This window comes from Neptuniibacter pectenicola (genome assembly GCF_001597735.1).
Classification (GTDB): Bacteria; Pseudomonadota; Gammaproteobacteria; order Pseudomonadales; family Balneatricaceae; genus Neptuniibacter; species Neptuniibacter pectenicola.
On the sequence record NZ_LUTS01000005.1, the window covers coordinates 115,344 to 173,014 of the forward strand.

General features: G+C 47.4%; 51 protein-coding genes and 2 tRNA genes (2 of these 53 cut by a window edge). 29 read left to right on the forward strand and 24 right to left on the reverse strand.

What is annotated here, in order from left to right; translation table 11 throughout:
* The 8 genes from nhaA to A3773_RS08380 form a co-directional block, all read right to left on the reverse strand.
* Nucleotides 1-143, reverse strand: partial view of a Na+/H+ antiporter NhaA gene (gene nhaA / locus A3773_RS08345; RefSeq protein WP_067984952.1) — the beginning only. It extends 1,264 nt beyond the left edge of the window; the window shows 143 of its 1,407 coding nt (coding positions 1-143); it begins with the start codon at nucleotides 141-143; the stop codon falls past the left edge of the window.
* Between the two features lie 639 nt (nucleotides 144-782).
* The gene (locus tag A3773_RS08350; RefSeq protein WP_067984953.1) at nucleotides 783-1,457 is read right to left on the reverse strand and encodes a glutathione S-transferase family protein; all 675 of its coding nucleotides are present in this window, start codon (nucleotides 1,455-1,457) and stop codon (nucleotides 783-785) included.
* A 455-nt stretch (nucleotides 1,458-1,912) separates the two neighbouring features.
* Nucleotides 1,913-1,988 (reverse strand) — tRNA-Phe (locus tag A3773_RS08355).
* A 61-nt stretch (nucleotides 1,989-2,049) separates the two neighbouring features.
* Nucleotides 2,050-2,125, reverse strand: a tRNA-Phe gene (locus A3773_RS08360).
* 63 nt (nucleotides 2,126-2,188) lie between these two features.
* Complete coding sequence (locus A3773_RS08365; RefSeq protein ID WP_067984955.1) at nucleotides 2,189-2,461, reverse strand: oxidative damage protection protein; 273 nt, start codon at nucleotides 2,459-2,461, stop codon at nucleotides 2,189-2,191.
* Nucleotides 2,458-3,537: an A/G-specific adenine glycosylase gene (mutY, locus tag A3773_RS08370; protein WP_067984957.1), complete on the reverse strand. Its 1,080-nt coding sequence runs from the start codon at nucleotides 3,535-3,537 to the stop codon at nucleotides 2,458-2,460. The genes A3773_RS08365 and mutY overlap by 4 nt, the downstream gene beginning before the upstream one ends.
* 5 nt (nucleotides 3,538-3,542) lie before the next feature.
* Nucleotides 3,543-5,714, reverse strand: coding sequence for an AsmA family protein (locus A3773_RS08375; protein WP_067984959.1), 2,172 nt, complete (start codon nucleotides 5,712-5,714; stop codon nucleotides 3,543-3,545).
* Nucleotides 5,715-5,805: 91 nt separating this feature from the next.
* The gene (locus A3773_RS08380; protein ID WP_067984961.1) at nucleotides 5,806-6,711 is read right to left on the reverse strand and encodes a sensor domain-containing diguanylate cyclase; all 906 of its coding nucleotides are present in this window, start codon (nucleotides 6,709-6,711) and stop codon (nucleotides 5,806-5,808) included.
* 144 nt (nucleotides 6,712-6,855) lie between these two features.
* On the opposite strand from A3773_RS08380, the gene hisB reads away from it, so the two are divergent.
* From hisB to A3773_RS08400, 4 genes are all read left to right on the forward strand, one after another.
* The gene (gene hisB / locus A3773_RS08385; RefSeq protein WP_067984963.1) at nucleotides 6,856-7,449 is read left to right on the forward strand and encodes an imidazoleglycerol-phosphate dehydratase HisB; all 594 of its coding nucleotides are present in this window, start codon (nucleotides 6,856-6,858) and stop codon (nucleotides 7,447-7,449) included.
* Between the two features lie 3 nt (nucleotides 7,450-7,452).
* Complete coding sequence (hisH, locus tag A3773_RS08390; protein WP_067984965.1) at nucleotides 7,453-8,097, forward strand: imidazole glycerol phosphate synthase subunit HisH; 645 nt, start codon at nucleotides 7,453-7,455, stop codon at nucleotides 8,095-8,097.
* Nucleotides 8,097-8,870 (forward strand): imidazole glycerol phosphate synthase subunit HisF, encoded by a 774-nt coding sequence (hisF, locus tag A3773_RS08395; RefSeq protein ID WP_067984967.1) that lies wholly within the window; start codon nucleotides 8,097-8,099, stop codon nucleotides 8,868-8,870. Before hisH ends, hisF begins: the two co-directional genes overlap by 1 nt.
* Before the next feature lie 258 nt (nucleotides 8,871-9,128).
* Nucleotides 9,129-9,611, forward strand: coding sequence for a Rap1a/Tai family immunity protein (locus A3773_RS08400; RefSeq protein WP_067984969.1), 483 nt, complete (start codon nucleotides 9,129-9,131; stop codon nucleotides 9,609-9,611).
* A gap of 59 nt (nucleotides 9,612-9,670) precedes the next feature.
* On the opposite strand, the gene elbB is transcribed toward A3773_RS08400, so the two are convergent.
* Nucleotides 9,671-10,324: an isoprenoid biosynthesis glyoxalase ElbB gene (gene elbB, locus A3773_RS08405; RefSeq protein ID WP_067984971.1), complete on the reverse strand. Its 654-nt coding sequence runs from the start codon at nucleotides 10,322-10,324 to the stop codon at nucleotides 9,671-9,673.
* A gap of 197 nt (nucleotides 10,325-10,521) precedes the next feature.
* Here elbB and hemB point away from each other — a divergent pair, with 197 nt between their 5' ends.
* The gene (gene hemB / locus A3773_RS08410) at nucleotides 10,522-11,532 is read left to right on the forward strand and encodes a porphobilinogen synthase (RefSeq protein ID WP_067984973.1); all 1,011 of its coding nucleotides are present in this window, start codon (nucleotides 10,522-10,524) and stop codon (nucleotides 11,530-11,532) included.
* Between the two features lie 52 nt (nucleotides 11,533-11,584).
* Nucleotides 11,585-13,789, forward strand: a complete 2,205-nt coding sequence (gene ppk1 / locus A3773_RS08415) for a polyphosphate kinase 1 (RefSeq protein ID WP_231902172.1) — start codon at nucleotides 11,585-11,587, stop codon at nucleotides 13,787-13,789.
* Nucleotides 13,790-13,859: 70 nt separating this feature from the next.
* On the opposite strand, the gene A3773_RS08420 is transcribed toward ppk1, so the two are convergent.
* Nucleotides 13,860-14,720, reverse strand: coding sequence for an SDR family oxidoreductase (locus tag A3773_RS08420; protein ID WP_075109515.1), 861 nt, complete (start codon nucleotides 14,718-14,720; stop codon nucleotides 13,860-13,862).
* Between the two features lie 47 nt (nucleotides 14,721-14,767).
* Here A3773_RS08420 and A3773_RS08425 point away from each other — a divergent pair, with 47 nt between their 5' ends.
* The 4 genes from A3773_RS08425 to A3773_RS08440 all read left to right on the forward strand — a co-directional run bounded on the left by A3773_RS08425 (nucleotide 14,768) and on the right by A3773_RS08440 (nucleotide 23,356).
* Nucleotides 14,768-15,673 carry a hydrogen peroxide-inducible genes activator gene (locus A3773_RS08425; protein WP_067984976.1) on the forward strand — a complete coding sequence of 302 codons (906 nt, stop codon included), beginning with the start codon at nucleotides 14,768-14,770 and terminating at the stop codon, nucleotides 15,671-15,673.
* Entirely contained in the window at nucleotides 15,670-17,748 is a 2,079-nt protein-coding gene (gene recG / locus A3773_RS08430; protein WP_067984978.1) for an ATP-dependent DNA helicase RecG, read from the forward strand. The genes A3773_RS08425 and recG overlap by 4 nt, the downstream gene beginning before the upstream one ends.
* 70 nt (nucleotides 17,749-17,818) lie before the next feature.
* Nucleotides 17,819-18,331: a DUF501 domain-containing protein gene (locus tag A3773_RS08435; protein ID WP_067984980.1), complete on the forward strand. Its 513-nt coding sequence runs from the start codon at nucleotides 17,819-17,821 to the stop codon at nucleotides 18,329-18,331.
* Between the two features lie 90 nt (nucleotides 18,332-18,421).
* Nucleotides 18,422-23,356, forward strand: a complete 4,935-nt coding sequence (locus tag A3773_RS08440; protein ID WP_067984982.1) for a LamG-like jellyroll fold domain-containing protein — start codon at nucleotides 18,422-18,424, stop codon at nucleotides 23,354-23,356.
* Between the two features lie 72 nt (nucleotides 23,357-23,428).
* Here the strand turns inward: A3773_RS08440 and A3773_RS08445 are convergent, their stop codons facing one another.
* A complete protein-coding gene (locus A3773_RS08445; RefSeq protein WP_067984984.1) occupies nucleotides 23,429-23,674 on the reverse strand; it encodes a YfhL family 4Fe-4S dicluster ferredoxin in 246 nt (81 codons plus the stop codon).
* A 28-nt stretch (nucleotides 23,675-23,702) separates the two neighbouring features.
* Nucleotides 23,703-24,182 carry a pantetheine-phosphate adenylyltransferase gene (gene coaD, locus A3773_RS08450; protein ID WP_067984986.1) on the reverse strand — a complete coding sequence of 160 codons (480 nt, stop codon included), beginning with the start codon at nucleotides 24,180-24,182 and terminating at the stop codon, nucleotides 23,703-23,705.
* Nucleotides 24,183-24,378: 196 nt separating this feature from the next.
* On the opposite strand from coaD, the gene A3773_RS08455 reads away from it, so the two are divergent.
* Nucleotides 24,379-25,635 (forward strand): M48 family metallopeptidase, encoded by a 1,257-nt coding sequence (locus A3773_RS08455; RefSeq protein WP_231902173.1) that lies wholly within the window; start codon nucleotides 24,379-24,381, stop codon nucleotides 25,633-25,635.
* Between the two features lie 101 nt (nucleotides 25,636-25,736).
* Nucleotides 25,737-26,360 carry a TetR family transcriptional regulator gene (locus tag A3773_RS08460; protein ID WP_067984989.1) on the forward strand — a complete coding sequence of 208 codons (624 nt, stop codon included), beginning with the start codon at nucleotides 25,737-25,739 and terminating at the stop codon, nucleotides 26,358-26,360.
* 29 nt (nucleotides 26,361-26,389) lie between these two features.
* Here the strand turns inward: A3773_RS08460 and rsmD are convergent, their stop codons facing one another.
* Both rsmD and A3773_RS08470 read right to left on the reverse strand, forming a co-directional pair.
* On the reverse strand, nucleotides 26,390-26,998 hold the full coding sequence (gene rsmD / locus A3773_RS08465) for a 16S rRNA (guanine(966)-N(2))-methyltransferase RsmD (protein ID WP_067984991.1): 609 nt from the start codon (nucleotides 26,996-26,998) through the stop codon (nucleotides 26,390-26,392).
* Between the two features lie 9 nt (nucleotides 26,999-27,007).
* Nucleotides 27,008-28,201, reverse strand: coding sequence for a hypothetical protein (locus A3773_RS08470; RefSeq protein ID WP_067984993.1), 1,194 nt, complete (start codon nucleotides 28,199-28,201; stop codon nucleotides 27,008-27,010).
* Between the two features lie 194 nt (nucleotides 28,202-28,395).
* Between A3773_RS08470 and A3773_RS18540 the strand changes: the two genes are divergently transcribed.
* The 10 genes from A3773_RS18540 (at nucleotide 28,396) to A3773_RS17950 (ending at nucleotide 35,698) form a co-directional block, all read left to right on the forward strand.
* A complete protein-coding gene (locus A3773_RS18540) occupies nucleotides 28,396-28,530 on the forward strand; it encodes a hypothetical protein (protein WP_269454493.1) in 135 nt (44 codons plus the stop codon).
* 71 nt (nucleotides 28,531-28,601) lie between these two features.
* On the forward strand, nucleotides 28,602-29,942 hold the full coding sequence (gene ftsY, locus A3773_RS08475; protein WP_075109516.1) for a signal recognition particle-docking protein FtsY: 1,341 nt from the start codon (nucleotides 28,602-28,604) through the stop codon (nucleotides 29,940-29,942).
* Between the two features lie 48 nt (nucleotides 29,943-29,990).
* On the forward strand, nucleotides 29,991-30,647 hold the full coding sequence (ftsE, locus tag A3773_RS08480; protein ID WP_067984995.1) for a cell division ATP-binding protein FtsE: 657 nt from the start codon (nucleotides 29,991-29,993) through the stop codon (nucleotides 30,645-30,647).
* A complete protein-coding gene (gene ftsX, locus A3773_RS08485) occupies nucleotides 30,640-31,677 on the forward strand; it encodes a permease-like cell division protein FtsX (protein WP_067984997.1) in 1,038 nt (345 codons plus the stop codon). Before ftsE ends, ftsX begins: the two co-directional genes overlap by 8 nt.
* A 159-nt stretch (nucleotides 31,678-31,836) precedes the next feature.
* Nucleotides 31,837-32,691 (forward strand): RNA polymerase sigma factor RpoH, encoded by an 855-nt coding sequence (gene rpoH / locus A3773_RS08490; protein ID WP_067984999.1) that lies wholly within the window; start codon nucleotides 31,837-31,839, stop codon nucleotides 32,689-32,691.
* Between the two features lie 127 nt (nucleotides 32,692-32,818).
* Complete coding sequence (locus A3773_RS08495; RefSeq protein WP_067985001.1) at nucleotides 32,819-33,199, forward strand: DUF423 domain-containing protein; 381 nt, start codon at nucleotides 32,819-32,821, stop codon at nucleotides 33,197-33,199.
* Between the two features lie 4 nt (nucleotides 33,200-33,203).
* Nucleotides 33,204-33,404, forward strand: a complete 201-nt coding sequence (thiS, locus tag A3773_RS08500; RefSeq protein ID WP_067985003.1) for a sulfur carrier protein ThiS — start codon at nucleotides 33,204-33,206, stop codon at nucleotides 33,402-33,404.
* 61 nt (nucleotides 33,405-33,465) lie between these two features.
* A complete protein-coding gene (locus A3773_RS08505) occupies nucleotides 33,466-34,257 on the forward strand; it encodes a thiazole synthase (RefSeq protein ID WP_067985005.1) in 792 nt (263 codons plus the stop codon).
* An 86-nt stretch (nucleotides 34,258-34,343) separates the two neighbouring features.
* Nucleotides 34,344-35,075, forward strand: a complete 732-nt coding sequence (gene trmB, locus A3773_RS08510) for a tRNA (guanosine(46)-N7)-methyltransferase TrmB (RefSeq protein ID WP_067985007.1) — start codon at nucleotides 34,344-34,346, stop codon at nucleotides 35,073-35,075.
* Between the two features lie 452 nt (nucleotides 35,076-35,527).
* Nucleotides 35,528-35,698, forward strand: a complete 171-nt coding sequence (locus tag A3773_RS17950; RefSeq protein ID WP_197462746.1) for a hypothetical protein — start codon at nucleotides 35,528-35,530, stop codon at nucleotides 35,696-35,698.
* Nucleotides 35,699-35,874: 176 nt separating this feature from the next.
* Here A3773_RS17950 and putA read toward each other — a convergent pair whose 3' ends face one another.
* Both putA and putP read right to left on the reverse strand, forming a co-directional pair.
* Entirely contained in the window at nucleotides 35,875-39,495 is a 3,621-nt protein-coding gene (putA, locus tag A3773_RS08520) for a bifunctional proline dehydrogenase/L-glutamate gamma-semialdehyde dehydrogenase PutA (protein WP_067985012.1), read from the reverse strand.
* 221 nt (nucleotides 39,496-39,716) lie between these two features.
* Nucleotides 39,717-41,189 carry a sodium/proline symporter PutP gene (putP, locus tag A3773_RS08525; protein WP_067985014.1) on the reverse strand — a complete coding sequence of 491 codons (1,473 nt, stop codon included), beginning with the start codon at nucleotides 41,187-41,189 and terminating at the stop codon, nucleotides 39,717-39,719.
* Between the two features lie 367 nt (nucleotides 41,190-41,556).
* On the opposite strand from putP, the gene A3773_RS08530 reads away from it, so the two are divergent.
* Nucleotides 41,557-42,027, forward strand: a complete 471-nt coding sequence (locus A3773_RS08530; RefSeq protein ID WP_067985016.1) for an Lrp/AsnC ligand binding domain-containing protein — start codon at nucleotides 41,557-41,559, stop codon at nucleotides 42,025-42,027.
* Between the two features lie 95 nt (nucleotides 42,028-42,122).
* Here the strand turns inward: A3773_RS08530 and A3773_RS08535 are convergent, their stop codons facing one another.
* Nucleotides 42,123-42,623 (reverse strand): Spy/CpxP family protein refolding chaperone, encoded by a 501-nt coding sequence (locus A3773_RS08535; RefSeq protein ID WP_067985018.1) that lies wholly within the window; start codon nucleotides 42,621-42,623, stop codon nucleotides 42,123-42,125.
* 187 nt (nucleotides 42,624-42,810) lie between these two features.
* Between A3773_RS08535 and A3773_RS08540 the strand changes: the two genes are divergently transcribed.
* Nucleotides 42,811-43,521, forward strand: coding sequence for a response regulator transcription factor (locus A3773_RS08540; RefSeq protein WP_067985020.1), 711 nt, complete (start codon nucleotides 42,811-42,813; stop codon nucleotides 43,519-43,521).
* Nucleotides 43,518-44,912, forward strand: a complete 1,395-nt coding sequence (locus A3773_RS08545) for a sensor histidine kinase (protein WP_067985021.1) — start codon at nucleotides 43,518-43,520, stop codon at nucleotides 44,910-44,912. The genes A3773_RS08540 and A3773_RS08545 overlap by 4 nt, the downstream gene beginning before the upstream one ends.
* Nucleotides 44,913-44,947: 35 nt before the next feature.
* On the opposite strand, the gene A3773_RS08550 is transcribed toward A3773_RS08545, so the two are convergent.
* The 6 genes from A3773_RS08550 to A3773_RS08575 form a co-directional block, all read right to left on the reverse strand.
* Nucleotides 44,948-45,736 (reverse strand): substrate-binding periplasmic protein, encoded by a 789-nt coding sequence (locus A3773_RS08550; RefSeq protein ID WP_197462747.1) that lies wholly within the window; start codon nucleotides 45,734-45,736, stop codon nucleotides 44,948-44,950.
* A gap of 111 nt (nucleotides 45,737-45,847) precedes the next feature.
* Nucleotides 45,848-47,020, reverse strand: a complete 1,173-nt coding sequence (locus tag A3773_RS08555) for an aminotransferase class III-fold pyridoxal phosphate-dependent enzyme (RefSeq protein ID WP_067985026.1) — start codon at nucleotides 47,018-47,020, stop codon at nucleotides 45,848-45,850.
* A 140-nt stretch (nucleotides 47,021-47,160) separates the two neighbouring features.
* Nucleotides 47,161-49,284: a putative bifunctional diguanylate cyclase/phosphodiesterase gene (locus A3773_RS08560; RefSeq protein ID WP_067985028.1), complete on the reverse strand. Its 2,124-nt coding sequence runs from the start codon at nucleotides 49,282-49,284 to the stop codon at nucleotides 47,161-47,163.
* Nucleotides 49,285-49,414: 130 nt separating this feature from the next.
* The gene (gene glnK / locus A3773_RS08565; protein WP_067985030.1) at nucleotides 49,415-49,753 is read right to left on the reverse strand and encodes a P-II family nitrogen regulator; all 339 of its coding nucleotides are present in this window, start codon (nucleotides 49,751-49,753) and stop codon (nucleotides 49,415-49,417) included.
* A 198-nt stretch (nucleotides 49,754-49,951) separates the two neighbouring features.
* Nucleotides 49,952-51,208 (reverse strand): ammonium transporter, encoded by a 1,257-nt coding sequence (locus A3773_RS08570; RefSeq protein WP_067985032.1) that lies wholly within the window; start codon nucleotides 51,206-51,208, stop codon nucleotides 49,952-49,954.
* A 37-nt stretch (nucleotides 51,209-51,245) separates the two neighbouring features.
* Nucleotides 51,246-51,584 carry a P-II family nitrogen regulator gene (locus A3773_RS08575; RefSeq protein WP_067869800.1) on the reverse strand — a complete coding sequence of 113 codons (339 nt, stop codon included), beginning with the start codon at nucleotides 51,582-51,584 and terminating at the stop codon, nucleotides 51,246-51,248.
* A gap of 301 nt (nucleotides 51,585-51,885) precedes the next feature.
* Between A3773_RS08575 and A3773_RS08580 the strand changes: the two genes are divergently transcribed.
* From A3773_RS08580 to A3773_RS08590, 3 genes are all read left to right on the forward strand, one after another.
* Nucleotides 51,886-52,143, forward strand: coding sequence for an accessory factor UbiK family protein (locus A3773_RS08580; RefSeq protein WP_067985034.1), 258 nt, complete (start codon nucleotides 51,886-51,888; stop codon nucleotides 52,141-52,143).
* A gap of 62 nt (nucleotides 52,144-52,205) precedes the next feature.
* Nucleotides 52,206-53,852, forward strand: coding sequence for a diguanylate cyclase domain-containing protein (locus A3773_RS08585; RefSeq protein WP_067985036.1), 1,647 nt, complete (start codon nucleotides 52,206-52,208; stop codon nucleotides 53,850-53,852).
* A 97-nt stretch (nucleotides 53,853-53,949) separates the two neighbouring features.
* On the forward strand, nucleotides 53,950-55,464 hold the full coding sequence (locus A3773_RS08590) for a YifB family Mg chelatase-like AAA ATPase (protein ID WP_067985038.1): 1,515 nt from the start codon (nucleotides 53,950-53,952) through the stop codon (nucleotides 55,462-55,464).
* A gap of 27 nt (nucleotides 55,465-55,491) precedes the next feature.
* On the opposite strand, the gene A3773_RS08595 is transcribed toward A3773_RS08590, so the two are convergent.
* The gene (locus A3773_RS08595; protein WP_067985040.1) at nucleotides 55,492-57,210 is read right to left on the reverse strand and encodes a GGDEF/EAL domain-containing response regulator; all 1,719 of its coding nucleotides are present in this window, start codon (nucleotides 57,208-57,210) and stop codon (nucleotides 55,492-55,494) included.
* 258 nt (nucleotides 57,211-57,468) lie between these two features.
* Here A3773_RS08595 and rep point away from each other — a divergent pair, with 258 nt between their 5' ends.
* Nucleotides 57,469-57,671: the beginning of a DNA helicase Rep gene (rep, locus tag A3773_RS08600; protein WP_067985042.1), read on the forward strand. Its footprint extends 1,810 nt past the window's final position; only the first 203 of its 2,013 coding nucleotides appear in the window; the start codon lies at nucleotides 57,469-57,471; its stop codon lies beyond the right edge, outside the window.

Consider the following 57,671-nt stretch of genomic DNA (forward strand, 5'->3'; position numbering starts at 1 on the left):
GCAATAACGGCGCAGAGCATCAATAACACACCACTGGTTGTCTGCCGATGGATAAACTCTTCTAATGGGGATAGAACCTTATCAAATGCGCGCTCCCAAGGTGCGACGTACTCTTTTCCCAATAACCGACGCTTTTTCTTCATCTCTCTCTCCCGTGTTTATCCATGTTGATATTAATCCTTTCAGCGTTATCGCTCGCTGATAAGGTTAATACTCAAGTCGTATCGCATTAATCATACTGTAATTACGGCCCATGACCACAGATATACGCATTGAACACTGGTTTAAATTACTGTGTTTTCAGATAAATATGTATGGAAAACATAAAACTAAGTCATATGGCTTAAACGCCTTAAAGGTTTAGCGATCCCTTCGAATCAGTTTAGACTAATTTTGACGGTTCTTCTTCAAAAATAGAGAGTTAGTCAGCTGATAGCGAAGGTAGATCAATACTTTATAGTGAAGCGCATAAATACTTAACAGCATTATTTTTTGCCACATTTTGCCATTAATCTCGACTTGTTTTCTCGCATAATAGATGTTTTTGTCTGTGGCACGTGAAGGGGTGTAGATGAGGCATAAGAGACAATGCTGGCGTGTTAGGTTTTAAGGAGTGTCTAGGGGAGGTTGGTAAGGCGAGATATCGTCTAAGCGCGGTGCTATCGAAGCGCGCTAGCCATCACCGGCACGGGGATGAGAGCGTCTGACGAATTTACATTGAGCATATGAAGGCACTGAAAGAGGATGGAAGCGGTCCTTTCAGTGCCGAGCTAACTGATTATTTAGGCATGGTAATTTTGTGGATAAAGCGCCTTGAGTGCTATCTCATCCATCTCGGATTTAAACGCAATATCTTTATTGATTGCTCTGGCTTGGGCAACCGCGGGGCGCTTGTTAATCTCATGGTACCAGCGGTTAAGGTTAGGGTATTTTTCTAACGCGCTGTCACCGAGTACAGGCACGTATTTATCGATCCAGCCCCATGCGGCTATATCAACGATGGTGTAGCTATCTCCCACGATAAACTCTGAGTTTTCCAGTTGCTTGTCGAGTACCTGATAGTGGCGCTCTGCTTCATGGCGGTAACGGTTGATCGCATAAGGTATCTCTTCGGGCGCCGCTTTTTGAAAATGTACAGCTTGTCCAGAGTAAGGCCCTAGGCCTGAGGCGATAAACATTAGCCAAGATAATAGTTGGCCTTTATCTTTCGGCTTGCCTAAAAACGTGTTTGTTTTTTCGGCTAAATAGAGAAGGATTGCATTGGAATCAAAAACGATAGTGCCGTCATCATTAATAGCAGGTAGCTTACCGTTGGGGTTGATCGCTTTAAACGCTGGCGAATGCTGCTCACCTTTGAGGGTGTCCACCGCTACCAGTTGATATTCTAAACCTGATTCAGCAAGTAATAGTGCGACTTTCATTGGGTTTGGTGTCGGGTGAAAATAAAATATCAACATGAGTCTGTCCTTTATAGTTACCGGTTAAAGGGTGCGTTTTAGGGTTTGACCATGCCCGAGCTAAGTGGCGCTAACTATTGGTCGAGCAGGTCACACTGTCGTTAATCGCACCGTCCTTCCCTTTTTGAACGCTTGTTCATAATATTAGCCTAATCTTACTTGAATGCTTGTTCAAGATAAAAGTGATGAATCGTTTAATTAAAGATGGAATAGGGCCGTCAAGGCGCTACGCGCGAAGCTGTTTTTCTGTTTTAGGGGAAGGGCTTAGATGCTAGATCGATGCATAGTATTCAAGCATCGATAATCTATGGTCATCGTGTAGGGTATAGGCGTGCTAACTCGGGTGTAGAGCTGTATGAACAATAACGTTTAGTCCGTTATGACGTGAAAAGAGCGGGAAGCAGTCAGGGTCAATAAATAATGGCGTGCGATAACGGGGAGGATATTTTAAGAAGTGGTGCCCAGAGACGGAATCGAACCGCCGACACGAGGATTTTCAATCCTCTGCTCTACCGACTGAGCTATCTGGGCAATGTGAGCAAGACAAAAACAAAAAAGGCCTGCTATTTGATACGCAAGCCTTCGATGTAAGTGGTGCCCAGAGACGGAATCGAACCGCCGACACGAGGATTTTCAATCCTCTGCTCTACCGACTGAGCTATCTGGGCTACTCAAGTGGCGCGTATTAAACCGTCTTCACGTAAAACTGTCAACCACTTGTTACAAAAAAACTATTTCGAAGGGGGGACGTAACCTTCGGCCTTCTCATAGTCGTCGCCCGTCATGAATTTTTCCATCTCGGATTGTAGATATTCACGGGTTGAGGGGTCCATCAGGCTCAAATGTTTTTCATTGATAATCATGGTTTGGTGATCGGTCCACTCTTTCCATGCTTTTTTGGATACGTTGTCATAAATATCTTGGCCTTTAGGACCTGGATAAGGAGGACGATCTAGCCCCTCAAGTTCCTCTTTGTATTTTCGACATAAAACAGTACGGCTCATTTGTGACTCCGAAAGCGTTCAATTCTGGGTGAGTTGGCGAGTGATTCCAGTAGTTTTTTAACCGGTGCAGCTAAGCCAACATTGTCTGGTTGCTGTATGTTATACCAGAGCATGGGTTTTCCTTCCATGACACAGTCTGTAGGGGTATTTATCTGCGCTCTAACAGGGGTGATATCTAAATGGAAATGGCTGAAGGTGTGTCGGATCGGTTCTAAGGTTTGAATCGACGATTCATCAACCTCTAACCCTGTTTCTCCGTGGGTATCTCTAAGGTCTGCAACCTGTGGGAAACTCCATAAGCCGCCCCATAAGCCGCTTGAGGGACGCTGGTAGAGTAGAACCTCATCCTCATTGTCCTGTTGTAACATCAACATGTAGGTTTGTTTGACGGGCAGGGTCTTTTTGGGTTTTGGCGTGGGGAGTTGGTCGGTTTTACCTAAGGTAAAGGCTGCGCAATGGGCTTGTAGTGGGCATTGAGGGCAACGGGGTTTGCTTCGTGTGCATAGGGTTGCGCCTAAATCCATCATCGCTTGAGTGTAATCACCCACTCGTTGCTGGGGTGTATTTTGCTCTGCATAGCTCCAAAGGGCTTTTTGGTTTGCGGTGGTGCCAGGCCAGCCCTCTATCGCATAAAAGCGAGCTAAGACGCGTTTGACATTACCATCTAAGATTGGCGCCCACTTTCCGGTGCTAATGGATAGCACGGCACCGGCGGTTGATCGACCTATGCCGGGAAGTGCTTCCAGCCCTTCTACTGTGTCGGGAAACTGCCCATTATAGTCTTGTGTAACCACTTGAGCGGTTTTATGTAGGTTGCGGGCACGGGCGTAATAGCCTAACCCTGTCCATAAATGGAGGACCTCATCTTGATCCGCTTTAGCCAAGGATTCTACGGTGGGAAAGCGTTCTACAAAACGCTGATAGTAGGGGATAACCGTGGTTACTTGGGTCTGTTGTAGCATGATCTCAGAGAGCCATGTGTGGTAAGCATCTTTATGTTGCTGCCATGGCAGATCATGGCGGCCGTGCTGGTCAAACCAGCCCAACACGGCGCTTGAGAAGTTTTCGGAGAGCATTGTGTTTAGAAAAGCCCTTTGAGTTTGCTATCCAGCTTATCTTTAAGCTTCGCTTTGGCCTCATCCTTTTTGGCATCAACCTTCTCTTTTACTTCTGCTTTTTTAGCATCTACTTTTTCTTTAACCTGTTTCTTCATCGCATCGCTAATAAAGCTGAAATCAGGTTTGCAAAGTTTCGCTGGATCGGTGCTAAAGCTACCTTTACAGTCGATAGGAATTTCAACGCCTTCAAGCTTATCTGGGAAGGAACAGGTCTCTTTAAACAAGTTCTTTTCGACCATAAAGCCTAAGCGGTAATCGAGCAGTTGCTTAGGTAAATTCACAGTGCCTTTGCCGCTTAAGCTCATTGCATCCAGTGCCGCCTTTAGGTCTTGGTTGCTGACAACACCGTTTTTGATGTTAGCCGAAGCGCCCATATTGGCAAACGGTGTGGATTTGTCCACTTCCTGAGTGTTCACGCCGAGAGAGCTTATATTGTTAAGACCTTGGCAAACGGTTTGGGCCATATCGATGCCATGTAGCTCACCATCGGTCATTTTGACGTTAGCGGTACCCGTTACACTGTTGACAAAATCGTGTACTGAGTTGCCTCGCAGGGTGAGATTAGATTGGGAGTGTAAAGCGCCCGTAAGTTGATCCACATCGGCCATCGCTTTAAGCATGTTACCCACTTGAATACCCGAAATGGTTTTTTGTGAGGTGATGATCGGTGTTTTGTTGCGCACATCAACGGTGACGTTGTTTTTAACGCTGCCGCTATAAAGGTTTGCATCAATCTTACTCGCTTTGATTAAACCGCCATGGGCACTTACGTTTACAACGATGTCGCTGACATCTAAGTTGGCCACATGCAGAGCGGTTAAGCCGATGTTTGAATCCAGTGCAAGTGCGCGTAGGGTATCAATCGGCAGAATGGCGTCTTTTGAGTAAGGGGCCGCGCTTGCTTGTGTGCTGCCTTTTGCTGGTGTTGAGCTAGCCGCTGCTTTGTTAGTTGTCGCTGGCGGCATGTAGCGATCAGCATCAAGCTTATCCCCCTGTAGGTTAAGGCTAATATTGCTGTTGGCTAGGTTAAACGCCGCGGAGCCTTTAAAGGTAGTGTCGTCTAGCGTTAAGCTAATCGTTTTTGCTGTAATCGTATTGGCTGGGCCAGCAAGTTCTGTATTGAAGCTAATGGCGGTAAGTGCATCAGGATCGGTTGTTTTAACCGCTGCTTGCCCTATCGCGCTAAGTAGCGTGTTGAGGTCAAAGGAGGCGACGGATAGTTTGCCGCTGATAACCGGTGCGACGAAGTTGTTAACCGCTAGGTTACCTGTGGCTTTCAGGTTTGCTAAAGAAAGCGTTAGGTCTGATAGGGTTAGCTGCTGTTTTGCTAAGTTAGCTTCGATATTGGCGCTGGTTGCGATCTCTAAACTCTTACCAGCTAATGGCTTGCCTGAAAGGTTAAATTTGCTGTCTAGATCTTTGATCTTGTACAACTGGTTATCAAGATCTAAGAAAAATTCTGCTGATAGGTTTGCCGTAGCTTTTATTTGTTCTTCGCCTTTAACGCGCTGTGTCGCATTAAAGCTTAGCTCCGCAGGGAAGAAAGCATTAGTTACCACTTGGCCAGAACTCATATTAAAGTCACTTAACAGTGCTTCGGTATCTGTGCTTTTATCGAGGTAGTTGATATTACCGTTGCTGATCTGGATGCTGTCGATATTTAACGCAATGGCCGGTGAGGGTGCGTTTTCTGACGCGGCTTCAGGGGGCGTGTTTTCCTCACTGTCATTAGAGGCTGTGCTCTTAACATCAGCGACCCAGTTGGTCGCCCCATTTTTTTCTTTTACAAGGTTTAGCTGCAATCCATCGACAACAATGCTCTGCATCTCAACATTACCTGAGATGAGCGCGGGAATCCGAACCGAAAGTTGGGCTTTGTTAAGGCTGGCAAGATCGCCTTTACCCGGAAATTTAACATCGATTTTATTGACCTCTAACCCAAGCCAAGGGAAGACAGACCAGCCGATATCGCCGTTTATTTTTAGTTCGATGCCACCTTTTTCTAAGGCGACTTTTTCAATCTCGGGTTTATATTCATTTGGATCGAAAAAAGCACCGAGAATAGCTCCACCGGCTACAATCAGAACAATCACCAGTACACCTAATCCGGCGACGAGTTTTAGCAAACCTTTCATTATTCTCTCCTTGGCAAGGGGTTTGATCTGTGAGGATAAACAGTATTAGTGAAGTTTCAATGTTTTACGCTTAAGAGGGGATGAATAAATGTTAGTAACAGATTTGGTTTTTACCCTTTTTCTTCGCTTTATAGAGGGCTTTATCGGCTTGCTTTAGCATGAGTTCCTGGTCGGGGAAGTTTAAATCCAATTCACCGATACCCATGCTCGCCGTAATGGTTAAGCTATCACTGCTGGTGATTTGGACGTTTAATTGCTCCAGTAGCAATCGATAGCGTTCGGCGATAACAACAGCGCCAGAGGTTGTCGTTTCTGGAAGTATGATTAAAAATTCTTCACCGCCATAACGGCAGATAATATCGCAGGCGCGTGATTTTTTTTCGAGCGTTTGCGCAGCCATTTTTAAAACGACATCGCCTGAACCGTGACCGTAAGTGTCATTAATGCTCTTGAAGTTATCTAGGTCTACTATGACAAGAGACAATGGGCGTTTTTTTCGTATAGCTTCTGTGCACAGGTTTATTAACTGTTTAGTGCCCTCCCTACGATTATATATACCGGTTAAATCATCGTAGGAGGCTAAGTGTTGAAGTTTTTGTTCTAGGTTTTTCTGCTCAGTAATATCAATGATCGCACCAATCAAACCGGCAACCGCGCCTTGTTCATCACGGAATGTGGCTTTGTGCAGTTTGATATAGCGGGCATCTTGATTGGGACCGTGGGCGGGTGTCTCATAAATTTGAATGCCAGGTTCTTGGAGAAGCTTTCGATCTAAGGCCGTAAAAATCTCTGCAACCTCATGTTCAAACAACTGATAGGCTGTTTTTCCAATAATATCCTCTTGGTCGCGCCCCACGTATTCTGCATAAGCTTCGTTGCAACCTAGATATTTATACTCGATATCCTTGTAATAAATAGGAAAAGGCAGGGCGTCGATCACTAAGAGCAGCCCTTGATGATTATCTTTTAATAACTGATGTAGCTTCGTCTTATCCATTGGGATTGTTTGCCTAGCTTGCATATATACCTTCAAGATAGCCCATCTATGTTTATTTTGCTTGAAACGAATCGCGATGCACGGTGCATGGAGCTTAGGATGGTTGTATAATTGCCGCTCTGATAATACTAGCGGGAGACAACCATGGCGGAACGTACAGCCAAGGTAAGCCGAAATACTTTAGAGACGCAAATCACTGTGTCCGTAAACATCGATGGTACAGGCCAATTTAAGGCAGAAACTGGCGTGCCTTTTTTAGAGCATATGATGGAGCAGATCTCCCGTCATGGCCTGATCGATTTAGATATTGATGCAAAAGGTGATAACCATATTGATGATCACCATACTGTAGAAGATATCGGTATTACATTGGGCCAAGCCTTTAAAGAAGCCGTGGGCGACCGTAAAGGTATCATGCGTTACGGCCATGCTTATTGCCCGCTGGATGAGGCGTTGTCACGTGTTGTTATCGACTTTTCTGGCCGCCCGGGCTTAGAGATGAATGTCGAGTTTACACGTGGAAATATTGGCCGTTTTGATACGCAGCTATTTTGGGAGTTTTTCCAAGGCTTTGTAAATCATGCGGGTGTTACGCTGCATGTGGATAACCTTAAAGGTTTTAATGCGCACCATCAGGCCGAAACCATTTTTAAAGCGTTTGGTCGAGCGCTACGTTATGCATTAGAAATTGATGCCCGTGCTGCCAATGTGATGCCATCTACAAAAGGGTGTTTATAAACTATGTCGAGCGTTGCTGTAATCGACTACGGAATGGGTAATTTGCATTCGGTTGCCAAAGCATTGGAGTTTGTTGAGCCGGGTGTTGAGGTTCGAGTAACAGCTGATCCTGCGTTGGTGGCCAGTGCAGATCGCGTTATTTTGCCGGGTGTCGGTGCTATTCGAGATTGCGTTGCTGAGATGTTGCGTCTTGGGGTTGATAAAGAGGTCACAGACGCGATTGAATCGGGTAAACCGTTTTTAGGTATTTGTGTCGGTATGCAGGCGTTGATGCAGCATTCTGAAGAGAATGGTGGTGTCGAATGCTTGTCGCATTTTGACGGTCATGTGAAATATTTTGGCGATGACCTGAAAGAAAACGGCGAACGTTTAAAAGTCCCGCACATGGGTTGGAATGAAGTCACTCAACTCGGTGATCACCCATTATGGGCTGATATCCCTGATGGTAGTCGCTTCTATTTTGTCCACAGCTATTATGTTGAAGCGAAGAATCGTGATCTTGTTGCCGGCCGTTGTCATTACGGCAAAGCGTTTGATGTGGCATTAGCGAGAGATAATGCGTTTGCGGTGCAATTTCATCCAGAAAAGAGCTCAAAAGCGGGCTTGCAACTGTTGAAGAACTTCCTTAACTGGGACGGTAAAATCTAATGGCATTAGCAAAACGCATTATTCCCTGCTTAGACGTAGAAAATGGCCGCGTTGTTAAAGGTGTCCAGTTTGTCGATATCCGTGATGCGGGCGATCCTGTTGAAGTGGCTAAACGCTATGATGAGCAGGGGGCTGACGAGATCACCTTTCTTGATATCACTGCAACCCATGAAGGGCGTGACACGATGGTGCATACGGTAGAACGTATGGCATCACAAGTGTTTATCCCGTTGACCGTGGGTGGTGGTATTCGTACCTGTGATGATATCCGCACAATGCTGAATGCGGGGGCTGACAAGGTCTCAATTAATTCCGCTGCGGTGTTTAATCCTGAGTTCGTTAAGGAAGCCGCTGATCGTTTTGGTTCCCAGTGCATCGTTGTCGCGATTGATGCTAAAAAAGTATCTAAGGCGGGCGAAGAAAACCGTTGGGAGATTTTTACCCACGGGGGGCGTAAGTCTACCGGTATTGATGCCATTGAATGGGCACAAAAAATGGTAGCTTTAGGCGCGGGCGAAATTTTACTGACCTCGATGGATCAAGATGGCGTTAAAAATGGGTACGACCTTGAAGTCACCCGCGCGATCAGTGAAGCGGTGAATGTGCCTATTATTGCTTCCGGTGGTGTAGGCAACTTAGACCATCTGGTTGAAGGCTGTATTGAAGGTAAAGCCGACGCCGTGTTAGCTGCGTCGATATTTCATTTTAATGAATACTCAATTCCGCAAGCAAAAGCGCATATGCGTGAGCACGGTATAGAGGTGCGCCTTTAAACGCTGCAGTTAACAGTGATTACATTTTAAAGCTCCGTAAGGGGCTTTTTTATTGCCTGGATTTTGGTTATTCAATGATCTGGAGGAGGGGCCGTTTTGCCCCGATTTTGCTGAAGGCGGGAGGGCTAGACCGCCATGATTTAGGTAACAACTGAACTAAATCAATTCTTTTTCCATAATATACGATTGTTTTATTGATGATACTTGTGGATAGAGGCTAAAGTGGTATGACATGTTATTTTTATCGAGGTGTCCGACATGAACACTAAAAACAATAAACGTCTCTTTAGTCGCGTTAAAGTTAAATTTTGTTTAGCGATCGCTATCAGTATTACCTCCTTCTCAGCGTCTGCGGCGTTACTACAAATGCATGAAGATGAGCTACTAAACTCTTGCCACCTGTTACATAAAGATCACGCCTCCGCTGAGGCGCTTGCGTGTGCGACCTACATCAGTGGATTTTTAGATGGCGCATTGCTGACCGATAAAGAGAACGCTAACGAGCTCAAGCAAGCAGAAAAAAGCGGCTTTATGGAGCGAGCGTTACGGACGCGTTTAGGTGATCGGGGATCGGACGACAGTTACCTGCATTTTTGTGTGCCAAGCGCAAAAGCGAGAGCCGATGTTATTGAGCAGTTAGCCCCTTATCTTTCCGATCGGGATGATGATGCAACCGCACTAAAAAAATCCATTTATAACGGCCTTAAAGCTGAGTTTCCTTGTCCGAAAACCTCTAAATAGAGGTGATATTGCCCTTCCCTAACTCGTGTGTAGGGAAGGGGCTCTTTATAGCGCGCGTGTTAGGCCATATCTAGGACGCGGGTGACCAATTTCTTAATACCTGACGCCGCTTCGGCAATCGAACCTGCCAGCATATAGGCAGGTGTTGTGACTACCTTTAACTGCTCATCCACCACAATGTCGTCGACCGGACAGTTGATATGGGTTCCGCCCATCGCTTCAGCGGTATCGGCTGTCTCTTTATCGTTCCCAAGGGTAAATTTAACGGAACTGCCAAATAACAGAGGGCTCATGGCCGGGGCGATACAGATTAAACCGACAGGCTTACCCGCTTGGTGGATCGCTTGGGTGAAGGTGACTACCCCACTGTTGACGTGGCAATTTGAACCATTGATCGCGAAATCAGATAAGTTTTTAGCGGCGCCAAAACCGCCGGGGATAATTAACGCATCATAATCATCAGGGTTGGCTGTGGCGAGGTCAATTATATCGCCTCGGGCTACACGGGCGGCTTCAACTAAGACATTACGGGTCTCCCCTTCGGCGACCTCACCGGTTAGGTGATTGATAACATGAAGTTGGTCGATATTGGGCGCCATGCATTGATACTCTGCACCCTGTTCTGTCAGTTGTAGCAGTGTGAGAACAGACTCATAGATCTCAGAACCATCATAAACACCACTGCCGGATAAAATTACGGCGACTTTTTTCATTGGATTAGCCCCTTAACGTTGCATCATATGCGTTTGGTCATACCTTTTTGGGTAAAGATTACGATAAGATCTATTTTATTACTATTATGATAAAAAATGACCGAAAAATAGGCGTAAACTCAGTTTTAAGTCGTGTTGTCATATGTTTGTCATCTTTTTTATGTCCAATTCACCTATCTATTCAGAAGGGAGTTACCGTGTCCTTTAATAACAGCCAACGTTTTTTTCCAGAAACCCGTATGCGTCGTATGCGTGCGAGTGATTTCTCACGCCGCCTTATGCGTGAAAATGTTCTGACCCCTGACGATCTTATCTACCCTGTTTTTGTTATCGAAGGGCAGAACGAAACGGAGAAGGTCGCTTCGATGCCGGGTGTTGAGCGGATGAGTATCGACCTGTTAGTGAAAGAAGCGAAAGCGCTTGAGTCTTTAGGTGTACCGGCCATGGCGTTATTTCCGGTGACGCCTTTAGATGTCAAAACTGAATTTGCCGAAGAAGCGTATAACCCAGATGGCCTTGCCCAGCGTGCGGTTAAAGCCATTAAAGATGCCTGCCCTGATATGGGGATTATGACGGACGTCGCGCTTGATCCTTTTACCACCCATGGACAGGACGGCATTATTGATGAAACAGGCTATGTGCTTAATGACCGCACGGTTGATACCTTAATTCAACAAGCCGTCTCCCATGCTGAAGCGGGTGCAGACGTGATTGCGCCAAGCGATATGATGGATGGTCGTATCGGTGCTATTCGTGATGAGCTTGAGAGCGGTGGCTTTGTTAATACGCTCATCATGGCCTATTCTGCCAAATACGCGAGTGCTTATTATGGCCCCTTCCGTGATGCGGTAGGTTCAGCGGGTAACATAGGTAAAGGCAACAAGTTTAGTTACCAAATGGACCCTGCCAATAGTGATGAAGCGTTGCATGAAGTGGCACTCGATTTAGCTGAGGGTGCCGATATGGTGATGGTTAAACCGGGCATGCCTTATCTTGATATTGTGCGCCGTGTAAAAGAAGAGTTAAAAGCACCAACTTACGCTTATCAGGTAAGTGGTGAATACGCTATGCATATGGCGGCCTTCCAAAACGGTTGGTTGGATGAGCGTAGTGTGATGTTGGAGTCTCTTGTGGCGTTTAAGCGTGCAGGGGCTGATGGTGTGCTGACATATTTTGCTAAACGTGTGGCACAGCTATTAAATGAATAATCACCTTACTATTTTGTAGGGTGAAGCGATCAAGGACATAGGCTGAGTAAGTATGGTTGATACAGTTGAACAAAATGAAGCGGCGGCGGTGCTTGCACAGAATGAAGCCATCGCGGCATTTGAACAAAGCGAAGCGGCGGCAGCCTTGCTGGAGAGCCGTGAAAATGTTGCCATTACTGAGCAGGAAGTTGAACAAACGCCAGTCGATTTAAAAGCGCCTGAGCTTTATATCAACCGCGAACTCAGCCATCTTCAATTTAATATTCGTGTCCTTGAACAAGCGTTGGAAGAGCAACATCCTCTGCTTGAACGGTTGATGTTCTTATTGATCTTCTCTAGCAACTTAGATGAGTTCTTTGAGATTCGTGTAGCTGAGCAGATGACTCAGCTTAAATATGGTCGAGAGGCGGTTGGCCCCGATGCAATGCACCCGAAAACCGTGCTGGATCGTATCAGTGAGATCTGTCACCTGATTGTTGATCGACAGTATAAAATCTTAAACGATATGATCTTTCTGGAGATGGAGAAGGAGAATATCCACTTTATTCGACGTCATCTGTGGACGGAAGAGCAGACCGCGTGGGTTGAAAATTATTTCCAAGAAAAAGTTGTTCCTGTTATTAGCCCTGTTGGGCTTGATCCATCACACCCTTTTCCACGCTTAGTGAATAAAAGTCTTAATTTTATTGTTGAACTCGACGGTAAAGATGCGTTTGGACGTGAAACGGGTATGGCGATTATACCGGCCCCCCGTTCACTGCCGCGCTTAATTCGTCTACCGGATGAATTATGTGATGGTGGTGATAACCTGATCTTTCTCTCATCAATTATCCATGAGTTTGCCGATGAGCTTTTCCCCGGTATGAAGGTGGAAGGCTGTTACCAGTTCCGTATTACGCGTAATGCGGATATGACATTCGACATGGAGGAGGTGGAAGACCTTGCTAATACGTTACGTGGTGAGCTGCACTCACGTAAATACGGTGATGCGGTTCGTCTTGAAGCGGATCAGCGTACACCTGAAGCGTTAATCGAGTTTCTGCAGAAAGAGTACAAACTGGACGAGTCACAAACTTACCGTGTGAATGGCCCTGTTAACCTGACACGTTTAATGGCGGTTCGTGATCTTGTGGAGCGTAATGACCTGCGTTGGAAACCGTTCTCACCAGGGGTGCCGGGCAAGCTTAAAGGCGATAATGTTTTTGATGCCCTACGATCGGGTGATCAGCTGTTAATGCACCCCTTCCAGTCGTTTACACCGGTGGTCGATCTTTTACGCCAAGCGGCAAAAGACCCCGATGTAGTCGCGATCAAGCAAACGCTCTACCGTACCGGTGTTAAATCCGACATTGTGAACGCACTGGTCGAAGCCGCTCGGTCAGGGAAAGAAGTGACCGTAGTGATTGAGCTGAGGGCGCGCTTTGACGAAGAGAGCAACCTGCATTTAGCCGCACGACTGCAAGAGGCGGGCTGCCTTGTTGTGTATGGTGTTGTTGGCTATAAGTGTCACGCGAAAGCGATGTTGATCATTCGCGAAGAGGGGCAAAAGTTGGTGCGTTACTCCCATTTAGGGACAGGTAACTACCACTCAGGCACCGCCCGTTTGTATACAGATTATAGTTACCTCACCGCGGATCAAGAAGTGGGCGAAGATGTCCATAAAGTGTTTCAGCAGCTTACGGGTATGGGCAAAATACAGAAGCTCAAAAAACTGTATAACGCACCCTTTACCCTGCATGCGAAGATGCTAGAGCTGATTCGTAATGAAACCCGCTTAGCCAAGTCCGGTAAAAAAGGGCATATCATGGTGAAAGTGAATGGGTTAACTGAGCCTAAACTGATTAGGGCGTTGTATGAAGCCTCAGCGGCGGGCGTTAAGGTTGATCTGATTATTCGTGGTATGTGTCGCCTGCGTCCCGGAATTGAAGGCTTATCGGATAATATTAATGTGCGTTCGATCATCGGTCGCTTCCTAGAACATACGCGGGTTTATTACTTTGGTAATAACGGTAAACCTGAGGTGTTCTGTGCCAGTGCGGACTGGATGGAGCGTAACATGCTGAACCGCGTGGAGACCGGCTTCCAAGTATTTGGCAAACATGCGGAACGTCTAAAGCGTGAGCTGGATTATTATATGAAAGATAACTGTCAAAGCTGGGAGCTACAGGCAGATGGTAGTTATCTACAGAATAAGCCTGCTGAAGGGGAAGAGGTTTTCTCCGCACAGCAGACCTTACTCGAAGAGTTTGCACGCTAGATAGCGGCGCAAATCAGGCATAAAAAAACCAACCTAAGTGTTGGTTTTTTTTATGCCTAGTAAAAATCGGTTAAGGGTCTGTTTTTAACAACGTGGCATAACCCTCTTTATAGCTAGGGTATTGAAAAACATAACCACTCTCCTTTATGCGCTGGTTGCTACAGCGTTTGCTGCCTGCGCGCCGTGTTGCTGATTCGGAAAGGACCTTAATCCCGAGCTGTTGCGCCATCCAGTGAGTCACATCATACATCGTGGCCGGTGTGTTGTCGGTGGCCAGATAGATCGTTTCAAGTTTCTCTCCACCTAAGGCTTTTGTTATTAAGTGAGCCAGTACACCGGCGCAGTCGTCACGATGAATGCGGTTAGTGAATTGGCGAGGGGTAGCCGGTGCCACATCACCTCGTTTAACCCGTTTGAGTAGATGGTTGCGCCCTGGACCGTAGATGCCGGTAAAGCGTACAACGGTTGTGGGGTAGGGAGCCGCGAGTGCTGTTTTTTCGGCATCACACATGATCTTTCCGCTAAATGAGCGGGGTAAGCAGGGGCTGTTTTCATTCACGAGGCTATCATCATCTTGATGATAGACCCCTGAACTGGAGACGAATAACAGGTGTTTAGGTGGGGTGCTCAGGCTCCGCAGCAGATTGTTTAACCCATCCACGTAGGTTTGTTGATAACCTTCAGGGCTAAAGTTGGGTGAAGCGGCGGCATAGACGACAATATCGCAGTGAATTCCTTGTAACTTGGCTTGTAGATCATCAATTTGAGTGAGATCTACGCTTATTCCTTGGATGCCTTGTGGAAGCTGGTTTATATTACGTCTTAGGCCAATGACTTTATGCCCTTGACTAGCGAGTCGCTGACCTAAGGTTGAACCTACATCGCCACAACCTGCGATTAAAATAGTGTGTTGTTGTGTATTCAGCGGCATAAGGCCTCCCATTAATCTCATGGCATCATAGCAAAGGATAACGCTGAATGACTCTAACAGAACTGCGATACATTGTTACGTTGGCACGCGAACAGCATTTCGGCCACGCTGCAGAGAAATGCTTTGTCAGTCAGCCAACCCTCTCTATTGCGGTCAAAAAATTAGAGGAAGAGTTGGGTGTACCGCTATTTGAGCGGAGTAAAAATTCAGTTCGTGTCACCCCCGTTGGGGAGAAAGTGGTTCAGCAGGCACAGCGTGTGCTTGAGCAGGCCGACACCATTAAAGACCTCGCCCTTGAGGGTAAAGACCAACTTAAAAGTCCATTACGGGTTGGTGCTATCTATACCATCGGGCCGTACCTTTTTCCTCACCTTGTCTCTGAAGTTCAAAAGCTGGCGCCCGATATGCCGCTGTATATTGAAGAGAACTTTACAGAGAATTTACGGTTAAAAATTCGCAACGGTGAGTTGGATGCCATTATTGTTGCCCTGCCGTTTAATGAGCCGGACATATTGACCCGTCCTCTTTACGATGAAAATTTTGAGATGTTGATGCCTAAAGGCCACCCTTGGGCACAACTGAAAGAGATCAACAGTGAGGATCTACCGCAAACACCTTTGCTACTGCTGGGTGAAGGCCACTGTTTTCGGGATCAGGTTTTGGAGTCGTGCCCTACGTTATCTCAGGCGATGCATGATCAACATACCATCACTGAAGGCAGTTCCCTCGAAACCATACGGATGATGGTGGGATCTGGACTGGGCTGCTCGGTACTGCCGCAATCCGCTGTTTATGGGCCGGCCGCATCAGACCTGGTTGTTACTCGACCTTTTAAAACCCCTGTTCCCCAGCGTACGGTGGGTGTTGCTTGGCGTGCGAGTTATCCTCGTCCTCAAGCGATTGATATATTGGTTGAGGCGATCAGTTGCTTTAATCCGGCGAGTAAACGATGACAGAATCCCTAGCCGATATTCCGGTTAGCGAGCTTAAAGGTGTGGGGGCCGCGCTAGAGGCAAAGCTCCACAACTTAGGTATTCGTACGCTACAAGACCTTCTTTTCCATCTGCCGTTACGCTATCAAGACCGTACACGTATCGTCCCTATGGGCTCACTTAGGCCGGGCGATGAATGTGTTGTGGAGGGTGAGGTTAAACTGGCGGATGTAAGTAAAGGTCGCCGCCGCAGTTTACTGTGTAGGCTGCAAGATGGCACCGGCATGATTACGCTGAGATTTTTTCATTTTTCCGCAGCCCAAAAAAACACCTTAAAAGTGGGGGCGCGATTACGCTGTTTTGGTGAGGCCCGCACGGGGGCCAATGGTTTAGAGATCGTTCACCCCGAATATAAGCGGGTAGAGAGTGATGATCTTGTGCCGGTGGAGGCGTACCTGACGCCCGTTTACCCTACCACTGAAGGTCTGCATCAGGGCCGCTTACGTGCGTTAACGGAGCAGGCGCTCCGGTACCTCGATAAAGGCGCTCTGCAAGAGCTGGTGCCGCCCGCATTAAGGCAAGGGTGGAAGTTCCCCGGTTTAGATAATGCGGTGGCTTACCTGCACCGTCCTCCGGTTGATGCTGACCAGCACTTATTGTTGGATGGCTTACATCCTGCACAGCGGCGCTTAGCGTTTGAGGAGCTGCTTGCTCATCACCTTTCACTCCTTAAACTACGTCAGAAAGCCCGTGAGAAAGGTGCGCCTGAACTTTCAGGCAACGGCGAATTGAAAGCGCGTTTCTTGGCCCAACTTCCGTTTCCTCTGACCGGTGCTCAAGCGCGCGTGAGTGAAGAGGTCGCCGCAGACCTTGCTCAAGCCTTTCCTATGCTTAGGTTGGTGCAAGGCGATGTAGGTTCAGGCAAAACGGTTGTCGCCGCGCTAGCGGCGGTTCAGACGGTAGAAAGCGGCATGCAAGCAGCCGTTATGGCACCGACGGAAATATTGGCCGAGCAGCACTTTATTAATTTTAGTCAGTGGCTTGAGCCTTTAGGGGTTAAAGTGGCGTGGTTAGCCGGTAAATTAAAAGGTAAAGCGCGTAAAGAGCAGCTTGCGTTGATACGTAGTGGGGACGCGCGTGTCGTTGTGGGCACCCATGCACTGTTTCAGGAGGAGGTTGTTTTTTCCGATCTTGGATTAGTGGTGATTGATGAGCAGCATCGTTTTGGTGTTCATCAGCGCCTCTCTTTACGGGAGAAAGGCCGTAATGGCGAGCTGGCGCCCCATCAGTTAATTATGACCGCTACGCCGATTCCGCGTACGTTAACGATGAGTGCCTATGCCGACTTAGACTGCTCTATTATTGATGAGCTACCCCCCGGACGTACGCCGGTTAATACGGTGGTCATCGCTGATAGTCGCCGTGACGAGGTGATTCAGCGCGTACGTAATGCGTGTCAGGATAAGCGTCAGGTGTATTGGGTGTGTACCCTGATTGAAGAGTCCGAAGCGTTGCAGTGCCAAGCGGCAGAAGTTACCGCTGAGACGTTGAAAGAAACTTTACCCGAATTAAAGGTTGGGTTAGTCCATGGCCGTATGAAGCCCGCGGAAAAGGCTGACATCATGGCGCAATTTAAATCGGCTGCGCTGGACTTGCTGGTGGCAACTACGGTGATCGAGGTCGGTGTCGATGTGCCTAATGCCAGTGTGATGATTATTGAAAACCCAGAACGGCTAGGTTTAGCCCAGCTTCACCAACTGCGCGGGCGTGTTGGTCGTGGTTCAGTAGAGAGTCATTGTGTGCTGATGTACCATGCGCCCCTGTCGAAACAAGGGCGTGAGCGGTTGAGTGTAATGCGCGAAACTACGGATGGCTTTCGTATAGCAGAAAAAGACCTTGAACTACGTGGCCCCGGTGAAGTATTAGGCACAAGGCAGACGGGTGTTATGCAGTTTAAGATGGCTGATCTACAGCGTGATTCTGACCTGTTAGTGCGGGTCAAAGCCTTAGCGTCGCAGATGCATGAGTGGCCAGACTGTGCTGAGTCCTTAGTACAGCGTTGGCTGGGTCGGGGTGAGGATTATGGCAATGTATAACGGCCACTCCCTTATTGAGATAGATGTGACGACCCATCGTTTTAAAATTTATTCATAGTAGAGATCTGTTTTGATTAAACCGACAGCGCAGCAATTAGATATCATTTCACATCAACTAGGGCGTGAACCCCGTGGTTTAGCCGGCATTGCCGTTCAGAATGAGCAAGGTATTCCGCTGGTGTTACAGATGGAGGCGCTAGTTAATGATAAGCCGTTCCCCACGTTGTTTTGGCTCTCCAGTAAAGATATTTATCAAGCGATAGCTGAGATCGAAACCTCGGGGGCGGTAAAGGAACTAGAGCAAGAATTAGCCTTGGATGAAGCGCTGCTTGCCGAGCATCTGGCTGACCAGCAACGCTATGTTGACCTGCGTTGGTCCACAGTGACAGAGGCTCAAAAAGAGCGGATAGAGGCGTTAGGCTACACCCATCTTTATAGCCAGTACGGTATTGGTGGTATCTCTCAATGGGATAAAATTCGTTGCCTACATATGCAGTACGCTTATCATCTAGCCGCAGGCTCCGCTATAGGGCGTATTTTGGATGAGCGTTTTGATCTTGCTTCAATGAACGCTAAGGCTTGAACGGCCAACAAAAATCTTATCTACGGAAAGTTACGACTTTCTTGTTTATACTCAATGGATCAACGGTCATTACTTACACAGGAGTTTTAAATGCTTAGCCAGTCTGTACGCAGCATGTGCGGGTGTTTTTTAATACTGTGTTGTTCCTTTTTATCCCTTCAGCTGAATGCGGCAACGGTCACCTATGACTTTAGCGGCAGCGGTCACACCGCTTTTCGCGGTGAAAATAACAGTGTCACCTCGATAAGTGGCCTCAGTAGCTTTAGCGATTCCGATATCAATACGCAGAACGGTTCAAGCGCAAGTTATGAGGCGAGTACTCGTCGTAATTATCCTAAAATGTTGTATCGGTTTTCAATCAATGAAAGCGCTGCGAATATCGACGCTATCACCGCGACATGGGTTGGATTCGGTGATCACTCCAGTAATGGTCAGCGGGGCGCTCTACTCTATATCCGTAATTTTAATGGTAGTTTTGAACAACTGGATAGTAGTAGCAGTTCCAGCCTTGATACGTTGACCGGATCGGTCTCTTCTAATATTGCTAATTATATTGATGATGGAGAGATTGAAATATTATCCGTAAATAGCGGGCGTAAACAGAATAATAATCAGAGCGCCACCCACTACACGGATTATGTGAAAATCGAGCTAGAGACCACGTCAGTACTGCCGGACCCGCGGTTAGAATACCGGTTTGATGACTGTTCGCTGGCATCGGGTGTAACCGATAGCGCGAGTTTTTATGATGGTACGGCTAACAGTGCCGACAGCACGGACAGTGTGGCGCAGATTAATCGAAGTTTAGACCTGAGCGCAACGGGCTCGCTAGATTGGATTACAGTGCCCCAAGGGGCCGTAAACGGGTTAAACGATTTTAGTCTCTCTGTTTGGATCAAAACCGCAGTTTCGAAATCCCAGCAAGAGATCTTCCATGCCTTGGGCAGTTCTACAAGCGATGATGAGATTGAAATCTACCTCGTCAACAGTACTGAAGTGCGACTTAATGTAGGTGATAACGGTGCGACGATCAGTGCCGGAACCACACTGACTGATGATGATTGGCATCACCTGTTAGTAACCCGTAGTGGGAACGGGATGTGCCTTTATGTGGATGGTGGGTTAGCGGGTTGTCATACGGCGGGAGGCTCCGGCCAAATATCCATTAATGATGCCTCAGCGGTCGTGATTGGCCAAGAGCAAGACGCTTTTGGTGGCAGCTTTAGTAGTAGCCAAGCATTTGATGGCTATATAGATGAATTTAAAATTTATGCCTCTGAATTAGACGCCGATCATGCAAGCCAGATTTATAGTAATGAAGGGAGCGGTTTAAATGCCGACGGCAGTACCCGCGATCCATCAGCCTGCATCAGTGTATTACCGACCCCATTAGCAGAATATCGTTTAGATGAAGGGAGCTGGAGCGGCGCCAGTGGTGAAATAGTCGATAATGTGGGGAGTAATAACGGCTCGATTGTTGATACCGGCAGCGGAAACGTAACCAGTATTTTTGACGGTAAGATCTGCCGTGCAGGGAGCATTGGCCAAAATACAACAGCAGCTGAACAGTATGCCATTGATACTACAATAGATATTGATGATCAGGTCGGTAATACAGGGACGATCAGTTTTTGGTACCGCTCCTCTACCACATGGGGTTCAGATGGCCGTAAAGTATTGCTCAGTGCAGCGACATCTAGCCCAAATAATAAGTATTTTTTCTTAACAGAAGAGACAAATAGTCGTTTAAGGTTTGGTTTGGAAAATGCCTCGGACGCGGATTACCGTTTCTCCTCTTCAAATACATTTAGCTATGGCTCATCTGATTGGGTACACCTCGTTGTAACTTGGGATATGGGTAATCAACAGATGCAGCTCTTTGTAGATGGCGAGCAGGAGATCAATAGCAGTATTCCTTCCAATCAGGAGATTGGTGAGCTGCTATCGCTTTATGTAGGTGATAACCGTGGTAGTTACACCGCCGGTGAAGGTGCTAACTCTGCCAATGGTGATGTGGATGAAGTGCTTATCTTTGATTCCGTTTTAAGCGATCAAGATATCGCCACCATTTATGTTAACCAGAACCAGGGCAAAAATTATGATGGCTCTGTACGGGTCGGCTGTTCCGCGCTAGTGGATTGGCATTTTGATGAAAGCAGCTGGAATGGAAGCGCCGACGAAGTTGAAGATAGCAGCGGTAATGATAACCATGGGGTGGCTCAAAGTGCAGACACTGTGTCGGCAGGCGCAGTTTGTCGGGCGGGTGATTTTGATGGTGCTGCCGATTATTTAACGGCGACCGATCTGTCACAGTTACAGACGACTGCGAGCCTGAGCTTTTGGATTAAAACCACTCAAGTTGGAAATAATGTCGCGTGGCAAGCCCCAGGTGTGGCAGGTATTGAGGAGAATGGTGGTGCTGATGATATCTTTTGGGGATGGATCGATGGGTCTGGGCATATAGGCCTAACCGTTGGTGATGATTACGCAACGACCAAGTCCAATACAGTGATAAATGATGATGATTGGCACCATGTCGTTTTAACACGAGAGACGGTGTCGGGTGAATATAAAATTTATATTGATGGCGTGTTGGATAAAAGCGGAACGGGCACGGCGGGCGATATTGGTAATGGTTTTTCATCCATAGGTCGTATAGAAAATACTCGAGGAACGCCTGTTTATTTCGAAGGCCAGTTAGACGAAGTTATTATTTTTGAAGATGTTTTAGAGGATAGTGACGTCAGTGGTATTTATGCCAATCAAACTGCAGGTAAAAACTGGGATGGTACGGCCCGAGATGCATGTGCTTCGGCGGTGGCCTACTACGAAATTAGCCATAGCTCACCTGCGCTGACCTGTGAGCCAGCTAATATCACCATTACCGCTAAAGATGATGCGGGACAAAATATCGCACCTGAAAATGGCACGACAATTACGTTGTCGAGTGAACTTGTATCTGGGGCGAATGTCACCAATACATTTAGTCCGGCAACATACACGTTTGATGGCAGTTCTATGGCTGCTACGATTCAGTTAATTCGAACCTCTGTCGGTGTGCTAGATATTGATGTGGATGATGGGTCCGCAACGGACCGTGACGGTGACTTAACTGATCCCGATATTGAATATGCCGACGCGGCGTTCAAGTTTTATGCGGATGGTGTGATTGACGGGATCGATCTACAGATTGCAGGCAAACTGAATACGCTAGCGCCTAATGCCCAGAGGGTCACCATCAAAGCGATCCAAACGGACCCTGACACAGGGCGTTGTACTGCGTTGAAGCCTGGTGCCGGTGTGCAAGTAGGGTTTGGTTACGAGTGTAACTCTCCTGATAGCTGCTCCGCGAATGACCTATTATTTGTTAATGGGAATGCTAACCCCGCACCTGGGGTTGATTTGGGTGGCACCCCAAGCTTCGTAACCTCATCGGTTGATTTCGATGTTAATGGTGAAGGCGAGGTTGTTTTTGATTACCAAGATGCGGGTCAGATTAAGCTTCACGCTATGGCTGAAGAGGAGGTGACTGGCGGCAGTGGTCGAGCGGTGATTGCGGGGAGTAGTAATCTATTTGTTGTTAGGCCCTTTGCGTTTGGCTTCTCTTCAATTACATCGGATGGGGTCAATAATCCACAAGGCGATGAGAGCGCTGGTGCGGGTTTTACATCCGCAGGCAGTGATTTCGATGTCACGCTGAATGCCTATCTATATCAAAGTGCCTATGATTCCGACAGTAATGGTATTCCCGATGACGGTGTTGATGTCAGCGTAAATAATGGCATTACACCTAATTTTTCCGGGGAGGTGGAGCTGACCGTTGATTCCTATACGCCTACCGTTGCAACGAGCGTAACCCTCAGTGGGGATGCCCCCGTCCTGTTTGATAGCTACGGGGTGCGTGGAGGTTCAGATGTGACGGCGACGCTGCAATATGACGAGGTGGGTAGCATTTATCTTAAAGCGTCACTTGCGAACTATCTGGGTGAAATTGCGGGAGATATATCCAGTATTCCGGTCAAAATCGGGCGTTTCTATCCCGATCATTTTGCCATTGTAAACGACAGTATCAGCGCAAGTTGTAACACCGGATTCACCTACATGCAGCAGCCGTTTGCTGAGTTCGCCTACACCGTTGAAGCGAGGCCTAAAGGCGTCACGGATAGCACGAGTGATGAGGCGCGCATTACGCAGAACTACGATGCGAATGAATACAGTGCAACGGCGGTTATCCACGCTGTGGCTGAAAATGATAATGTAGGCATCGACTTAGGGGCTCGGTTAAGTAGCTACTCCAGCAGTGATAATTGGCGCGCAGGGGAATATCTATTTAATAGCGATGCAACGTTGTTTAGCCGTAATCCAGATGCGGCGGGCTTAGAGGATGGGCCGTTTAATAAGGTGCAGTTTGGCCTAAGTCTGGCGAGCGAGCGAGACGATCGGGACTTTGCTGGCGGTGAGCTTACTATGAATGCGGCGAATAGCGATGATTGCGTTAGCACCGGCGGTTGTACCGCTGTGCCAATCGGCGCTGAACAAGTGCTTAGGTATGGTCGCTTGCAGATCCAATCGGCCCATGGTCCTGAGGGCGAAGACCTTGTGGTTCCGTTTACTGCGCAGTATTGGGATGGCACGGCATTTGTAACCCATGTGGATGATAGCTGTACCCAGCATCCCTTAGGGAATATTAGTTTTGACGGCAGTGTCATTGGGCCAACCGATGCTGAGCGAACGGTGTCGGTAGGTGATGGTAGTACGCTAGGCGGGTTAAATATGACAGGAACGAATGCTGCTGCGACCGCGGGTGAGTTTAGTCTGATCTTCAGTGCACCGGGTGTCGCGACGGGCGGTAATGACAATACCGGTTATTTTCCTGTTGATGTGACTAACCTAGCTGCGTGGTTACGTTATGACTGGAACCAAGATGGGAGCGGCGATGATGCTAACTTGCCCGAGGCGAGGGTAACGTTTGGCCGTGCCCGTGGCAGTGATCGCATGATCTTCTGGCAAGAACGCTATCAGTAAATAGTAGGGACGCTTTAGGCAATAAAAAAGCAGGCAAAAGCCTGCTTTTTTAGTGTACTAAGGATCATACAATTAGCCTGTTAGCTTTTTGTATTTTTCCATTAGCTGTCCTTCAGACTCCACATGATCGGGGTCTTTAGGGATACAATCAACTGGGCAGACTTCTACACACTGTGGTGTGTCGTAATGACCTACACACTCAGTACATTTAGACGGCTCAATCTCGTAAATTTCATCACCTGGAGAGATTGCCTCGTTAGGGCATTCCGGCTCACATACATCACAGTTGATGCATTCGTCAGTAATGATCAATGCCATGGTGGCTACCTCACTATTACTCTATAAATTAATGGCCCAGGTGCTCACTCAGGGCCTTTGCCACCGAAGGGTGTACAAACTTACTCACATCCCCACCCAAGCTTGAGATCTCACGGATCAGCGTGGAGGACACAAAAGATAAGTGTTCCGCCGGTGTTAAAAAAATACTCTCTACATCGGGCGTCAAATGTCGGTTCATCGCAGCAAGTTGAAACTCGTACTCAAAATCCGAAACTGCACGTAACCCACGCACAATAATATTGGCGTTCTGTTGCTCAAGTAATTCTGCTAGTAGACAATCAAAACCCACAATAATAATGTTATCAAGGTGTTCAGTTACTTCACGAACCAATGCTACACGAGTTTCTAAGGTTAGCATGGGTTTCTTTTTTGGGCTTTCGGCAACTGAGACAACGACTTTATCGAAAAGTTTGGCAGCACGCTGAATAAGATCCGCATGGCCATTCGTTATTGGGTCAAAAGTTCCTGGATAAACAGCAATATTCATATATGGTTCACAGGAGTTATTGTCTACTTAAAACTTGCTCAATCAAGTTCTAGTGACATAGCAAGTTTGCAATTGCGGCATATTATCCGAATTATTCGGGCTGTACAAATACTATAATGGAATGTCTTGATCTCTGTCGGTTATAAAAAAACAATTTATTATTACAAATAACTATAAAGGTTTTAGGGGTATTAGTGTGATTTTGTCATTGCGAATAGGTCTGGTTGCTCTGATTTTTACGGTATTGTCTGGCTGCCAGGCACTGCAAAAGGTAGATCAGGGGTTATATCAAGTCGCAGAATCTGTCAGTGAAAAGGACCGTGTGACAGGGCAGCGTAGCTTAAGTATGGCTGACCGTCGTGCCCAGATAGAACAAGGGAATGCGTATGTTGATCAACTCATCGCCCAAGAGCAGAAAAATAAACGCCCCGTTAATGCGGCGGTTAGCCGAACACAATACCAGCGCCTCGTTCGTGTTTTTGACCGTATTCATCAAGTATCCCACCTAAAACAGGAACGTTGGCAGCCGCTGTTAATTAAACGTGACTCGTTTAATGCCTTTACAACTGGGGGCACCTATATCGTAGTGCATTCGCAGTTGATGGATGACCTACCAGATGATGCAGAACTTGCTGCGGTATTGGGACATGAGATCGCCCATACTGTCGCCAACCATGTTTATGAACGCCAAACCCACGCCCAGATCAGCGCATTGGCTGGTTCAAATGCAGCAGGCCGTAGTGGTTATCAGGCCGCTTTTACCCACGAGAGCGAACGGGAAGCGGACCGTATCGGTATTTTATACACCGCGCTTGCCGGTTATGACCCGCTAGCCGCCAGCCGTATCTGGCAGCGTAAGTATGCGGAACAGGGTAACGCGCGGGCGTTATTTCACCATGACCATCCGGTGAATGCTGAGCGTTATCAAGAAGCGAAAAGCGTCGGCACTCAGGTATTACCTTATTATAAAAAGAATCAAATAAACCCTAAGGCCGCCGAGTTGTTGGATAACAATGTGCTGTGGCGAAAAAATGAGAATGAAGTGGCGGCGGGTGAAGGCGGCGGTGTCGCGGCGCTACTATCGACAGCCTTAGGTGCTTATGTTCAACATCAGCAGGCGAAAGGGGAAGAGCAGCGTCAGTTGCAACAAGCCAGTTTTGTGAAATCAGTCGAATCGGTACTCAAAGTTGAGTCGACCCGTAAAACGGGAACGCATCAGCTTGAAACCCGCTGGCGTTATGCGGCTAATGGTCCTATCTTAACAGACGTAGTGATGGGATTATATTTGCAGCGTAATGGTAAAAGTGAACGTTATGTCTCCCACGTTGATGGCTATATCAAGCCGGGCCAACGCTTTACGGCCATATTCTCACTGCCTCAAACGCTTAAAGTGGACGATCTCAAAAAATATGGTGCAAAGTTATATTTAGATGATGCCCAAGCTGCGCGCTAATTAATTAGCGTTTTTGCGTGAGTCTTAATTTTTCTGTAACTCATTCTGTGTGCCGACTTTATATAATAAGTCTCTGAATAGCAGAAGGTGATTAAACAGATATGCCCCGAAGGACGAAAAAAGAAGCAGAACAAACACGTCAGCTACTTTTGGAGACGGCGTTAACGCTGTTTGCTGAAAAAGGTATTGCAGGCACAAGCTTAAAGGATATAGCGTCTGCTGCGGGGTTAACCCATGGTGCTCTGTATTGGCATTTTAAGAATCGAACCGATCTTGTTGACGCACTGTATGACGAGTGCCGTTTTCCGTTAGAGGATCTTTTTTTGGATCAGCTGCAATCGGCACGGCAGGATGCGCTGGAATCTTTAGGCGATTTTATTATTCAATGGAGTCAGCGAGCACTGACTGAGACGCGTCCTGCGTCCATATGGAAGGTGTTTCATCAAGGTGTAGCTCATACGCCAGAATTAGAAGCGATCGCCAGTAAGATAAGAGATGAGCACCGTGAGTGGTTACACCTCTTATCAAAGCTTATTAAGAAAGCGCGCAAACAAAAACGTATCGCCCATAAACCCTCGACTAACATTGACCCGGTGCCCGCGGCCGTTTTAGGTGTGATTATGGGTATTATCGCCAGCGTTTATAATACGGGGTCTGGTTTGGTTCATGCGAAACAGCAAACCAAGTTCCTGAGCCAGCACTTTATACAAGGATTAAAGCTTTAGCTTGAAATATGGCCGCAGATACGTAGCGCCTACGCCCGTTTATATAAGCGGTAGGTGACTTGCCCTGCGGTTTTATTCCTATATTCCTGCCAGTGGGGCGGAACATCCGGATTGGCCAATTCAGATTCCGTTTCAATATAGATGTAAGCGTTGTCGCGCAACAGATTTTTACTTTCTAATAGTGCACAGCAGGGGGCTATCAAGTTTTGTCTAAAGGGCGGGTCGAGAAAAACAAGGTCATACTTGCTCTCTTGATCCTGTTGACGGGCCTCTAGCCATGCCAACACATCTGTTTGGATAATCTCGCCGTTCTGGGCTTTTAAGTTTTGCAGGTTCGCGTTCAATTGGCGGGCCGCCGCCGCATCACGCTCGATAAACGTCATGCGTTCAGCCCCCCTTGAAAGCGCCTCAAAACCTAAAGCGCCACTGCCACTAAACATATCTAAGCATTGAGCGCCGGGAACAATGGTTTGAATCCAGTTAAACAAGGTTTCCCGTACTCTGTCGGGTGTTGGCCTGAGCCCATCAGTGGCTAAAAATTCAAGCTTTCGTCCGCGCCATTCGCCAGCAATGATACGTAACTGTGAGCGGGGCGTTGATTTATCTTGTTTGCGGCGGGGTGGATTTTTATGGCCCATATGATTTCCTTAAAGCACCGGCGATTGAATAATGCTGATTGGCTGCGAGGCATCCAGTGCTTGTTGTGTCTGCTTAATAATGTCATCCGGGTCTTGATCTAATAGCTGATCAATATAGGTTTCCATTGTATCCGTTGGCAGTTGGTAAAATGCGATTAAGCTCAACGCGGCGACTTGGTTCATATTATCACGCATACGCTCTTGCCAGATGCCAGCTAGCCGATTTTGGCTTTGCTCAACGAGCTCTTCGTTAACCTGTTGCTGCAACTGGGGCAGAATCGGCCCAGGATTCTGATCGCCTTCTAAGATCAACGCTTGAAAACCGATGTGCTTAAGTGAGGCCCAAAGAATGCGAAAGTTTAAATTGTGCTGGTCTTGGTATTTATTTAACAGGTCTTGAATGACTTGAGCGCTGATGCGGTGCGTAATAAAACTATCCGACGCCCGTGGCGGCAGAGTTTGCCCAAGCAATAAGCGAAAGGTTTTATCCGGACTGTTTTCACGGAGTAACGCGGCGGGTTGGCTATCAGGATAGCTTAGGCCGGTGGGTCGTAGCGTCTGTGGTAGTTGTTGCTCAATTAACTCAACATAATCCTCTGCATCTTCACCGCTAATGGCGAACAGCGGTGCAGTAAATAGCTCGGCATAGGATGGGCCAAGTAGGTTGAGTACCGAGGTGTCGTCCGCCGGTTGTAGCTGTTGATAGAAACGATTAACCAGTGTCTGTTCTGCTGATTGCTCGGCTAAATAATCGCGTGCCTGAATCTTTTTCAACGGCTCTCGCCAGCGAGAGGCGTCAACCGGCTTGCTTAGTGCTTGCCAAATACGGTTGAGTGCGGGGGCAGGTTGTTCATTGGCCCAAGAGAGGGTGACTTCAATACGGTCTTGTCGTGGCGTGACGTTGTAACTGTAGGTCGGGCTGGCTAACGCACGTAAACGTTGTTGCAATATGAGGCTTTTTAATTGCTGAAGTTGCTGCTGAGTGGTGTTTAGCGCCGGCTGAGTCGCGAGAAGAAACACCAGCTGCATCGGCTGATCGTCCAGCTCCATCCAATAGAGGGTCTGGCTGTCGTTACTGTCGACGTCGTGGTATTCAACAGCCCCAGGTCCCATAGAGGAAAGAATAAGAATGGCGATTAAGCTGAACCAGACTAAGCCTACGAGGTATTTACGATTAAAAATGGGGCGGTATTCGTTTGTCATCTTGAATTTTCTCAGACACTAAATGTTCATATAACGGCGCTTTGGCTTGAACCCATTTCGCGTAAGCGTAAAGATAGGTCCGCTTGGGTATCTGATCTGGGTTATGCAGCCGATTTACTGTGATAAGATACCAGACTTTGTCGATGAACTGCTGATTTTTCAGTTGTTATAAGGTAATTGAGAGTGGATAACGGATGTTAAGTTTACAAGAGATGTTTGTTGATAAGGGTTGGGATACCAGTTACATCGCTTATACCGGTGCGCTTATTACAATTGTTGTGTTGGCAGGTATCTATCGTTATCTCCGTGATGATAATTCATCCGATTAATTTAGCGTAGGTAATAATCGAATTTTAAACCGTGGTGAAGGCTATAGCGTGCCAGGGTATGAGGAAGTTAAATGTTTAAAAAACTGAAATCCATGTTCGGAGGTTCTTCGGCGGAAGAAACCGCTGTTGAAACGCATGAAACCGACAACAGCTCAGTTGAGAAAGTTGAAGAGAACCAACCCGCGAACGCAGAGCTTAAAGCAGAGTCATTGGTTGAAACAGTTGCTGAAACCGTTACTGAAACAGCTGCTGAGTCGGTTGAGACCGAGCCCTCCGTTACCCTAGACCGTCAGCCCGTCGTTGAAGAGCCCGCCAGTGTTAGTGAGGTGGTTGAGCCCGCGACGGTTGAGGTGGCTGCTGAGGCCGTTACGGAGGTGGTTGCCGATGACCCTGCCCCTCTCGTTGAAGCACCGGCTCCCAGTGACACCGTTGTTGATGCCATTATAGAAGAGACGCCAGCACCCGCCGTTCAAAACAATGATCCAGCGGAAGAGAAAAAAGGCTTTTTTGCCCGCATTAAACAGGGCTTGAGTAAAACCAAAGCCAATCTGTCAGAGCAGTTAGGTAACATCTTTTTAGGTGCTAAAGAGATCGATGATGATCTGCTCGAAGAGATAGAAACCCTATTGTTAACGGCGGATGTTGGGGTTGAAGCCACCTCCGATATTATTGGTCGCTTAACCGAAAAGGTAGCGCGTAAACAGTTGGGCGACCCTCAAGCTCTACAAGCGGCATTGAAAGATGAGCTGTCCACGCTGTTGCATCAATCGGAACAGCCGTTGCAGATCGATTGCAGTAAAAAGCCATATGTTATTTTAATGGTTGGCGTTAACGGTGTAGGTAAAACGACCACGATCGGTAAGCTCGCTAAAAAGTTCCAGAGTGAAGGTAAATCGGTGATGTTAGCGGCGGGTGATACGTTCCGTGCGGCCGCGGTTGAACAGTTACAGGTCTGGGGCGAACGTAATAAAGTCCCTGTTGTTGCTCAGCATACGGGGGCGGATTCAGCCTCGGTTATCTACGATGCGGTGCAATCTGCACAGGCGAAGAATATTGATATTCTTATTGCCGACACTGCCGGTCGTTTGCAAAACAAAGACAATCTGATGCAAGAGCTTGAAAAAGTCGTGCGCGTCACGCAAAAATTGTCGCCTGAAGCGCCCCATGAGGTTATGTTGGTACTTGATGCGGGCACGGGACAGAATGCGTTAAGCCAAGCAAAAATCTTTAAAGAGAGCGTCGGTGTAACAGGTATCTCTCTGACGAAGCTAGATGGTACAGCCAAAGGCGGCGTTATCTTTGCAATCGCTAAACAGATGGATCTGCCGATTCGCTTTATCGGCGTGGGTGAACAAATTGATGATTTGCGCCCCTTTAACTCGCAAGAATTTGTAGACGCACTGTTTGATTAACAGCGTTGCCCTAACTTTTGTATACGTGATTGGATATGACCGTAAGCGATGATTAAGTTTGATAACGTCAGTAAGCGTTACCCGGAGGGCCATGATGCCCTGCGCGATGTGAGCTTTAGCCTAAATCGAGGGGAGATGGCGTTTCTTACCGGCCACTCAGGTGCAGGTAAAAGTACGTTACTTAAATTGATCATGTTAATGGAGCGGGCCAGTCGCGGGCAGGTGTCTATTGCGGGTCAAGACCTCGCTCAATTCAGTCGTGACGACATCCCTTATCATCGGCGTCGTATCGGCGTAGTTTTTCAAAACCATCAGCTGCTATTTGATCGCAGTGTCTTTGAAAATGTCGCCTTGCCTCTACATATCTCCGGTTATGATGAAGAAGATATTGGAAAACGTGTACGTGCAGCGTTAGATAAAGTGGGCCTCTTGCATAAAGAGAAGCTCAACCCCATTACCTTATCCACAGGTGAACAGCAGCGTATAGGTATTGCACGGGCGATTGTGCATAAACCCCAAGTCCTTCTGGCGGATGAGCCAACCGGTAACTTGGACCCTGCGTTGTCAGAAGAGATTATGCGCTTGTTTATGGAGTTTAACCTTCATGGTACAACCGTATTAATTGCGACCCATGATTTAGCACTGGTATCACGTATGCCTTATCGGACGTTGACCCTTGACCAAGGAAGATTGATTAATGGCTAACCGTGAACCGGTCAAACGAGGGGCTGAACGCCAGCGACCAGCGGATAAACCTGTGGCCGATACCTCGGCTGCGCATGCCCATAAAGGGGCGGCCAAACATCGCGTTGATTTTGTTGCCGAATTTAAAAGTTGGATTAGGCATCATAAAAGTACCGCTCGACAGTCACTGCAGCGCTTATGGTTAACGCCTTTACCTAGTTTTATGACATTAGCAGTGCTGGCAATTGCGTTAGCCCTGCCGGGATTAATGTTTGTGGGCCTTAAAAACATCAACCACCTTAGTGGTGAGTGGAAAGGGGACCCGCGCATCTCGTTGTACTTACAAAAAACACTGCCCGCGGAAGAGGCCGAGCGCTTTAGTCAAAAAATGCTCTTGCGTACAGATCTGGCAGCCGTTGAGTTAGTGACTAAAGAGCAGGGGCTGCATGAGTTTCAGCGGATCTCCGGTTTTTCCGATGTACTTGAATTTCTGGACAAGAACCCCCTACCTGCCGTGGTGGTTGTTCAACCGCTGGATAATCAGAAAGCTTCGCTCAGTGCGCTTCAACAAGCATTAAATGAACTGCCTGAAGTAGAAGACGCGGTGTTAGATATGGTGTGGGTCGAACGTTTATCTTCATTTGTTCGGCTGGCCAACCGTGTTGTCTTGGTACTGGGTGCCTTATTAGCCCTCTCCGTTTTGCTGGTGGTTGGTAACACCATCAGGTTATCGATTGAAAGCCGTAAAGATGAAATCCAAGTGGCCAAATTAGTAGGTGCCACGGATTCATGGGTCAAACGTCCTTTTATCTATACCGGCTTTTGGTTTGGTCTAATTGGTGCGGTGATCGCTTGGCTGTTTGTTGAGATCAGTCTGCTGCTAATTAGCACACCGGTCGGGCAATTGGTTTCACTCTATCAAACAGACTTCGAACTACAGCGGCTTGGCTTTATTGATAGCCTCTCGTTGATCGGTGTTGGGGTGTTATTGGGTCTATTTGGTGCACGCTTAGCCGTAGGACGTCACCTGAGAGAGATAGAACCGCAATGAATCCACTCATCTTGTCGTAACATTTGCGTTTTATCCTTATCCTCGCTATATTTTCCGGTCCGTTATACTTAATAACGGAATTAGATTGAACTTTTGTATTATAAATTGAGTCATAACTGCGAACTTTTGATAAGAAGCAAGAATGATGCGAGGTCATTAATGGGCACTAGCTTACAAGTTATTGATACACTTTCTCCGGGACGTAATCTGGATGCATATATGCAGTCTGTGACTGCTATTCCAGTATTAAGCGCCGAAGAGGAGCGTTCTTTGGGTGAGCGTTTGCATTTTGATGGTGACGTAGAAGCGGCCCGCCGTTTAGTTATGTCACACCTGCGCTTTGTTGTTCATGTTGCTAAAACCTATTCTGGCTATGGTTTGCCACTAGGTGATCTGATTCAGGAAGGCAACGTCGGTTTGATGAAAGCGGTTAAACGCTTTGACCCAACGATGGGTGTACGCTTGGTATCCTTTGCTGTGCATTGGGTTAAAGCCGAGATGCACGAGTTTATTCTGCGTAATTGGCGCATTGTTAAAGTGGCCACCACTAAAGCTCAGCGCAAATTGTTTTTTAATCTTCGCTCCAAGAAAAAGGGCTTAGGTTGGATGACAACCGACGAAGTAAACTCTATTGCAGAAGATTTAGGTGTTGATGCTAAAGTGGTTCGTCAGATGGAAGGCCGTATGGCATCCGTTGATACTGCCTTTGATGCACCAGAAGGTGCAGACGATGAGCAGGCCGCATGGGCGCCAGCACACTTTTTAGAAGATAAAAGCGCTGATCCATCACAGCAGGTTGAAGACAGCAATTGGGAACAGGACTCACAGCGACGCTTGATGAGTGCCATGTCCGATTTAGACGAGCGTAGTAAAGATATTTTAGCCCGTCGTTGGTTGTCCGATGATAAAGCCACTCTGCATGAACTGGCCGCAGAATATGAGGTTTCAGCTGAGCGTATTCGCCAGTTAGAAAAGAATGCGATGAAGAAGATTCGCATCTCCATGGAAGCTTAGTGAGTCGCATTTTATAAAAAGCCGCGTATAGCGGCTTTTTTGTGTCTGTAATAGCGTGGTTTGAGTCGGTTTTCTAGCTACATGGGCAAACTATTTCGGTATAATCTTTCAAATATCTGGGTTCCTAATGTCGAAAAAACTTATATTAATGATCTCGGCAATGAGCGGCTTTTTGGCGGTCGCCTGCGGAGCGTTTGGTGCTCATGGGTTAAAAGATCTGCTTGAACCCCATTTATACGCAACCTATCAAACCGGTGTGGAATATCAGTTCTACCACACCTTTGCGTTATTATTTATTGCGTTAGCCCCCTCGGATTTATCCAGTAAATACTTAGGGTGGGCGGGCATTGCATTTACATTAGGGATTCTACTTTTTTCCGGCAGTCTTTATCTGTTGGCGTTGACGGGTATTAAGGTACTTGGGGCGATAACCCCATTGGGAGGCATCGCTTTCTTATGTGGGTGGGTACTCGTTGGCTATACAGCAATTATTTCGAACAGGAGATAAATCAATGCAGATTCAGGTAAATGGTGAGATGCTGCAAGTGCAGGATGATATCACCCTTACTGGCCTGATTTCACAGCTTGAGCTTGGTGATAAACGCATTGCTATTGAGCTTAATTTAGAAATCATTCCTCGCAGTGAACATGCAGAAACAGTATTGAAAGAAGCGGATCGTGTTGAGATTGTACATGCGATTGGTGGGGGTTGAGGTCGATCATTTTAGATCTAACACCGACTCATAATGACTACAATTTTTTTGGATATACATCATGTCTCATCAGAATGACCCATTGATTATCGCAGGACAAAGCTACAATTCACGTTTGTTAATTGGTACTGGCAAATATAAAAACTTGGAAGAAACCCGTATTGCCATCGAGGCAAGTGGTGCCGAGATTGTGACGGTTGCCGTTAGACGTACCAATATCGGGCAAAACCCAGATGAACCTAATTTATTGGATATCATCACACCCGATAAATACACGATTTTGCCAAACACCGCCGGCTGCTTTAACGCCGAAGATGCGGTGCGTACCTGTAAGTTAGCCCGTGAGCTGATGAATGGTCACGACTTAGTCAAACTTGAAGTCTTAGGCGATCAAAAAACACTTTACCCCAATGTGGTTGATACCATTAAAGCTGCGGATAAGCTTGTCCAAGATGGCTTTAAGGTGATGGTTTATACCAGTGACGACCCTATCGTTGCTCAAGAGCTAGAAAGCCTGGGCTGCGTTGCGATCATGCCATTGGGTTCCATGATCGGCTCTGGATTAGGTATTTTGAATCCCCATAATATCAACGTCATTATGGAAGATGCGAAAGTACCGGTCCTTGTTGATGCCGGTGTAGGCACCGCGTCTGAAGCCGCTGTTGCCATGGAGATGGGCTGTGATGCAGTGCTGATGAACTCCGCCATTGCCGGTGCACGTAACCCGGTTCTAATGGCCTCCGCTATGCGTAAAGCCATTGAAGCGGGTCGTGAAGCGTTTCTTGCCGGTCGTATGCCGCGTAAACGCTATGCCAGTGCGTCCTCTCCCATGGACGGAACCATTATTGGCTAAGCGGCTGTCCCTACAGTAGTGATGCTAAATTACGGAATATTTTCAGCCTGATCGAAAGATCGGGCTTTGCTTTTTAGGTCAGGTTGATGTCAGAAGAAAATAAGATCGAACAGCCGCAGGTAGAAAACCCCGCTGAAGAAAAACATATGCGTACGGTCAAAAGCTTTGTACTACGCGCGGGCCGTATGACTGAAGGACAGCAAAAGGCGATGGATGATGTTTGGCCGAGTATGGGGCTAGAGCTAAACAATGGCCTGCTAGACTTTAATCAAGTGTTTGGCCGCGAAGCACCTGTCGTGCTTGAGATCGGCTTTGGTATGGGTGACTCGCTGGTTGAAATGGCAAAAGATCAGCCTGAAAAAAACTACATCGGCGTTGAAGTTCACCGTCCGGGTGTTGGCCGCTTACTCAGTAATGCGGAAAAAGAAGGCCTCACCAATATCCGTGTTTTCTGTGACGATGCCATTGAAGTCCTCGCCCAGTGCATTCCAAATAATAGCTTAGATTGCATACAACTCTTTTTTGCCGACCCTTGGCATAAAAAGCGTCACCATAAGCGCCGTATCGTACAGCCAGAATTTGCACAAACCCTACGCCAGAAGTTAAAAGTAGGCGGTGTTTTCCATATGGCAACCGATTGGGAAAACTATGCGGAGCATATGATGGAGGTGATGAGCGCCGCTGAAGGCTATGCTAATGCCGCTGGCGAGGGCCAGTACTCGCCTCAACCCGAGTGGCGTCCAGTGACTAAATTCCAGAAGCGCGGTGAGCGTTTAGGTCATGGGGTTTGGGACCTAATGTTTGAGAAAACAAGCTAAGGTATTCTCGCTTCATTGCAGGTAAAAATAGAAAAGGCTGATGCATTGCGTCAGCCTTTTTTTTAGTGCCGAATAGGTCTGGGCTGTCTCTTTGCGTTGTCTTTAACGCCCTAGGCCATGTACTTGTTTTGCGACCCAGACTGCGTTACAAAGATAAGCAGATCAGGCAGGTGGATGTCTGGCATAGGGAGGTATATGGAGCCCATTATATATAAATGAGGACAGGTACTCTGTAAGCGGCTTCGGCCAAAGGCTGGCCTCCTACAGGCGTTTGTTTCTCATGCCGTCTTATCTGTAGGAGCTCACCCTTTATACCCGGAACGGGTGCCAGAGCGAAAGGTTGGTGGAGCCTAAGCCCGCTTGATCGCAAAAACATTAACGGAGTCAGCGCTTGCTTTTTCCACTTATTAAAGAAAATATCGCGCATAAAAATAGTTAACGGGAACAGAGCAATGTCTAAAAAAGTCGTTACCTTTGAGTACGAGAAAGAAACTAAAAACAGTGTGCGTTATAAGGAAGTGCCTGACGAAGGTACTGCCCCGATTGTGGGCTCTTTGTATGTTCAGAAATGGTTTGCGGGTGAGAGTAAAACCCTTGAGGTTACGATTGAGAAAAAAGATTAACCGTTCCGAGTCACATTGATTCGGTGAACAGCGATTAGATAAAAAAATCCCCAGCGGTGTGGCGCACCGTTGGGGATAAGCTCTTTGTGATAAACCCATGACTAATCACAAAGTATGTGGAAGGGCTAATCCATGATGAGATAGGCTGTTTCCAAGGTAAGGTTTACTTCCTACGCCTATTCACTGGCTGCTATTAAGCTCGCATTACCTCCGGCTGCTGTTGTGTCGATACACAGGTGGCGTTCAATCACGAATCTTTCCGGCTGATCCATCTCTGTGATAAGGGGTAGCAGTGCGCCTTCGCGTTTTGACAGCGCGATACGCAGATCCCGTTGCTGATCTGTGCTGGCGTTATAGCAAACGGCAGCAAAGCCTTGTACCGACGAGATTGCGTTAAGGGCTAAGCTGCCTTCTGTGCCCAGAAGGGGCAAGTTCTGCTGGGCGGCTTGGGTCAATAGGTCTGCAATGTCAGAGGCAATAACAATCACTTTGTTGCCTTGGCTCAGGGCTGTTGCCGCTTGCTGACGGGCACTTGTTCTGTCTGGACCTAAGCAGAGCACAACGCCCCGTTCCTTCTCTGACAGTAGGTTAAGTTCGCCTGTGGGGCCTGGTAGCTCTACGGCATGCCCGCTATCTAGGTTGAGTGTTTTAAACTCTTCGGCAAAGACGTTTAATAATGCGGCTCTACTCGCGTGCTTAGGCAGGTTTTGGGCCTCGTTAAGCTCGGTGATGAGCGTTTGTAGCGTTGCGGGCTGAACCATATGGCTCTGTTGATCCACTGCCGAGTAGTACTGGTTTGGTTGGGTAAAACGTTTCACGTAGTGGGGGCCGCCCGCTTTGGGGCCGGTGCCTGATAAACCCTCTCCGCCGAAGGGCTGTGAGCCGACGATGGCGCCAATCTGGTTTCGGTTGACATAGATGTTACCGACCGCAATTTGGCTGGTGATCTGCTCAACACGGTTATCAACGCGTGTATGTAGGCCAAATGTAAGGCCATAGCCTTTTGCGTTAATGTTGGCGATCACTTGATCGATCTCATCTGCGGCAAAGGTGGCGATATGGAGTACGGGCCCAAAGATCTCCTCTTCAAGCTCCTCAATGCCCTTGACAGCGATGACGGTGGGGGCGACAAAGTGACCGCCATCAGGAGTGGGCAGCTGTTTGAGTAGCTGGCCTTTCGCCGCAAACGCTGCGCAATGGTTATCTATCTTGTTTTTAGCGTTCTCATCGATGACAGGGCCGATGTCGGCGCTTAATTGCCATGGATCACCTAAACGTAACTCGTCCATTGCACCAAAAAGCATAGTTTTTAAGTGCTCGGCAATATCTTCTTGTACATAGAGTATGCGTAGCGCCGAGCAGCGCTGGCCGGCACTTTGGAAGGCGGACATCACTACGTCGCGAACTACTTGTTCCGGCAGTGCGGTTGAGTCAACCAGCATCGCGTTCATACCGCCTGTTTCGGCCACAAGAGGGGCGCTAGGAGCGAGTGTTTCAGCCATGATGCGGTTAATGCGTTGTGCGGTTTGGGTTGAGCCGGTAAAGCAAACGGCGGCAATGCGTGGGTCTGATGTTAACGGCACGCCCACATCGACACCGGAGCCGGTAAGCAGCTGAATGACATCAACGGGGATGCCCGCTTCATGCATGAGTTCGACTGCGCGGGTGGCCATTAACGGCGTTTGGTCCGCAGGTTTTGCTATTACGCTGTTTCCTGACGCGATGGCGGCAAGTACTTGGCCGGTGAATATCGCTAATGGGAAGTTCCAGGGTGAGATACACGTGACCACACCTAAGGCGTGTTTGTTGGCTAGTTTTTCCGCTTCATTGGCGTAGTAGCGTGCAAAATCGACGGCTTCACGAATCTCACCGACAGCGTCGAGCAATGTTTTTCCCGCTTCTCGGCAGGCGAGTGAGAATAGCTCGGGGGCGTTCGCTTCAAACAGCTCAGCCACTTTACGTAAACAGACAGCGCGTTCCGCTGGTAGGGTTGTCGACCACTGCTGAAAACCTCGTGCGGCGGCGCTAATCGCGGTTTCTATATCTTGTGGGTTAGCTGAGGTTACATGCCCGACGCAATCATTGAGGTTTGCGGGGTTGTATATGGCAACGGCTTTATCACTTGTAAGGTCGCCAGCAATAAGTGGCTTGGCCACCCAGCTTTTTGTTTTAAAGTGCGCCCGGGCGTTATCTAAGGCTGCTAGTGTTGTGGGGTCGGTAATATCCCAACCTTTAGCGTTGAGCCGTTGTGCGCCAAATAGTTCTGCGGGTTTGGCTATGTTGGCATTAGATAGACGGTTGGGTGTGCTTAACACCTGTTCAAACGGGTCTTTAGCGATCATTTCGGGTGTGATGCGGGTATCAACAATTTGGTTCACAAATGAGCTGTTTGCACCGTTTTCCAGTAGTCGTCGTACGAGGTAGGCTAGCAGGTCTTGGTGTGCGCCTACCGGCGCATAGATGCGGCAGCGGGTGTGATTAGATTTGAGGACGGTATCGTGCAGTGACTCGCCCATCCCATGTAATCGTTGAAACTCAAAGTTATCCACATTGTATTTCTGCGCCATGTATAAAATAGAGGCCGCAGAATGGGCATTATGGGTGGCAAACTGTGGATAAATACGATCCGTCATGTTGAGCAGTTTTTCTGCGCAGCACATGTAGGAGAGGTCGGAATTAACCTTGCGTGTAAATACGGGGAAACCGTCTAAGCCGAGCACTTGTGCGCGTTTGATCTCGGCATCCCAATAGGCGCCTTTTACTAGACGGACCATGATCCGGCGATCGAGTTTAGTGGCCAGTGCATAGAGCCAGTCCAGTACATGGCTGGCACGCTGGCCGAAGGCTTGTACAACAATACCAAAACCCTGCCAATCGCTCAGGCGTTCATCGGAGAGAACTGCTTCAATCACATCTAAGGATAGGTCAAGGCGGTCTGCTTCTTCGGCATCAATGTTAAAGCCCATGTTGGCGTCTTTTGCTTGTAGGGCGAGCGTCAACGTACGCTCGACCAGCTCAGTCATAACTCGATCACGTTGTGCAACTTCGTAGCGCGCATGGAGGGCTGATAATTTGACCGAGATGCCGGGGTTTAAACGAATATCGGTATGGCTGCAGCGTAGGGCGAGTGCTTCGATCGCTTGAGCATAGGCGTGGTGGTATCTAAGCGCATCGGCGTCTGTCCGCGCCGCTTCGCCTAGCATGTCGTAAGAGTAAGCGTAACCAAACTTCTCAAGCTTCTCTGCTCGTTGGGTGGCTTCTTCAATGGTGCGGCCTAAAACAAATTGGCGTCCAAGTTCTTTCATTGCTTGGGCAACGGCGGTGCGTATTAGTGGCTCGCCTAAGCGTTTAATCATGCTTTTAAGTGTCGAGCTTAGGTTTTTATCCTCGTCATTTTGGAGGAGTTTGCCGGTAATGAGTAAAGCCCACGTTGAGCTATTTACTAATGACGATGCGGATTGCCCTAAGTGGCCTTTCCAGTTGCCTGATGCCACTTTATCTTCGATTAACGCGTCAATGGTTAGGCTATCAGGTACGCGCAGTAAAGCTTCTGCTAAGCACATTAAGGCGACGCCTTCTTTGGTTGTTAGGCCGTACTCAGCTAAGAACTTTTCCATCATGGATGGGCTGCTTTCATTACGTACTTTTTTGACGAGTTCAGCAGCGTTTTGCGATATGGTGTGGCGGTCTTGTTCGTTTAACGAGGCATTATTAATTAGATGGTTAATAGTCATAGCCTCGTCAGCTAGATAATGCTCACGAATCTCTAAACGGGCTTGTTCGATCGATAAACTCATATATCACCTCATATATTATAAGGTATATTTTAGCTTTCTACGGTAAGTCTAATTCTCTTTATATTTGTCATATAAAGCCAAATTATTTAAAAATTAACGAATATTATTTTATTTGGTCTATATATCTTTATTTTTTTAGTCAAACTGGCTTTTGTAATAAAAAGCCCCGATTGCGCAATACAACCGAGGCTTAACATAATCATAGTCTGTCTTTTAAGGGGTTAGCTTTTTATTTCTGCTACCACGTCATCGAAGCGCTTCTGAATGGTGGCGGAGGGTGGCGGAGTTATCAGTGATGTGAAGATAATTGCGATAAACGCAAGCGCGACACCGGGAATGATCTCATACACATCAAACCAACCGCCCGATAGCTGCTTCCAAACTACAACAACGACACCACCGGTAATAATACCTGCAAGTGCGCCCGCTTTAGTCATGCGTTTCCAATAGAGTGAAAGCATGAGTGCTGGCCCAAATGCTGCGCCAAAGCCTGCCCAAGCATAGGAGACAAGTGACAACACTTTAGAGTCTGGATCCATGGCTAAGCTGGTTGCGATGACGGCAATGACGATCACGGCATAACGACCCACAAGAATCAGCTCCTCTTGGGTCGCATCTTTTTTGAACAGGGCTTTGTAAAAGTCTTCTGCTAGCGCTGAGGACGAAACCAGTAGTTGGGAATCTGCTGTACTCATTACCGCGGCTAAGATAGCCGCTAATAAAATACCTGCGACGACCGGATGGAAAAGCGCATCAACCAGAACCATAAAGACGGTCTCGTTATCACTTAAGCCTGCGGGCAGGTAACCGATAGCGGCTAAACCGATAGTGCAGGCACCGAGCATCGATATGCCGGTCCAAAGTACGGCGATACGACGTGCTGTCGGTACACTGTCTTTGCTTTTAATGCCCTTGAAACGCGCCAATATATGGGGTTGTCCAAAATAACCTAGCCCCCAGCCGACCAGCGACAAGGTCCCGATTAAGGTTATTGGCGCGCCTTTAGCGTCGGTAAATATATTGAGGAGTTCTGGGTTTTTGGCCTCTACCGCAGCGAGTGTGCCACTTAGGCCGCCAATTTCACCCATCGCAAAGAGGGGGACCAAGACAAGAGCGCCGACCATAAGTAGGCCTTGTACAACATCGGTCCAAGAGACGGCAAGAAACCCACCAAACAGGGTATAAGAGATAACGGCCACCGAGCCAATGAGGACGGCAATGGTGTAATCAAAACCGAAGACGGTTTCAAAGAGTTTACCGCCTGCGACTAGGCCGGAACTGGTATAGAACAAAAAGAAAACAAGTACGAAGATTGCGGAGATAACGCGAAGGCTATGGCTGCTGTCTTCAAAGCGTTTCTCAAAAAATGCGGGGAGGGTTAAGGCGTCTTCTGCGCGCTGGGAGTAAACCCTGAGGCGCTGGGCTATTAATAGCCAGTTGAGCCATGTACCCACTAAGAGCCCACCGGCTAACCAGACCGAGCCTAAGCCAGCGGCCATTGCATAGCCGGGCAGCCCCATAAGCAGCCAGCCGCTCATATCGGATGCGCCTGCACTCAACGCACTTGGGATCGGCCCTAAATTACGACCACCGAGTATGTAATCAGACAGATCCTGAGTGCGACGATAAGCAACAATGCCGATAGCCAGCATTAGCATTAAATAGAGAATAAATGTAATGGTTACGATCACCATGGAGAAACCTCACTGTCATGCAGTTATGTTTATTATAGTTTTATTCTGCGCTATGCCATTACTTTCTATAAAAGCACATGACGTCGGGTGAATTTTCACCACTCGTTTAATGTAGGCATATCAGTACAAAATGTTACTCGCATACTTCTGGGAATTTGAACTGTATTAACGTTATTTATAGTTAATATGGCTTTTTTTATGGCTGTTTAAGTGAGATTGTCCTGCATAATGGCTGCTTTTTAGTTTTCGGTTGTGACATAAATTTTTATTGATAAATTTGACCATTACAGCGCAAAAACAGTCGTATTCACTATTTTTTTGTAATATACCTATACGATTTAACCGTTCTTGCGAGGTAATGTAGCCGATGGATAATCCAGAAAAGTTAGATAAATTAGATCTTTCGATCCTGCGAGAGCTGCAAAAGAATGGTCGTATTACGGTAACGGAGTTGGCGTCTCGGGTTGGATTATCGAAAACCCCTTGCCAGGTTCGCATGAAGCGCTTAGAAGATTTGGGCTATGTGATGGGGTATACCGCCCTGATCGATCAGAAAAAGTTAGGGTCAAAGCATGTGGCATTTGTTCAAGTGACACTTAACGATACGAAAACCAAAGCCCTTGAGGCGTTCAATCAAGCGGTGCGGTTGATTCCTGAAGTTGAACAGTGCCATATGATCGCAGCCAACTTTGATTACCTGCTCAAAGTGAGAACCTCAGATATCAACACGTATAGGGAAGTGCTAGGTGAGCAGATTTCAAACCTGCCCCATGTAAAACAAACCAGTACGTTTGTTGTGATGGAAGATGTGAAGGATGTAGCGTCTAAGGCCATCTAGTTGAACAAAAAAAGCCCGCTTAATAGCGGGCAAAGGTCTGACAGTGAGGAGCTAATGACAAGATTGGGGTTAGCTTGTCTTACAAAAATACGCGTTTAGTGACACTTCTTGTCACCGTGACGACCATGGTCACGGTCTGCATCACGTTTCGACATTTTTTTGCCCATTTCACTTTGTAACTCAATAAATTCTTTCTCTTGCTCTGGTGTTAAAATTTCAAACAACTTCGCTTTCTGTTCCGCTTTTTCCAAAATCATAGATTTAGTTTGATCTTGAGCTTGTAGCACTAAGCTATTTAGCTGTGTTTGGTAGTCTGCTGCGCTTGGGTCCAGCTTCTGAAGCTGTTTAAACACATCCTTGCGGGATTTCTGTTTATCGCCGCGCTTCTCCTGTTGGCTTAACATCTGCTCTTTTAGCTGAGCCTGTTGTTCTGTGGTTAGGCTCAGTTCTTTAGTTAAGTGCTCAATGCGGTTCTCTATACGGTGTTCGTGTCGTTTTTCCATACGCTCATCGCTGTCGGCATGGGCTAATGTAAAACCTGCGCCAGATAGAGTAATGATCGCTGCTGAAAGTCCTGCAATAAGTTTGGTACGCATTGTTATCTCTCCGGTGTTATCTGTTTCGATGTTGTGCAGTTTGCGTGATGTCACTGCAAAGTTGGGTATAGGAGATGTAAAGTTTGGTAAATGGGTGTGAGCAGCAAGGTTTTTTAAACGGAAAAGCTCTATTATTTAATGGCACAAATCGTACTATTTATGAACCACTGAGTTAGGAATAATAAGCATGGGTGACAAACAACGGCTGCTGATGGTCGATGACGATACAGAGCTATGCGAGTTGATAGGTGATTACCTAGAACACGAAGGTTATCTAATGGAGTACGCCCACAACGCGAATGAAGCGTGTGAGCAGCTTACCCGTGCGGATCGTTACGACCTGATGATTCTTGATGTCATGATGCCAGGTAAAAGCGGTTTAGAGCTGTTGCAGCAGATCCGCCCTAAGGTTCAGCTGCCTGTCATTATGCTAACGGGTCGGGGTGAGGATATTGATCGTATTCTTGGATTAGAGATGGGGGCGGATGATTATTTAAGTAAGCCCTGTAACCCTCGCGAGTTGCTTGCACGTATTCGGGCGGTGCTTCGACGGATCGAGCCACAGCAGCAAGAAACGCTGTTCCCTGATAATGGGATAACGGTTTGTGGCGTGAGTTTAGATCCGGGTATTCGTGAGGTGAAAGTAAATAACCATACGATTGAACTCACCGGTACTGAATTTAATGTTTTAGCGTATCTGATCGCGAATGCGGGTTCCGTGTTAGAGAAAGGTCAGTTAACTGAGCTGGTACTGCACCGTAAATTAGCAGCCTATGACCGAGCTATTGATGTGCATGTTAGCCGTGTTCGGCAGAAGTTAGCGGAGCACCTGTCGGGTAAAGAGTTGATTAAAACCGTACGTGGTGTGGGTTATCAGTTTGTTAAAGGTGATGTATGAAGTGGTATAACCGCCTGTTCTGGAAAATATTTGTCTCTATTTGGGCGGTTAGTTTTTTTGTGCTCCTTGCAACCATTGTGTTTGTTGGCGCCGTTACCGAACAGGATCGTTTTAAAGATGTGATTACGGCTAAATCGGAAGGCTATGCCGAGGCGATGGTGGAGAAGTATGAGCATAAAGGGTTTAAAACCTTAATCCCTAATCTGCCACGTCCACGGCCTAAACATCGGGGTGAGGATGATCATGAGCGGGGGCCGAGGCCCGGCCCGGGTCCTGGAGCAGGACCCGATCAAGATAAGCATGAAGATTTTCGTCGCGCGGTTTGGCTAAATATTTCTGAGCGGGTTTTTATTACGGATATCGAACGGCAAAAAAAGGTCATCGGCTTTAAAAACTTTAAACGGGATTCGGATTCGCTTTACGTCTTTAACTTCACCTCTGAGAGCGGGCGTGTTTATAAGGTTGAAGTGGATTTGCATTGGGATGCTTCGCCGTTGACCCATCTTTTAGCCACGGTATTGTCCTTGCAGATGGTGTTGATTCTGCTTATCGCGTCAATCGGTGCGTTACTGGTATCGGCGATTGTCACCCGTCCGTTAAACCTATTACGCGAGCACAGCCAAGCCATCTATCGAGGCGAGTTAGATCGTCGTACGGATGAAAAACTGCGTAAACGGGGAGATGAGTTGGGTGAGCTCGCGCGGGATTTTGATCGCATGGCTGACTATGTACAGCAGACCATTACGTCCCATCAGCGCCTAATGCAGGATGTCTCCCATGAGTTACGCGCCCCACTGGCTCGCTTACAAGCCGCCGCCGGTATCGCTGAGCAACGTATGGGTGAAGACGATAAAGCGGTTAAACGGATAATCAAAGAGTGTCAGCGGTTAGATCAATTGATTGGTGAGATTTTATCCTTGTCCCGTTTAGAGCAGATGGATGGGCACGGCGAGAGGGTATGGTTGTATTCACTGCTACAAGAGTGGGTGGATGATGCGCACTTTACCTACCCTAAACGCCATTTCAATCTGACGATGAAGTCCGACTGTGAAGTGAGTATTAACGTTAAACTACTAGAGCGGGCCGTTAATAATATTTTAGGCAATGCCTGTAAGCATACGGCTGAAGGTGTAGATATTGATTTGACGGTGGATAAAACGGACCAATGTGTTCTCTGCATAAGGGATCATGGGGCCGGGGTGTCGGACGCTGAATTGGCGCAACTGTGTAACCCTTTCTATCGTGGGCAAAGCCAAGCAAAAGGCTATGGCTTAGGGCTTAGTATCGCGCAAAGAGCGGTAGAGCGTTTAGGTGGAACCTTAACCTTACGCAACCACCCTGATGGGGGATTGGAAGCGATTATTGGCTTGCCATGCAGCTGCCCTCCCTAGTGGGTTGTGAGTAGAGGCGAGGACGATGAGCACCGTTATGGATTAACGGCGTTTAGCGATGGGAGCTCTGCTGGGATCATATCATAAGCGGCTAAGATCGCTTTGATCTTGCCCTGTTGATGGAGCTGAATAATTCGTTGATTAAAGGCCGTGACGACCTCATAGGGAACAGCGGCTTTTGATAGGCCGATGTAGTAGATAACCTGTCCATGAAAGCCCGCAGGGCGTACCGATAAAAGCCCTAGCCTTTTTATCAGCATATTAACGACATCAATATTGCCAAAGAGTAAGTCGCATCGACCCCCATTGAGCATTTTTATGGCGGTGGTGAAGTTGGTGGTGGTTATAATTCTGATCGGTTTGATCTGCCGAGAGGTCATCTCTTGTTGGATCGAAATAAGGTGGTTATACATATTAGACGGCGAATTTACGATCACGCATAAGCCGGCCAAACTGGGTAAGTCGGTATAGTGTGCTGGGTTGTGAGTCTGGGAGTAAAAGCCATAACCTGTTTTTAAAATGGGCGGGCTAAAATGTAACCACTCTTCTCGGGCCTCATTTTTTCCCACCATAAATAAACCCGATGCGGTACCCCGTTTGACCTCATGCTGAGCTCGTCGCCAAGGGAGTATTTCAAAATCACAGTCAAACCCTTCCTGCTTGCATGCCTCTTCTACAATGTCTTTGCCTGGGCCTGCGGCCAGCCCATCTTTTTGAAACATAAAGGGAGGCAGCTGAGTCGTTTTAAACTCAAGGGTGGCTGCATTACTGTGTATAGATAAAAACAGTAATAGGCATAAATAACCGGAAACCGATTTGATCATAAAACTCTCAAAAAACAATATTATTATTAGGCTCATCTAATATTGTAGCTGAGCCTTTCCGTTGTGCCTAACGATTACAAGCCATCAGCACAGTGGTCGACGCTTGTTGGGTTAAGATTTATTGAGCTTAATAAAGCGGCGCATGGCGGCGCTTAGACGTTCAATACCGGCTGAGATATCCTCTGTTGGAATAATCAGCGAGGGCGTTAAACGGATCATGTTTTCCCCCGCTGTGAGTACGATAACCCCCTCCTCTAGTGCGATTTGCATAAGCTGGTACGCCTTGCCTTGATATTCGGGTAGCAATAAACAACCCATTAACAGGCCCTGCCCTCTAAATGTTTTGAATACCGGATGGAGTTGATTCGCTCGCTCTAGCTGGTTGATAAATTCTGTATGCTTTCGCTCCACGCCATCTAACACACTGGATGTGTCGATAATGCTGAGAACTTTGTTCGCGATAGCGCAGGCTAAGGGGTTACCGCTATAGGGTGTTTCGGGTGTGCTGGTCTGAAGCGAGCGGGTTACGGCCTCATTACAGAGCATGGCGGCAAGGGGAAGGCCGCTGGCTAATGCGTTAGCCGACGTTAGAATGTCGGGTATCACGTTGTAGTGTTGGTAGGCGAAAAGCTTACCGGTTCGGCCCATGCCGGTTTGTATCTCATCAAAGATGAGCAGGGCTGAATAGTGATCACAGAGTGCGCGTACAGATTTTAGGTAACTTGGGTCTGCCGACGTCAGCTCGTTCTCCTCTTGTATCGGCTCAATAACAACCGCGCAGGTGTTGTTATTAATAGCGCATTTTAGGTTATCTATATTGTTAAAGGCGACATAGGTTGTGTCTTCGGGCGTGTATTCTGTACTCGGGCTATTTTTTTTGTTTTTACAGCGGATAATTTCTGTTTTTTTAGGCCCAAAATGCTCGAGTGCGTAAGTGCGAGCCAGCTTAAATGCCGCAGCAATGGCATCGGCGCCGGAGGTGGCAAAGTGTACATGGTGGGCAAAGGTTTTTTCACACAGGGCTTTGGCGAGTTGTAGTGCCGGTTGCTGGGCCCATACATTATTGATCTGCCAGAGCGTATCTGTTTGTTGCTGGAAGGCTTGGATAAGCTGAGGGTGACAGTAGCCTAACGTATTGATGGAGATGCCACCGGCAAAATCTATATATTCGTTATTAGCCTGATCCCAAATGTGGGAACCTTGGCCGCTGGCAGGTGTAATCGGTAGCGGCGACCCGTTGGAATCACTCTGCTCAAAGGTTTCTCTTGGGATATTACTTTGCATGACACAACCCCTTAACTACATTGATAGTTTCTAGTTTAGTCGATAAGGGAGGATTGCGATGTTTGTTAAGGGTTGTTATTGCTTAAATAGGTTGTGGGGCTGTTGCGACAGGGTACGCCCTTAGCGTGTAAGCCTGCTAATTAATTGAGCAGGCCTTCTGCATCCGCGTCTTGCCTGATGGAGCAGGCGTTATATTCAAGACAAACACGGCAATGAAATTGGCAAGCTTTATAGTGAGCTTTGAAGGTTTCAAAATCGATCGGGCGGCTGAAAAGGAAGCCTTGCATCAAGGTGCAGTCAATATCTTGCAGAAAGCGCATCTGCTCCTTCGTTTCCACGCCTTCGGCAACCACGCTTAAACCTAGCTGCTTAGCCATGGCAATAATGGTTGATGTGATTGCAATATTATCTTTGTCTTTAGGGATGTCGTGTAAGAAAGAGCGGTCAACTTTAAGGAGGTCAACGGGCATTTTTTTCAAATGACTTAATGATGAGTACCCAGTCCCAAAGTCATCAATCGCTAAGCTTATACCCATCATCTTAATTCTGTTAAGTGTATCGATAGCATACTGCATATCCCGCATGAGCATGCTTTCGGTAATCTCTAGCTCCAACCAATGAGGCGCTAAGCCTGAGGTCGCGAGCGCCTCTTTAATATGTTCGATAAGGTCAGGATCATCAAACTGTCGAGCGGATAGGTTTACGCACACTTTTAAGTGGGGCAAACCTTCGGCTTGTAGCTGTTTTGCCGCGTTGCAGGCTTTGAGTAATACCCAGCGACCAATGGGAATGATCGCCCCCGTTTCTTCAGCGTAGGGAATGAAATCGTCTGGGGGGATCGCGCCCCGTGTCGGGTGCTGCCAACGCAGTAACGCTTCGATGGCAGAGATACGACCGTCTTGAGCATTTACTTGGGGTTGGTAGGCTAAGGATAATTGGTTACTTGCGAGCGCGTTTCTTAAATCGTGTTCGATGCTGAGTATGTGTTGCGCTTTTTCATCCATATAGGTTTCATAAAACGCGAAGGTATTTCGTCCTAGCTGCTTAGCGTGATACATCGCCAAATCGGCATTACGTAAAAGGTCACTGGCATCTTGGCTATCGACCCCAATCAGGGTTATGCCGATACTGACTGTGATTCGGACGTCATGAAAGCCTATCTGCACGGGTTGCGCGAGTAAGGTTAGCAACTCATTGACGCTGTTTATGATGGCGTCACGCTCATGGAGGTCTTGGAAAATGATGGTAAATTCATCGCCGCCGAGCCTAAAGACCGAGGCGTTGTCCGAGACGCAATAACAAAGCCGATTCGCAATGGTATTAAGCAAGGCATCACCAGCCTCATGGCCCATCGTGTCATTGATCTGCTTAAAGTGGTCTAAGTCTAATAACAGCAGTGTATGAGGCCCAGTATGGGACGGTGAATGTAGGTACTGGTCTAAGGTGCGTCTAAAGTTTCGGCGATTACCCAAATCAGTGAGTGGGTCATAATAAGCCATCTTCTCTAGTTGCTGATCATGTGCTTTTATTTGGGATATATCCTCACTAACGGAGACAAAATTAGTGATATTGCCCAGTTCGTCATGTATCGGAGATATATTTTGTAACGACCAGTAGGTGCTGCCATCTTTTCTTTTGTTGAGTAGGGTGCCATGCCATTTCTTCTGATGGCGAATGGTGTTCCATAGCTCAGTGTAGGTCGCTTCGGGGGTCATGTTAGAGCGTAATAAACGTGTGCTTTTCCCTTTTATCTCACTGAGGTTATAGCCTGTCATATCGCTGAAACGGGTGTTGGCGTACTCGATCTCGCCGTTAGCGTTAGTGATAACGACGGCGCTTCCTGTATTTTCCACCGCGTTTTTGAAAAGCTTTAGCTTTCTCGCTAGGTGCGCGTTCTTACTGGCATTGCGGAGCGTGATAAAGAACAACCCTTGTTCCATGGCATCGGGGTGCACAATAGAGCACTCAATTTTGAGCAACATGGAGGGTTGATCGGGCTGTTCTAGTTGCATGTATGTAGCGTGTTGGTGACTACTGTCTTGTGTAAGGGGTTCGAGGTGCGGGCGTAATGCCTGAACAAAGTCTTGGGGTAAGCCATCTGATTTATCAGCTTGTATACGCTCCCAGATCAATTCGGCGGCACAAGGGTTGTTGGCAACGCATTGGAGAGTTGAATCTAACAACAATACACCGACGCTCGATTGGCTAAACCAATCGATGAGCATGTTGATGTGACGTTCAGCAGACTGTGTATTTTTTTGCATTATATGACTTTGTTTTAATTATTTGTCAGAAGTCACTAAATAATGAGCTTTCTTGTGTATGAATAGTTTGATTTAGTTCAGTGTTTTGTTATTTAGTGAAAAAAAAAGCACCCGAAGGTGCTTTTCATTATTACAGGGCGTCTGGCCCGCTCTCGCCTGTGCGTATTCGAATAACCTGCTCGAGGGGAGATACAAATATTTTACCATCACCGATTTTGCCGGTATTCGCTGTTTTAGCAATAGACTCAATAACTTGCTCAACCATGCCGGTATCGACTGCAATCTCAATTTTAACTTTTGGTAGGAAGTCTACAACGTACTCTGCGCCACGGTAGAGTTCAGTATGACCTTTTTGACGGCCAAAGCCTTTTACTTCTGTAACGGTAACGCCTTGAATACCAATATCAGAAAGGGCTTCACGTACATCATCAAGTTTAAATGGTTTAATCACCGCCGTGACCAGTTTCATTATGCGATTCCTCAGTTTGTGCCTGCATATTAAGTGTTTAGCTCAACACTCAGCAGTTTTAACTACAGTGAAGTATGGGCATAAGTATACCTAGAAAAATACAGAGTGGTATATCAGATTTAGTGAAGGGAGAGGAAAAGTGATTGTTAATAAAACAAAAAAAGGGTGCCGAAGCACCCTTTTTCAATCTACTAGAGATTATTTAGCAGATGTGAACTCTGGGTATGCTTCCATACCGCATTCAGAGATATCAACACCTTCATATTCTTCTTCTTCAGTTACACGTACACCGATCACTGCTTTGATTATAAACCAAGTAACCAAGCTTGTTCCGAATACCCATCCGAAGATAGTTAGTGCACCAATGATCTGACCAGAGAAGGCAGCGCCATCGTTTGTTAATGGTACAAGTAGCAGACCAAGAAGACCTACAACACCGTGTACAGAGATCGCACCGACTGGATCATCAATTTTCATCTTATCAAGCGTCAGGATGCTGAAGACTACTAATACACCACCGATCGCACCAAACAATGTAGCTTGAAGTGCAGACGGGGTTGATGGTTCAGCTGTGATAGCAACTAGACCGGCTAGCGCACCGTTAAGTGCCATTGTTAGATCCGCTTTACCAAACAGTAGGCGAGCAACAATCAGCGCAGCAACAACACCACCGGCAGCAGCGGCGTTAGTGTTCATGAACACAACCGCAACAGCATTTGAGTTAGCAACGTCGGACGTAGCAAGTACAGAACCACCGTTGAAACCGAACCAACCTAACCACAAGATGAATGTACCTAGTGTCGCTAGCGGTAGGTTTGCACCAGGGATGGCGTTAACGCCACCTTCTTTAGTGTATTTACCTTTACGAGCGCCAAGAACAAGTACACCAGCAAGGGCTGCAGCAGCACCGGCCATGTGAACGATACCCGAACCTGCGAAGTCAGAGAAACCTAGATCGCCAAGTGTGTACATGCCGAATACAGCATTGCCACCCCACGTCCAAGAACCTTCCATTGGGTAGATGAAGCCAGTCATTACGATAGCAAAAGCAAGGAAAGCCCAAAGCTTCATACGCTCAGCAACGGCACCCGAAACGATAGACATTGCAGTCGCTACGAATACTACCTGGAAGAAGAAGTCAGCTGATGGTGCATAAGTAGCAGGTTCTTCTGCGCCAGTGAAACCATCACCAGTAATGCCAGAAAGTAGGTATTCACCACCGTACATGATTGCGTAACCGCAAACTAAGTACATGATGCATGACACCGCGTATAACGCGACGTTTTTAGTTAGGATTTCAGTGGTGTTCTTAGCGCGAACTAGACCAGACTCAAGCATGGCAAAGCCAGCAGCCATCCACATTACTAATGCGCCACATACTAAGAAGTAAAAAGTATCGAGGGCATATTTCAGCTGAGTAACATCAGCAGCTGTTGTATTTAAAAGTTCTTCCATTGGTTGGTTCCTCCAGAAGCAATCAGTAAGTCTATATTTAAAGCGCTTCAGTGCCGGTTTCACCGGTACGGATACGCACTACTTGTTCAATAGAAGTAACGAAAATCTTACCGTCACCTATCTTGCCGGTTTGAGCGGCTGAACTGATCGCTTCTACGACCTGATCGACAATATCGCTAGATACAGCGGCATCTACGCGTACTTTCGGTAGAAAGTCGACTACGTATTCAGCGCCACGGTATAGTTCGGTGTGACCTTTTTGACGTCCAAAGCCTTTTACTTCTGTAACGGTGATACCTTGAACACCGATTTCAGAAAGCGCTTCACGGACATCATCCAATTTGAATGGTTTGATGACAGCGGAGACCATCTTCATTTTGTTATCCCCCATAGATACTAAATTCAATACAAATACTTAAATCGCTAAGTAAATGGTTAATTACCGATTTCTGCTCTAGGTATTGCGAAGGATGTGCCATGTTTATAAAATTCTTTATAATCAATCAGTTAGGATTGGTGTGGTGGGGCTGTATGATTTTTGTGCAATATTATAGGGCGATAGTTTAAGCTCTATTTTGCTGCACGCACCATAATGGTGCTGTTGTTAGTAAGGCTGGTTTGTTATGGGTTTATTGTTATAGTTGAACTCGTGTTTTATCTGATTTTAGGGGTACAAAATGATCAAGCCACAACTGGTTGAAGGCTTAGCAGAGCAGTTCTCTCAATTCCTGTCGGGTGAGGCGAAGGTGCTTGACCAGGAGAGTGTAAGGGCGCAAGTGAAATCAATGCTGCAAGGCACGTTTGATCGCTTAGATATTGTCAGTCGAGAGGAGTTTGATGCGCAAAAAGCGGTGTTGTTGCGCACAAGAGAGAAAGTCGAGGCGCTTGAGAAACAGTTACAAACATTAGATGAGCAGTTACAAAAAGCGCCATAAGTTAGCGGGTAGGTTGGTTAGGCTTACTTCTATTTAATCCAATGCGGGGCTGATTTTTGATAATGGACAATTTTGCGCAACAGTTATTTCTATATTCACCTCAAGCGGTAATCGTTACGGATAAGGATAACCGTATTATTCAGGTTAACCCCGCCTTTCACGAGATTTCAGGTTACAGCGTAGACGATGTCATGGGGCAGAACCCCCGTATATTAGGTGCGGGTAACGTATCTGATGGTAGTTATGAGGCCGCTTGGTTGGCGCTGGATGAGGAGGCTACATGGCAGGGTGAGTTATTTAATCGACATAAGAACGGGTCTGTTTATCCTGCGTGGTTCAATATCATCAAGCTAACGGATGCCGAAGGGCGGGTAACGGGTTATATCGCTCAGTTTTTTAATATGAGCCCATTAAAAACGAGTGTCGATGCACCGTCTCAAGTGGCCCAATATGATGAGCTAACCCATCTGCTTAATTGGGATATGTTCCAAGATATATTGGACCGTCGGCTGGAGAAAGCGAAAAAAGAGGATGAACAGCTAGCGGTGATGCTGGTTGATTTAGACCGTTTTAAGTGGATTAACGACAACCTCGGGCGTGATGTGGGTGACAACCTGTTGCAAGAGGTGGCACGGCGTTTAGGCTCGGTGGTCCGGGATGAAGATGCGTTAGCGCGATTAAGCAGCGATGAGTTTGTCATGATGTTGCCTGCGGTGGATGGCATGGACGCCGCTATCAAAGTGGCACAACGGGTGGTTGAACAGCTCTCCCATGGGGTCTTTGTCGATCATCGAGAGATTTTTATTAGTGGCAGTGTCGGCATCTCTATCTTCCCTGAACATGCTGAACGGGGTAAAGATCTCGTTAAAAAAGCAGATGTGGCGATGTACGCGGCGAAGCAGGGTGGCCGTAACACATTTAGGGCCTACAGTAGCCTGATGGAACGTAGTAAAGGGCCTCAGATTCTGCGTGAAGAGGACTTGATTACAGCGCTTGTTAGTCATGATATTCAGATGACTTACTTGCCGGTATACAGCATTTATAGCCATCGGGTTGTGGCGGTACATGCGCGACCGTGTTGGAACCATCCAGAATTAGGGCAAGTACCGTTTTCTGGATTCTCGGCCTTATTGGAGCACTCCGACGCCATCGAACAGTTTGAGCATTGGATCGATGCCGAGTTGCGCGGTTTAAGTGTGGTATGGGAGCGTTTTCCGGGGCTGCGCTTTATCTCTTTCCGTATTGAATCCCAGCAACTCTCGAGTAAAGAGAGTATTCAACGTTGGGTCAGTCAGCTACATCAATACCAGCAAGTAGGGCGGGTGATGATCGATGTTGATATTCAAACGGCACTGGATAAAGAGGGGGCGCTGTTTGATTTATTAACGAGTGAAGCCCTATTGTCGATCAGTGGTTTTGTCTGTGAAGCTCCGGTGCTGGAAAAGATACGCGATATAGATCCCGACTTTATCAAGCTGGATGAGGGGCTCGTTACTATGATGAGTAGTGATGAGGGGCGTCAAAAAATTGTGGATAATGTCCTGAAAATTGCCGATAAGCTTGATATAGAGGTGCTCGCCGACGGTGTTAGCACTGCCGGACAGCGGGGTGAACTGACGGGGCTGGGTTGTATGTTAATGCAGGGCCGTTATTTTGGTATGCCGTTAACCTTGCAACAGCTGCTTGAGCACTTAGCGGTTGAGCATTAATCGAGGAGAGTACCCCCCTAGCTGTGTCACTTTTCAAGTGATGGCTTAGGGGGTATCTTTAGCCTTATCTTTACTACTCTTCCAAGGATGGAAGCTTATGTCATTAGCGATTGTTTACACCCGTGCGCAGGTGGGGATTGATGCTCCACTTGTGACCGTTGAGGTCCACCTATCGGGTGGGCTACCTAGTTTTTCAATAGTGGGCCTGCCTGAAACAGCGGTGAAAGAAAGCCGGGAACGGGTGCGAAGCGCGCTTATCAATTCCGGGTATGATTTCCCACAACGTAGAATTACCGTCAACCTCGCGCCGGCTGATCTCCCTAAAGAAGGTGGGCGCTATGACCTTGCCATCGCAATGGGGATTTTAGCGGCCAGTGCTCAGGTGTCCGCTGAATCGTTGACGTCGCTCGAACTGATTGGTGAGTTGGCGCTCTCCGGTGCATTAAGGCCCGTGGCGGGCGTGCTTCCTGTTGCGCTCGCCTGTCGTGAGGCGAAACGGGGCTTACTCCTTCCCGCCGCAAATGGGGATGATGCGACCCTGGCGTCAGGCTTAAATGTCTACCCTGCGAACCATCTGCTGGATGTGTGCGCCCACTTAAAAGGTGAGCAGTTGATTAGCTGTGCGATTGCTAAGTCTTTCGAGCACAGCTACCAAGCGGTGTATCCCGATTTGAGCGATGTGAAAGGGCAGTTTCAGGCGAAGCGTGCGTTAGAGATCGCTGCGGCGGGATCGCATAATCTATTGCTGGTCGGGCCTCCGGGCAGTGGTAAAAGCATGTTGGCAAATAGGCTACCCGGCTTACTGCCTGACATGACGGAGTCCGAACGGTTACAGGTAGCGTCCATTCACTCGATCGCCCAACGGAGTGGCGGTGAAGGGCTGATGTGCCAACGCCCTTTTCGAGCACCACACCATACGGCCTCATCGGTTGCCTTAGTCGGCGGGGGTGGAAACCCCAAACCGGGTGAGATCTCTCTGGCCCACCAAGGGGTGTTGTTTCTGGATGAGTTGCCTGAATTTAGCCGTAAAGTTTTGGAGGTGTTACGTGAGCCGATTGAGTCCGGTGAAATTTTAATTTCGCGCGCGGCTAGGCAATCGGTGTTTCCTGCTCGGTTCCAACTGGTGACCGCCATGAATCCTTGTCCCTGTGGTTATTATAGCGATGGCTCTGAGCGTTGCCGCTGTAGCCCTGATCAGGTCAGGCGTTATCAATCACGGGTGTCGGGGCCGCTGTTGGACCGTATTGATCTACAGCTAAGTGTGCAGGCGTTGTCGCAAAAGGAGTTGATGGCTTTTCCTGAGGCGCAGGAGACGAGTGAGCAGGTGAGGGCGCGGGTTATTTTGTCGCGCGGGCGACAGATAGAGCGCCAAGGTTATCCTAACCAGTTGCTTGAGGGTAAACAGCTTGAGCAGATTTGTTGTATAGGTGAGGCGGATAAGGAGATGTTGGCTCAGGCGCTAGAGAAATTACAGCTATCGGCGCGAGCGTATCATCGTGTTTTAAGGGTTGCGCGTACCATTGCGGATCTTGCGGGGGTTGATCACGTGGAGCGTAATCATCTATTGGAGGCGTTAAGTTACCGGGTGTCGGCACGAACCGTGTTGCAATGAGACAAAGGAAGCGGGTGTCAGCGGGGTTTAATTAGGTTTGGGTAGCATCCGTTTAAAGTCATTAAAACTCACGGGTGGGCTGTAAAAGTAGCCTTGAATCTGGTCGCAGTTATCTTGAATCAAAAAGTCTAACTGTTCACGGGTTTCAACCCCTTCGGCGACCACGGTTAATTTCATATTGTGTGCGAGGCTGATGATCGAGTGAACAATCTCCTCGGCTTCTGATGATTCATGCAGGTGGCTGACAAAGGATCGATCAATTTTGAGTGCGCTGATGGGGAGTTTGTGGAGGAGTGAAAAGGATGAGTAGCCGGTACCAAAGTCATCCAGCGAAAAGGTGATACCCTCTTCAGCTAGGGAGTCTAGGCACTCTCTGACGTGGTTTTCATCATTAAAGATAGCCGACTCGGTTAGCTCAAACTCAAGTACAGAGGTATCTATATCTTCTTGTTTGATAATACGTTTGATTGTGTCGACTAACATATCATCTTTAAATTGCCGGAATGATAGGTTAACGCCCAAACGGTCAATATGGATACCGGCCTCTTTCAGTTCTTTTAGATGCAACCCTGCTTGCCTAATTGTCCAGTAACCAATAGGGACAATTAAACCGTTTCGTTCGCAGAGCGGGATAAAATCGCCAGGCATAATCATGCCGCGGGTGGGGTGCTGCCATCGAATGAGCGCTTCGGCACCCACAATTTTGCCTGAGCGTAGATCAATACGAGGTTGATAAAAGAGTACAAACTGTTCGGCTCTGAGGGCGGTCATTATCTCTGATTCGAGACCTGCCGTTTTATCATTGCTGAGTTCCATGCCCGGTCGATAGATAGAGTAACTGCAACCATGAATCTGCTTGGCTTGCATGCGAGCCATACTCGAACGTTTGGTCAGTAGATCAACCTCGCTGCCATGCTCGGGGGCCAATACCGCGCCGATACTACAGTCTATCTGGGTGTGGGATAGATTGTGGGCGTAGGGTGATTTAAGGGTCGTAATAAGTTTACTGAGCAGTGCTTTTACGGTGTCGAGTAACGAGTCTGTGCCGGGAAGATCCAGAATAATGGCAAACTCATCATTACCTATACGGGCAACAACCTCATCGCTACTCACACAGTTTTGTATGCGTTTGCCCATCTCCAAAACGACTTCATCGCCGGAGGAAAAACCATATCGCGTATTAAACTTTCGGAAATGATCTAAATCCACAGTGACTAAGGCCAGTTGGCGGCCTTGTTGTACCAGCGAGTTGAGTTTGTGCAGGAGCGTTAAATAAAAGAATTGACGGTTGCCCACGGGGGCTAAGGTGTCCGAATGGCGTAAAAGCTGTATCTCGGTGTTTTGCTTAACCGTTAGCTCTGCGTGCCGTAATGTGCGTAAAAATATCTCTGTGTTGAGTGTTTCGTTTGATAGAAAGTCAGTGGCGTTGGCTGCTATGAGTTCCTGTCCTTGGCGCTCGGTCATATGAGGGCTGAGTGCAATCAATGGAATATGAGGACGGAACTGGTGTAGATCAGAAATAAGGGTGGAGCAGGGCAGTGGAGAATCGTTGCAGCTAAGTAAAATGAAATCGATAGAAGACTGCTGCAAAAGCATCATTGCTTCCACATGGTCATTACAGCGCGTCAATTGATACAACGGATATTCTTCCAGTATCGACTTTAGCCTGTTGTGATTTTCCTGACGACTATCAATCAGTAAAATCATTTTATGTTTATCGGGTAACTGCTGTAGCGCTGAGCACATCGCCAACTTCCCAAGTGTGACACTTTTTTATAGACACAAATTTATTAAGAGGTGTCTCCCTGCAAAATTATTCGTGTCATAATTACTTATTCATGCACTATTCAGACTAACACTCTGTAAGAATTATTAAAACACTTGTTTTATTTTTATATATCAAAGGGTTAACAGTATTTTTTAGTTGGTTTTACCCTAGTCGCGTTCTTATTGTTTCGGCTGAGCGCCTTTAAGCTTTAGCTGTTTTTGAAGGTTTTTTAAAGAATGTCTCGTTTAAATCCACGACAGAAAGAAGCAGTGGACTATATTGGTGGTCCATTATTGGTGCTAGCGGGTGCCGGTTCCGGCAAGACCAGTGTGATTACACGCAAGATCGCCTACTTGATAAACGCCTGTGGCATTGCTGGGCGAAATATCGCCGCCGTTACGTTTACCAATAAAGCCTCACGGGAGATGAAAGAGCGTGT

Excerpts from the sequence above, each read along its gene's own strand:
- A3773_RS08540 (WP_067985020.1), top strand. The coding sequence starts at position 42,811 with ATGGGTGACAAACAACGGCTGCTGATGGTCGATGACGATACAGAGCTA.
- A3773_RS08575 (WP_067869800.1), bottom strand. The coding sequence starts at position 51,584 with ATGAAGATGGTCTCCGCTGTCATCAAACCATTCAAATTGGATGATGTC.
- thiS (WP_067985003.1), top strand. The coding sequence starts at position 33,204 with ATGCAGATTCAGGTAAATGGTGAGATGCTGCAAGTGCAGGATGATATC.
- A3773_RS08375 (WP_067984959.1), bottom strand. The coding sequence starts at position 5,714 with ATGAAAGGTTTGCTAAAACTCGTCGCCGGATTAGGTGTACTGGTGATT.
- rsmD (WP_067984991.1), bottom strand. The coding sequence starts at position 26,998 with ATGGGCCATAAAAATCCACCCCGCCGCAAACAAGATAAATCAACGCCC.
- A3773_RS08580 (WP_067985034.1), top strand. The coding sequence starts at position 51,886 with ATGATCAAGCCACAACTGGTTGAAGGCTTAGCAGAGCAGTTCTCTCAA.
- A3773_RS08550 (WP_197462747.1), bottom strand. The coding sequence starts at position 45,736 with ATGATCAAATCGGTTTCCGGTTATTTATGCCTATTACTGTTTTTATCT.
- hisH (WP_067984965.1), top strand. The coding sequence starts at position 7,453 with ATGTCGAGCGTTGCTGTAATCGACTACGGAATGGGTAATTTGCATTCG.
- A3773_RS08570 (WP_067985032.1), bottom strand. The coding sequence starts at position 51,208 with ATGGAAGAACTTTTAAATACAACAGCTGCTGATGTTACTCAGCTGAAA.
- recG (WP_067984978.1), top strand. The coding sequence starts at position 15,670 with ATGACAGAATCCCTAGCCGATATTCCGGTTAGCGAGCTTAAAGGTGTG.
- A3773_RS08445 (WP_067984984.1), bottom strand. The coding sequence starts at position 23,674 with ATGGCATTGATCATTACTGACGAATGCATCAACTGTGATGTATGTGAG.
- A3773_RS08350 (WP_067984953.1), bottom strand. The coding sequence starts at position 1,457 with ATGTTGATATTTTATTTTCACCCGACACCAAACCCAATGAAAGTCGCA.
- A3773_RS08400 (WP_067984969.1), top strand. The coding sequence starts at position 9,129 with ATGAACACTAAAAACAATAAACGTCTCTTTAGTCGCGTTAAAGTTAAA.
- A3773_RS08530 (WP_067985016.1), top strand. The coding sequence starts at position 41,557 with ATGGATAATCCAGAAAAGTTAGATAAATTAGATCTTTCGATCCTGCGA.
- A3773_RS08440 (WP_067984982.1), top strand. The coding sequence starts at position 18,422 with ATGCTTAGCCAGTCTGTACGCAGCATGTGCGGGTGTTTTTTAATACTG.
- A3773_RS08590 (WP_067985038.1), top strand. The coding sequence starts at position 53,950 with ATGTCATTAGCGATTGTTTACACCCGTGCGCAGGTGGGGATTGATGCT.
- A3773_RS08560 (WP_067985028.1), bottom strand. The coding sequence starts at position 49,284 with ATGCAAAAAAATACACAGTCTGCTGAACGTCACATCAACATGCTCATC.
- coaD (WP_067984986.1), bottom strand. The coding sequence starts at position 24,182 with ATGAATATTGCTGTTTATCCAGGAACTTTTGACCCAATAACGAATGGC.
- ppk1 (WP_231902172.1), top strand. The coding sequence starts at position 11,585 with ATGGTTGATACAGTTGAACAAAATGAAGCGGCGGCGGTGCTTGCACAG.
- mutY (WP_067984957.1), bottom strand. The coding sequence starts at position 3,537 with ATGCTCTCCGAAAACTTCTCAAGCGCCGTGTTGGGCTGGTTTGACCAG.
- A3773_RS08555 (WP_067985026.1), bottom strand. The coding sequence starts at position 47,020 with ATGCAAAGTAATATCCCAAGAGAAACCTTTGAGCAGAGTGATTCCAAC.
- hisB (WP_067984963.1), top strand. The coding sequence starts at position 6,856 with ATGGCGGAACGTACAGCCAAGGTAAGCCGAAATACTTTAGAGACGCAA.
- A3773_RS17950 (WP_197462746.1), top strand. The coding sequence starts at position 35,528 with ATGTCTAAAAAAGTCGTTACCTTTGAGTACGAGAAAGAAACTAAAAAC.
- ftsE (WP_067984995.1), top strand. The coding sequence starts at position 29,991 with ATGATTAAGTTTGATAACGTCAGTAAGCGTTACCCGGAGGGCCATGAT.
- trmB (WP_067985007.1), top strand. The coding sequence starts at position 34,344 with ATGTCAGAAGAAAATAAGATCGAACAGCCGCAGGTAGAAAACCCCGCT.
- A3773_RS08585 (WP_067985036.1), top strand. The coding sequence starts at position 52,206 with ATGGACAATTTTGCGCAACAGTTATTTCTATATTCACCTCAAGCGGTA.
- hisF (WP_067984967.1), top strand. The coding sequence starts at position 8,097 with ATGGCATTAGCAAAACGCATTATTCCCTGCTTAGACGTAGAAAATGGC.
- ftsX (WP_067984997.1), top strand. The coding sequence starts at position 30,640 with ATGGCTAACCGTGAACCGGTCAAACGAGGGGCTGAACGCCAGCGACCA.
- A3773_RS08425 (WP_067984976.1), top strand. The coding sequence starts at position 14,768 with ATGACTCTAACAGAACTGCGATACATTGTTACGTTGGCACGCGAACAG.
- elbB (WP_067984971.1), bottom strand. The coding sequence starts at position 10,324 with ATGAAAAAAGTCGCCGTAATTTTATCCGGCAGTGGTGTTTATGATGGT.
- A3773_RS18540 (WP_269454493.1), top strand. The coding sequence starts at position 28,396 with ATGTTAAGTTTACAAGAGATGTTTGTTGATAAGGGTTGGGATACCAGT.
- A3773_RS08460 (WP_067984989.1), top strand. The coding sequence starts at position 25,737 with ATGCCCCGAAGGACGAAAAAAGAAGCAGAACAAACACGTCAGCTACTT.
- glnK (WP_067985030.1), bottom strand. The coding sequence starts at position 49,753 with ATGAAACTGGTCACGGCGGTGATTAAACCATTTAAACTTGATGATGTA.
- A3773_RS08545 (WP_067985021.1), top strand. The coding sequence starts at position 43,518 with ATGAAGTGGTATAACCGCCTGTTCTGGAAAATATTTGTCTCTATTTGG.
- rpoH (WP_067984999.1), top strand. The coding sequence starts at position 31,837 with ATGGGCACTAGCTTACAAGTTATTGATACACTTTCTCCGGGACGTAAT.
- A3773_RS08365 (WP_067984955.1), bottom strand. The coding sequence starts at position 2,461 with ATGAGCCGTACTGTTTTATGTCGAAAATACAAAGAGGAACTTGAGGGG.
- A3773_RS08595 (WP_067985040.1), bottom strand. The coding sequence starts at position 57,210 with ATGTGCTCAGCGCTACAGCAGTTACCCGATAAACATAAAATGATTTTA.
- putP (WP_067985014.1), bottom strand. The coding sequence starts at position 41,189 with ATGGTGATCGTAACCATTACATTTATTCTCTATTTAATGCTAATGCTG.
- A3773_RS08505 (WP_067985005.1), top strand. The coding sequence starts at position 33,466 with ATGTCTCATCAGAATGACCCATTGATTATCGCAGGACAAAGCTACAAT.
- A3773_RS08420 (WP_075109515.1), bottom strand. The coding sequence starts at position 14,720 with ATGCCGCTGAATACACAACAACACACTATTTTAATCGCAGGTTGTGGC.
- A3773_RS08535 (WP_067985018.1), bottom strand. The coding sequence starts at position 42,623 with ATGCGTACCAAACTTATTGCAGGACTTTCAGCAGCGATCATTACTCTA.
- A3773_RS08470 (WP_067984993.1), bottom strand. The coding sequence starts at position 28,201 with ATGACAAACGAATACCGCCCCATTTTTAATCGTAAATACCTCGTAGGC.
- ftsY (WP_075109516.1), top strand. The coding sequence starts at position 28,602 with ATGTTTAAAAAACTGAAATCCATGTTCGGAGGTTCTTCGGCGGAAGAA.
- A3773_RS08495 (WP_067985001.1), top strand. The coding sequence starts at position 32,819 with ATGTCGAAAAAACTTATATTAATGATCTCGGCAATGAGCGGCTTTTTG.
- A3773_RS08380 (WP_067984961.1), bottom strand. The coding sequence starts at position 6,711 with ATGGATAAGACGAAGCTACATCAGTTATTAAAAGATAATCATCAAGGG.
- putA (WP_067985012.1), bottom strand. The coding sequence starts at position 39,495 with ATGAGTTTATCGATCGAACAAGCCCGTTTAGAGATTCGTGAGCATTAT.